General features: G+C 60.6%; 50 protein-coding genes (2 of these 50 cut by a window edge). 25 read left to right on the forward strand and 25 right to left on the reverse strand.

Annotated features, from left to right (window positions below; genetic code table 11):
- Positions 1-504: the 5' portion of a hypothetical protein gene (locus ACFFJ6_RS22285; RefSeq protein WP_378391929.1), read on the reverse strand. 465 nt of this gene lie to the left of the window's left edge; 504 of the gene's 969 nt are visible here — the first part of the coding sequence; it begins with the start codon at positions 502-504; its stop codon lies beyond the left edge, outside the window.
- 225 nt (positions 505-729) lie between these two features.
- On the opposite strand from ACFFJ6_RS22285, the gene ACFFJ6_RS22290 reads away from it, so the two are divergent.
- Positions 730-1,125, forward strand: coding sequence for a hypothetical protein (locus ACFFJ6_RS22290; protein ID WP_378391931.1), 396 nt, complete (start codon positions 730-732; stop codon positions 1,123-1,125).
- Positions 1,126-1,321: 196 nt separating this feature from the next.
- On the opposite strand, the gene qatD is transcribed toward ACFFJ6_RS22290, so the two are convergent.
- The 7 genes from qatD to ACFFJ6_RS22325 all read right to left on the reverse strand — a co-directional run bounded on the left by qatD (position 1,322) and on the right by ACFFJ6_RS22325 (position 8,398).
- Entirely contained in the window at positions 1,322-2,065 is a 744-nt protein-coding gene (gene qatD / locus ACFFJ6_RS22295) for a Qat anti-phage system TatD family nuclease QatD (protein WP_378391933.1), read from the reverse strand.
- Positions 2,062-3,363: a Qat anti-phage system QueC-like protein QatC gene (qatC, locus tag ACFFJ6_RS22300; protein WP_378391935.1), complete on the reverse strand. Its 1,302-nt coding sequence runs from the start codon at positions 3,361-3,363 to the stop codon at positions 2,062-2,064. Before qatC ends, qatD begins: the two co-directional genes overlap by 4 nt.
- Complete coding sequence (locus ACFFJ6_RS22305) at positions 3,360-4,061, reverse strand: Qat anti-phage system associated protein QatB (RefSeq protein WP_378391937.1); 702 nt, start codon at positions 4,059-4,061, stop codon at positions 3,360-3,362. Before ACFFJ6_RS22305 ends, qatC begins: the two co-directional genes overlap by 4 nt.
- A gap of 63 nt (positions 4,062-4,124) precedes the next feature.
- The gene (locus ACFFJ6_RS22310; protein WP_378391939.1) at positions 4,125-5,894 is read right to left on the reverse strand and encodes a KAP family P-loop NTPase fold protein; all 1,770 of its coding nucleotides are present in this window, start codon (positions 5,892-5,894) and stop codon (positions 4,125-4,127) included.
- A 233-nt stretch (positions 5,895-6,127) separates the two neighbouring features.
- Entirely contained in the window at positions 6,128-7,216 is a 1,089-nt protein-coding gene (gene dinB / locus ACFFJ6_RS22315) for a DNA polymerase IV (protein ID WP_378391941.1), read from the reverse strand.
- 4 nt (positions 7,217-7,220) lie between these two features.
- Positions 7,221-7,946 carry an SOS response-associated peptidase gene (locus ACFFJ6_RS22320; protein ID WP_378391943.1) on the reverse strand — a complete coding sequence of 242 codons (726 nt, stop codon included), beginning with the start codon at positions 7,944-7,946 and terminating at the stop codon, positions 7,221-7,223.
- Positions 7,947-7,948: 2 nt separating this feature from the next.
- Entirely contained in the window at positions 7,949-8,398 is a 450-nt protein-coding gene (locus ACFFJ6_RS22325; protein WP_378391945.1) for a hypothetical protein, read from the reverse strand.
- Positions 8,399-8,958: 560 nt separating this feature from the next.
- Here ACFFJ6_RS22325 and ACFFJ6_RS22330 point away from each other — a divergent pair.
- Both ACFFJ6_RS22330 and ACFFJ6_RS22335 read left to right on the forward strand, forming a co-directional pair.
- Positions 8,959-9,786: a metallophosphoesterase gene (locus ACFFJ6_RS22330; protein ID WP_378391947.1), complete on the forward strand. Its 828-nt coding sequence runs from the start codon at positions 8,959-8,961 to the stop codon at positions 9,784-9,786.
- 366 nt (positions 9,787-10,152) lie between these two features.
- Entirely contained in the window at positions 10,153-10,416 is a 264-nt protein-coding gene (locus ACFFJ6_RS22335; RefSeq protein ID WP_378391949.1) for a hypothetical protein, read from the forward strand.
- Here the strand turns inward: ACFFJ6_RS22335 and ACFFJ6_RS22340 are convergent, their stop codons facing one another.
- Positions 10,417-11,232: a hypothetical protein gene (locus ACFFJ6_RS22340; RefSeq protein ID WP_378391951.1), complete on the reverse strand. Its 816-nt coding sequence runs from the start codon at positions 11,230-11,232 to the stop codon at positions 10,417-10,419.
- A 948-nt stretch (positions 11,233-12,180) separates the two neighbouring features.
- On the opposite strand from ACFFJ6_RS22340, the gene ACFFJ6_RS22345 reads away from it, so the two are divergent.
- On the forward strand, positions 12,181-12,594 hold the full coding sequence (locus tag ACFFJ6_RS22345; RefSeq protein WP_378391953.1) for a hypothetical protein: 414 nt from the start codon (positions 12,181-12,183) through the stop codon (positions 12,592-12,594).
- Between the two features lie 256 nt (positions 12,595-12,850).
- On the opposite strand, the gene ACFFJ6_RS22350 is transcribed toward ACFFJ6_RS22345, so the two are convergent.
- Positions 12,851-13,297, reverse strand: coding sequence for a PIN domain-containing protein (locus ACFFJ6_RS22350; RefSeq protein WP_378391955.1), 447 nt, complete (start codon positions 13,295-13,297; stop codon positions 12,851-12,853).
- Between the two features lie 333 nt (positions 13,298-13,630).
- Here ACFFJ6_RS22350 and ACFFJ6_RS22355 point away from each other — a divergent pair, with 333 nt between their 5' ends.
- Complete coding sequence (locus ACFFJ6_RS22355; protein ID WP_378391957.1) at positions 13,631-13,822, forward strand: hypothetical protein; 192 nt, start codon at positions 13,631-13,633, stop codon at positions 13,820-13,822.
- A 242-nt stretch (positions 13,823-14,064) separates the two neighbouring features.
- Here the strand turns inward: ACFFJ6_RS22355 and ACFFJ6_RS22360 are convergent, their stop codons facing one another.
- The 3 genes from ACFFJ6_RS22360 to ACFFJ6_RS22370 all read right to left on the reverse strand — a co-directional run bounded on the left by ACFFJ6_RS22360 (position 14,065) and on the right by ACFFJ6_RS22370 (position 19,040).
- Positions 14,065-14,751, reverse strand: coding sequence for a hypothetical protein (locus tag ACFFJ6_RS22360; protein WP_378391959.1), 687 nt, complete (start codon positions 14,749-14,751; stop codon positions 14,065-14,067).
- A 294-nt stretch (positions 14,752-15,045) separates the two neighbouring features.
- On the reverse strand, positions 15,046-18,438 hold the full coding sequence (locus ACFFJ6_RS22365; protein ID WP_378391961.1) for a tetratricopeptide repeat protein: 3,393 nt from the start codon (positions 18,436-18,438) through the stop codon (positions 15,046-15,048).
- Positions 18,439-18,578: 140 nt separating this feature from the next.
- Positions 18,579-19,040 (reverse strand): hypothetical protein, encoded by a 462-nt coding sequence (locus tag ACFFJ6_RS22370; RefSeq protein WP_378391963.1) that lies wholly within the window; start codon positions 19,038-19,040, stop codon positions 18,579-18,581.
- 509 nt (positions 19,041-19,549) lie between these two features.
- Between ACFFJ6_RS22370 and ACFFJ6_RS22375 the strand changes: the two genes are divergently transcribed.
- The 3 genes from ACFFJ6_RS22375 to ACFFJ6_RS22385 all read left to right on the forward strand — a co-directional run bounded on the left by ACFFJ6_RS22375 (position 19,550) and on the right by ACFFJ6_RS22385 (position 22,386).
- Entirely contained in the window at positions 19,550-20,032 is a 483-nt protein-coding gene (locus tag ACFFJ6_RS22375) for a hypothetical protein (RefSeq protein WP_378391965.1), read from the forward strand.
- 68 nt (positions 20,033-20,100) lie between these two features.
- Positions 20,101-20,436: a DUF6634 family protein gene (locus ACFFJ6_RS22380; protein ID WP_378391967.1), complete on the forward strand. Its 336-nt coding sequence runs from the start codon at positions 20,101-20,103 to the stop codon at positions 20,434-20,436.
- 24 nt (positions 20,437-20,460) lie between these two features.
- Positions 20,461-22,386 carry an AAA family ATPase gene (locus tag ACFFJ6_RS22385; RefSeq protein ID WP_378391969.1) on the forward strand — a complete coding sequence of 642 codons (1,926 nt, stop codon included), beginning with the start codon at positions 20,461-20,463 and terminating at the stop codon, positions 22,384-22,386.
- Between the two features lie 68 nt (positions 22,387-22,454).
- On the opposite strand, the gene ACFFJ6_RS22390 is transcribed toward ACFFJ6_RS22385, so the two are convergent.
- The 6 genes from ACFFJ6_RS22390 to ACFFJ6_RS22415 all read right to left on the reverse strand — a co-directional run bounded on the left by ACFFJ6_RS22390 (position 22,455) and on the right by ACFFJ6_RS22415 (position 30,699).
- Entirely contained in the window at positions 22,455-23,666 is a 1,212-nt protein-coding gene (locus ACFFJ6_RS22390; protein WP_378391971.1) for an acyl-CoA dehydrogenase family protein, read from the reverse strand.
- A 46-nt stretch (positions 23,667-23,712) separates the two neighbouring features.
- Positions 23,713-25,254, reverse strand: coding sequence for a sugar ABC transporter ATP-binding protein (locus tag ACFFJ6_RS22395; protein ID WP_378391973.1), 1,542 nt, complete (start codon positions 25,252-25,254; stop codon positions 23,713-23,715).
- Positions 25,255-25,263: 9 nt separating this feature from the next.
- A complete protein-coding gene (locus ACFFJ6_RS22400) occupies positions 25,264-26,379 on the reverse strand; it encodes an SMP-30/gluconolactonase/LRE family protein (protein ID WP_378391975.1) in 1,116 nt (371 codons plus the stop codon).
- Positions 26,363-28,552 (reverse strand): ABC transporter permease, encoded by a 2,190-nt coding sequence (locus ACFFJ6_RS22405; protein ID WP_378391977.1) that lies wholly within the window; start codon positions 28,550-28,552, stop codon positions 26,363-26,365. Before ACFFJ6_RS22405 ends, ACFFJ6_RS22400 begins: the two co-directional genes overlap by 17 nt.
- Before the next feature lie 81 nt (positions 28,553-28,633).
- Positions 28,634-29,653, reverse strand: a complete 1,020-nt coding sequence (locus tag ACFFJ6_RS22410) for a sugar ABC transporter substrate-binding protein (RefSeq protein ID WP_378391979.1) — start codon at positions 29,651-29,653, stop codon at positions 28,634-28,636.
- 44 nt (positions 29,654-29,697) lie between these two features.
- The gene (locus ACFFJ6_RS22415; RefSeq protein WP_022724282.1) at positions 29,698-30,699 is read right to left on the reverse strand and encodes an ABC transporter permease; all 1,002 of its coding nucleotides are present in this window, start codon (positions 30,697-30,699) and stop codon (positions 29,698-29,700) included.
- A gap of 237 nt (positions 30,700-30,936) precedes the next feature.
- Here ACFFJ6_RS22415 and ACFFJ6_RS22420 point away from each other — a divergent pair, with 237 nt between their 5' ends.
- The 9 genes from ACFFJ6_RS22420 to ACFFJ6_RS22460 all read left to right on the forward strand — a co-directional run bounded on the left by ACFFJ6_RS22420 (position 30,937) and on the right by ACFFJ6_RS22460 (position 42,705).
- Positions 30,937-31,566, forward strand: a complete 630-nt coding sequence (locus tag ACFFJ6_RS22420; RefSeq protein WP_378391982.1) for a GntR family transcriptional regulator — start codon at positions 30,937-30,939, stop codon at positions 31,564-31,566.
- An 877-nt stretch (positions 31,567-32,443) separates the two neighbouring features.
- Entirely contained in the window at positions 32,444-33,028 is a 585-nt protein-coding gene (locus tag ACFFJ6_RS22425) for a PDDEXK family nuclease (RefSeq protein WP_378391984.1), read from the forward strand.
- Complete coding sequence (locus ACFFJ6_RS22430) at positions 33,025-35,187, forward strand: TnsB C-terminal domain-containing protein (protein WP_378391986.1); 2,163 nt, start codon at positions 33,025-33,027, stop codon at positions 35,185-35,187. Before ACFFJ6_RS22425 ends, ACFFJ6_RS22430 begins: the two co-directional genes overlap by 4 nt.
- 2 nt (positions 35,188-35,189) lie before the next feature.
- Positions 35,190-36,284, forward strand: coding sequence for an ATP-binding protein (locus ACFFJ6_RS22435; protein WP_378391988.1), 1,095 nt, complete (start codon positions 35,190-35,192; stop codon positions 36,282-36,284).
- 11 nt (positions 36,285-36,295) lie between these two features.
- On the forward strand, positions 36,296-38,164 hold the full coding sequence (locus ACFFJ6_RS22440; RefSeq protein ID WP_378391990.1) for a TniQ family protein: 1,869 nt from the start codon (positions 36,296-36,298) through the stop codon (positions 38,162-38,164).
- 483 nt (positions 38,165-38,647) lie between these two features.
- Positions 38,648-40,666, forward strand: a complete 2,019-nt coding sequence (locus tag ACFFJ6_RS22445) for an AAA family ATPase (RefSeq protein WP_378392272.1) — start codon at positions 38,648-38,650, stop codon at positions 40,664-40,666.
- A gap of 473 nt (positions 40,667-41,139) precedes the next feature.
- On the forward strand, positions 41,140-41,403 hold the full coding sequence (locus ACFFJ6_RS22450; protein WP_378391992.1) for a hypothetical protein: 264 nt from the start codon (positions 41,140-41,142) through the stop codon (positions 41,401-41,403).
- Between the two features lie 241 nt (positions 41,404-41,644).
- The gene (locus tag ACFFJ6_RS22455) at positions 41,645-42,124 is read left to right on the forward strand and encodes a hypothetical protein (RefSeq protein ID WP_378391994.1); all 480 of its coding nucleotides are present in this window, start codon (positions 41,645-41,647) and stop codon (positions 42,122-42,124) included.
- Positions 42,125-42,279: 155 nt separating this feature from the next.
- Positions 42,280-42,705 carry a DOPA 4,5-dioxygenase family protein gene (locus ACFFJ6_RS22460; RefSeq protein ID WP_378391996.1) on the forward strand — a complete coding sequence of 142 codons (426 nt, stop codon included), beginning with the start codon at positions 42,280-42,282 and terminating at the stop codon, positions 42,703-42,705.
- Positions 42,706-42,833: 128 nt separating this feature from the next.
- Here the strand turns inward: ACFFJ6_RS22460 and ACFFJ6_RS22465 are convergent, their stop codons facing one another.
- Positions 42,834-43,982 carry a GGDEF domain-containing protein gene (locus tag ACFFJ6_RS22465; RefSeq protein WP_378391998.1) on the reverse strand — a complete coding sequence of 383 codons (1,149 nt, stop codon included), beginning with the start codon at positions 43,980-43,982 and terminating at the stop codon, positions 42,834-42,836.
- A gap of 924 nt (positions 43,983-44,906) precedes the next feature.
- On the opposite strand from ACFFJ6_RS22465, the gene ACFFJ6_RS22470 reads away from it, so the two are divergent.
- The 3 genes from ACFFJ6_RS22470 to ACFFJ6_RS22480 all read left to right on the forward strand — a co-directional run bounded on the left by ACFFJ6_RS22470 (position 44,907) and on the right by ACFFJ6_RS22480 (position 48,397).
- The gene (locus ACFFJ6_RS22470; RefSeq protein ID WP_378392000.1) at positions 44,907-46,196 is read left to right on the forward strand and encodes a DUF892 family protein; all 1,290 of its coding nucleotides are present in this window, start codon (positions 44,907-44,909) and stop codon (positions 46,194-46,196) included.
- Positions 46,197-46,470: 274 nt separating this feature from the next.
- A complete protein-coding gene (locus tag ACFFJ6_RS22475; RefSeq protein ID WP_378392002.1) occupies positions 46,471-47,553 on the forward strand; it encodes a hypothetical protein in 1,083 nt (360 codons plus the stop codon).
- 184 nt (positions 47,554-47,737) lie between these two features.
- Positions 47,738-48,397: an oxidoreductase gene (locus tag ACFFJ6_RS22480; RefSeq protein ID WP_378392004.1), complete on the forward strand. Its 660-nt coding sequence runs from the start codon at positions 47,738-47,740 to the stop codon at positions 48,395-48,397.
- Positions 48,398-48,426: 29 nt separating this feature from the next.
- On the opposite strand, the gene ACFFJ6_RS22485 is transcribed toward ACFFJ6_RS22480, so the two are convergent.
- Positions 48,427-48,771: a 5-carboxymethyl-2-hydroxymuconate Delta-isomerase gene (locus ACFFJ6_RS22485; protein ID WP_378392006.1), complete on the reverse strand. Its 345-nt coding sequence runs from the start codon at positions 48,769-48,771 to the stop codon at positions 48,427-48,429.
- Positions 48,772-48,932: 161 nt separating this feature from the next.
- On the opposite strand from ACFFJ6_RS22485, the gene ACFFJ6_RS22490 reads away from it, so the two are divergent.
- Positions 48,933-49,238, forward strand: coding sequence for a hypothetical protein (locus ACFFJ6_RS22490; protein WP_378392008.1), 306 nt, complete (start codon positions 48,933-48,935; stop codon positions 49,236-49,238).
- An 8-nt stretch (positions 49,239-49,246) separates the two neighbouring features.
- Here ACFFJ6_RS22490 and ACFFJ6_RS22495 read toward each other — a convergent pair whose 3' ends face one another.
- Positions 49,247-49,711 (reverse strand): metallophosphoesterase family protein, encoded by a 465-nt coding sequence (locus ACFFJ6_RS22495; protein WP_378392010.1) that lies wholly within the window; start codon positions 49,709-49,711, stop codon positions 49,247-49,249.
- 417 nt (positions 49,712-50,128) lie between these two features.
- Here ACFFJ6_RS22495 and ACFFJ6_RS22500 point away from each other — a divergent pair, with 417 nt between their 5' ends.
- From ACFFJ6_RS22500 to ACFFJ6_RS22515, 4 genes are all read left to right on the forward strand, one after another.
- The gene (locus ACFFJ6_RS22500; RefSeq protein WP_378392012.1) at positions 50,129-50,896 is read left to right on the forward strand and encodes an AraC family transcriptional regulator; all 768 of its coding nucleotides are present in this window, start codon (positions 50,129-50,131) and stop codon (positions 50,894-50,896) included.
- A gap of 279 nt (positions 50,897-51,175) precedes the next feature.
- On the forward strand, positions 51,176-52,021 hold the full coding sequence (locus ACFFJ6_RS22505) for a beta-keto acid cleavage family enzyme (protein WP_378392014.1): 846 nt from the start codon (positions 51,176-51,178) through the stop codon (positions 52,019-52,021).
- Between the two features lies 1 nt (position 52,022).
- The gene (hemB, locus tag ACFFJ6_RS22510) at positions 52,023-53,021 is read left to right on the forward strand and encodes a porphobilinogen synthase (RefSeq protein ID WP_378392016.1); all 999 of its coding nucleotides are present in this window, start codon (positions 52,023-52,025) and stop codon (positions 53,019-53,021) included.
- Between the two features lie 278 nt (positions 53,022-53,299).
- A complete protein-coding gene (locus ACFFJ6_RS22515) occupies positions 53,300-53,989 on the forward strand; it encodes a sensor histidine kinase (RefSeq protein ID WP_378392018.1) in 690 nt (229 codons plus the stop codon).
- A 316-nt stretch (positions 53,990-54,305) separates the two neighbouring features.
- On the opposite strand, the gene ggt is transcribed toward ACFFJ6_RS22515, so the two are convergent.
- The 3 genes in view from ggt to ACFFJ6_RS22530 are tightly spaced (at most 40 nt apart) and all read right to left on the reverse strand, a layout consistent with a single transcriptional unit that may run on beyond the window.
- Positions 54,306-55,883, reverse strand: a complete 1,578-nt coding sequence (ggt, locus tag ACFFJ6_RS22520) for a gamma-glutamyltransferase (protein ID WP_378392020.1) — start codon at positions 55,881-55,883, stop codon at positions 54,306-54,308.
- 19 nt (positions 55,884-55,902) lie between these two features.
- Complete coding sequence (locus ACFFJ6_RS22525; RefSeq protein ID WP_378392023.1) at positions 55,903-56,127, reverse strand: hypothetical protein; 225 nt, start codon at positions 56,125-56,127, stop codon at positions 55,903-55,905.
- A 40-nt stretch (positions 56,128-56,167) separates the two neighbouring features.
- Positions 56,168-57,671, reverse strand: partial view of a primary-amine oxidase gene (locus ACFFJ6_RS22530; RefSeq protein WP_378392274.1) — the 3' portion only. It continues 506 nt past the right edge of the window; the window shows 1,504 of its 2,010 coding nt (coding positions 507-2,010); its start codon lies off the right edge, out of view — the gene reads right to left on this strand; it ends in the stop codon at positions 56,168-56,170.

Genomic DNA, 57,671 nt, shown 5'->3' on the forward strand with positions numbered 1-57,671 from the left:
AAGTCCGAGAACTGCATAGTTAAAGTTCTCGCTATTCAGCATTGACCAAGCTTCATGCTCGCCAGCATCAATTACGCTGAAGCGGTTCGTGATGGCGCCAACATCGGTTCTCTCGAATACTTTCCAAGAGATCGGAGCGTCGCCCGTGTAATAGTACAACTGGAAGAGGCGTATTCGATAGTCATAATAAATCGAGATGTAAGTAGCATACTGCATCATACGACCTGCCATAACTCGAGCGTTATGACGGGTCTGTTGCTCGACGTGAATGATTGAATTCTCTCCGACCCACGCGATTTTATCGGCACGCCATAGTTGCTGAGACGGGCGAAATTCTTCCTGAAGCCAAGTTATTGGTTGATGGACATCATCGGCATTCCAATCACTGGTATTTAGCTCGTTCGCGTCAAATGCCGCATTGTCCTTACAAAGCTGCAACAAGACGCCCGGCTTCCCCAAAAGAGTCTTGATCAGACGATCGAATGGGCGGTTTTCGTCGTCCATCAGGACATCTGAGTATCGATTGTTGAGAGGTAGAGAAATGGTCGGTCTCCTTATTCCGATCTCCGCGGCCTCGCTTTGAAGAAGTGCTCGCTGCGCTATAAAACCGACGGCCATGTCAACGAAGCGGTATCCTTTGCCCATCGCGAAGACGTTCGGATCTTGATATGATCCGAACGGTCCATATAGAACTTCGACCGGTTCGCCAATGAACTCGCTGGGGTTTCCGTGAAAGTCTCACTCGCTCGTTTGAATGAAGCCCGAGAACTCCGCAATATCGCGCTCGCCCTGATCGACCGTCATGGATCGAGCGTTGTCCTCGTGGACAGGGACAGGAAGATCAAGACCCGCCAGATCGAAGTTGGTGACCTCCAGATCACGCTGAGAGCGCCGATGGGCGAGCACATCCTGGACGTCTATCACGGCCGAAAGGTCTTCAGTGTGAGCTGGAATGACGTCGATATGGTCGAGGTTGTCGCCTTCAAGCCCGGGGACTGGCGTCAACTCCTGCTCTCGCTTGGCGACAACGCATCGGCATTTCCGAACGCTGGCGCGCCCCAGAATGTTGCAGTCGACAGCGGCTCGGCCTTTGGTTACCCGCGAGTTCCTCAAGAAGCGCGTTGAAACGATGATTACCGAAGTATACGGGATTGCGAATCTCCCCCAGCAATCGGCCCCAAGTGGATCTACCTCCCCAAACTACACTAGCGACTCGACGACGCTATCGCCCCGCGTCAGTCTCGTCTTCTACCGTTTTTCCGAAACACTGCTCTCGGCCGAGGTCGTCGAGCGCACTGACGGAGCCAGAGTTACGGCTGCTTCATGTTGGGCCGGTTACTCTCGACAGCAGGTCACGTAAATTCATCCTGATCCGGGCCTCTGCCTCAGCCTTGGTTACCGACCACAAGCTGGCTAGTTCAATGGCCGCGACCTGAACGTCGGCGGGCGTCAGTGGACGTTTGCCGCTGCGGGCAAACGGTCCGTCCGTCTCGGTCAATATGCGATCCCTCGGCATTCCCGCGGCAAGCGCCTTCCCCTTTTCGCTCCGAAGCATGGCGGGTCCGACCGAGAACCAGCAGTCAAGTGATATTGCCGACTTCAACTGACCTTGCGAGCCTGAGAACCAGTGCAAGACGGCGGTATGGCCACACTTGTGCTTGCGTAGACTTTCAATGACGGCGTCCGCGGCGCCGCGGCTGTGAATGGTGAAGATCCGGCCCCCGCGGTCCTGGGAACATGCCAGAATTCGGTTGAAGACCTTGAGCTGGATTTCTGAGTGCTGTCTGTGCGCGGGCGATCCGTCGAGCCCAATCTCGCCGACGTAACGTGTTTCATCCAGCAGTCGCTCAAGCAACGACACCTCGTTGTAACGCTCGTGAGCAAGTTCGGGATGCAGGCCAAGCGCAGTGCGGATATGGCGCTTTCCCTTCGCAAGGGCGGCCGTCTTGGGCCATGCCTTAGGCGTCGTCGTGACCGATAGCACATAGATGCCAGCCTCTTCGCACGCCACTGCCACTTCCTGCGGATTCTCGAACAGGTCAAGATGGCAGTGGAAATCGATCAAACGGCAAATCCTTCGGAAGCAAGGTAGCGGCGGAGCTCTTCCATGCCTCGTGCCGCAACGTCGATGTATTCTTGTCTGTCCTGCGCTGCGAGAGGCAGCGGCCCGGCGTTCATGACGTATCGCTCCATATCGCCACCTCGAACGAGAGCAGCTTGTACGGCAATCAGGTCATCCCGACCACCCTCGTCCGTCATGACCGCATGCAGATCGGGGTATTGATAATCCGTGCCATCAGAGACGCCGGCGGCGTGAAATGAGGCACGTCGAATGAGACAGGGAACGCACCTACCGCACTGCTGGTTGCGTCGTTTCCACTTTCCGCATGAAACGGTCTCCCTGGCGAAATCGGAAAACTTGTGTCGAGCCGCATTCGCCGCGGTCATTTCGCCTTTCGTAAGGTGTCTATAAGGATTAGAAACCTCGACCGGAATGCCTGCGCCATCAAGCAGGGCCTGAATGCTTCCGAGGAAATGCGGATGCGCCGTTCTGGTGCTGTGCGATCCCAAACGACGGGGCGTCAGTGGCGGGTTCAGTGCGATTAAACCGTTCTCGCAGACGAAAAGGTTCGCTTTCGCCATCCTGCGATAGCGTGCAACCGCCTCTGCGGCCAACGTACCCAGAGCAAGGAACTGAAAGCTCCTCGTCCTCTGACTGTCGTCGTCTGCCCCTGCCCAGGTCGGGTAGCTATTTACTGACATGCGTTCGCACGTACTTGGCAACAGTTCGGCGATGACGTCCTGTTTGTCGGCATCGCCCTTCGAAGCATGGCTCACGAGGAGCGGACGCGAACCACGACCAAGCAGATCCAGTGCGCCGATCGCGCTATCCAGTCCACCTGAAAAGAGCGAAACGCAATCTACGTTCGCAAGATTGACCACCCGATTGCGAGCCCTGATCTCGGATACTGGAGGCGGGTCCATGCCGCCACGCGTGAACTCGAAATGCCAAAGATCAGAACTCAGAAATCGAAGCGTGGACTCCAGAAGCGGCTTTAGTGGAATCCATTTATCGGGGTCACTGAGCGGCAGATGCATTTCGAAGGTACGTCGCCAACCGTCGGGTTCGTCCGCACGCAGGATAAACGTGTCGGCCGCGGTCACCGCCATAGCGATGGACAGAAGATCCATAACGGCGCGGGTGGGCTGCAACAACAAGCGGGTAGCCGCGTCATACGCTTGTGCGCCGACCGTACCTACGTGCGCGTAGGGAGGGCTCGATCCGTATAGCCAAACATGGACGTCATCATCGGGCTCGACTGGGATCGCCTCGCGATCAATGTGAAACACAAACCGGCTCATGGGTATCTTTCCCACTCGCGCCAAACTTCGTCCATGGCCGCGCGCTCAAGGGTACGAAACTCTTCGCGCGTCGCTCCAGCGAGGCCTTCCGCGATTCGCGGACCAAAATGCTTGTCGACCACCACGCGGATGAGCTCGAGAAGATCCGCCTCTGTCTGTGTGGCATGCGCGGCATCCGGGGCGTGATTCCAGGCATCCCCAGCGGCACTTGTGATCTCGATAAAGAGAATTCGACTGAAAAACTCGACCATGATCTGAACGAGAGCGTCCGGCGTGAGCATGGACGGATCAAAAACGCCTGCCTCCGGCAACACTTCTGTAATGGCCTCTTGAATAGCGACAGTGATGTGGTCGGCATCGATATTCTCAGGTGCGAGCGCACGAGCGATCTCTTGCGCGGCAACGTTGACCGGTTGTCCTACCAGCGACGAGAAATCGACGCCGCTTGGTCCTTGGCCGGTACCGCCGGCGCCGATGTTTGCAAGGGTTTGGCCGAGAGTCGCACCCGAGGTGTACGCCGCCCCAAACCTGCGCGGTCCAACCGCCGCGCCAAGCGTCGCATCGCGGGCATACCTCCCCAGAGCGGACGAAAGACCAGTCGTTCCGCCACTCGCCACCGCGCGCCCGAATTCAGTACGGAATCCGCGAAACCGCTGTCCCTCCGGCTCGGGCAACGGCTTGCCGGGCTCGTCGTCCACTCCAGGCGGTACCAATGGAGATGAGTTCTTGGGGCCCTTGCTCGATCCGGAAGTGCCCATGACCTACCCTTTGTACCAATCTTCGCTGGACAACATGCTTCGCAGCCATGGCGGGCATGACGGGAGGTCATTGAAAAACCGGATGGCAATCTTTGACGCATCGGGGGAAGCGCGTGCGAGCAGCACCGCGCCGCGGACATCTGCCCGCACCTTTGACCAATCCGAGTTCTTCCGCATTTCTGCCACGAGCGCATCCATGCCCACGACCTCATGTCCGCCCTTGAGCGTTAAAACCGCCGCGATGGCTGCCTGAGAGGACATTGTCGGAGTTTTGAGCAAGGTTTCGACGGCTTGGGTGACATGAGGCGATACTGCTGCCGATGCGATCCTGACGGGAATGGTTTCCCGTGCGAGATAGACAGCAGGCTTCAGGTCAAGTCCGGCCAGTTTGGGCTCAAGCCTTGCCCAATCCGATACGAAAGCGAGGTGCGGGTGCCATTTTTCCGGCAACAACGCCTTGTGGTCCTCGATGGGTTCGCCGTCCTCAATCGGTTGGAGAATCTGAAGTTTCCCGCCCGGCGCGGCGTTGATCGCGTTATGCAATGCTTCGGTCGCCGAAGAATCTACGCAACGCTCGAAAAGCGCTAGCTTCGCGATGATGGCTTCGTCGAGCGGCATGCTGCGCTTCCGGGCGATGGCCGCGCGCATGCGGACCACGTTCAGAAGTCGCTTCACGATGCGGGGATTCCCAAGAACGCGTTCAGAATGGGCGAGTAGCGGCGCCATGCGATCTCCCATCTCGAGGGAGCGGCGGAGCGTGTCATCGCCTTCCTTGCCGACGCTTTTGAGGACGTCATCGATCTTGAATGGCTCGTCCTGCGTCCAAGATCTCCGCAAACGGTCGATGAGGAAAGCTCGCACGGTTTCGCGAAGTTTCGGATCGGCACAGGCGCTCTGGAACAGGAGCAGAGATAGATAAGCACGAACTTCCTCAACACCGACACGAGGAACGCGCACTGGGATCTGGATGAGTTTGTCGAGATAGTCGGTGACTTGCTTTTCGCCTGGCTCCTTGAAGTGCCGCGCCACCGCATGCCGGATCATGTCTTCGTCTGCGCCGATGACGAACGCCGTTTTCGGCATGAACAGAAACAACCGAACCGCTTCCAATGTTTGGATCGCATTCTCGGGCAGGCAACGGTCGAGATTGTCGATGAATACGACCAGCGTCTTCCCCAGCCCGTCCAGCACTTCGCTAAAGTCTTTCCGGAATGCGGCGATTTCTTCGGGCGGCCCCTTCTCCGAGACGTCGTTGAGTAGTCCCGACGCCTGATCCTTGACATCGGCGCCTGCCTTCTTGATGGCCTCCAAGTCTTCCTTGTCGGCCGTCCCTCCCCACAGATCGCGCACTCCTTCTAGCCCACGTGTGATGAGGCCGAACGTCGGGACTCCGGCGGCGAGCGCCCCTCCTTCCACCAGAAGCCCGAGAGCCCTCAGCTTGTTGATCCTGCCGAAAAGCGACATCGCCTTGGACGTCAGCGGAGCCGGCGCAGCCTTGACGAGTTCGTCGGCGATGACTGACATCAACGCAGCGCGCGCGTCGTCGAAGTCCTGATAAAGCCAAGCGTCAAAGTGGATGACGAGGTACTTGTCTTTAGCCTTCTCGAGCTCGTTGGCCACAAGCCGAAGCGTGCTCGATTTGCCGACGCCCCAACTTCCGAAAACGCCAAGCGACATGGGAAGCAAGTCGGGGTTGCCGATCATCTCGGCAATCAGCTCTGCAACTTCGGAATAATTCAGAAAATCGATATCAGTATCGGTATCGGCCCACATGCAAATTCCTAGTCAATCGGATCGATCAAAAGAACGCGCTTATGGGTCGATTTTAATCGATTCTCTGATTGATACCACAGGCTGAGCCACTGCATCTTCGTCTTAGCGATGGTCTCACCGAAGCTGACCTCAGTTCGACCGGCGAATTGGACAATTTTGAAGGCCCGAACTTCCTCCGGGCGCTGACGCCTAGTAATTGGCGACGCCCCGCTCCACGGTACAATTTGGGGTGATCAGAGAGGCAGTCCGAATTGCGGTTCGGCCCCGTCCTCGGACTGCAGCGACGACAACGAGACACCAAGAAGCCGAACGGGTTTCGGCAGAGGCATCGCAGCCTCGAGCAGCCCGACCGACCGGGTCGTGAGGGCTGCCCGACTTGACACAGGGCTGGCCAACGTTCTGCTTCTTGAGACGATCTCAAAGTCCGAGAACTTGATTTTGAGAGTGACAGTCCGGCCTCGATTGCCGGTCCTCTCGCAATGCCCCCAGACCTTGTCGATCAGGGGTTGCAGCTCCGCGACCATCGCCTCGAATGAGGTCAGATCTGAGGAGAAGGTATTTTCCGCACCGACCGACTTACGGATGCGATTGGCGCGAACCGGCCGCTCATCGACGCCGCGCGATATCCAGTAGTAGTAAGTTCCGGCCTTGCCAAAATGCCCCTGCAGGAATTCGAGGGTCTGATTTCGAATGTCCTGCCCAGTTCGAATGCCGAGCGCGTTGAACTTCGCCGCAGTGGCCGGGCCGATGCCGTGGAATTTGCCGACGGGCAGGCTCTCGACGAATGTAGGTCCCATCTCCGGCGAGATGACGTATTGGCCGTTGGGCTTGCGATGATCGGAGGCGAGCTTGGCCAGGAATTTATTATAGGAGATGCCCGCAGAAGCGTTGAGACCAGTCACCTCTTTGATCTTGGCCCTGATGGCGAGTGCGATGTCCCGTGCCAGGGGGATGTTCTGAAGGTTCTGCGTCACGTCGAGGTAGGCTTCATCCAGCGATAGCGGTTCGATGATTGCTGTGTGCTCCGCGAAGATCTCACGGATCTGTTGGCTGATCGCCTTGTAGACCTCAAAACGCGGCTTCACGAAAATCAGGTCGGGACACTGCCGCCTCGCGGTGACAGACGGCATCGCCGAACGCACGCCAAACTTGCGAGCTTCGTAACTTGCGGCCGCAACGACGCCGCGCTCGCGCGAGCCACCGACTGCGACCGGTTTTCCCCGCAGCGCCGGATCGTCCCTCTGCTCGACCGAGGCGTAGAACGCGTCCATGTCGACGTGGATGATCTTACGATGGGCGGCTGAAGTAGAGGGTTCGGTCATGGCGTCAAACGGCGGGCATCTCCCCGTCCTTCTTCACACCCCGGGCAACGATCCGCAGTGCACCGTCCGGCAGCGGGCGCTGCAGCTTCAGAGCTTGCTCCTGAGAGGCAGACAGCCATGTCTCGACCTCGGCAGGGGTTGTCAGGATGACCGGCATCGCTTTCGGATGGATGGCGCCGACCTCAGCATTCGGTTCGGTAGTCAGGAACGCGTAGAGGTCGTTAGTCGTCTCGCCCTCTTTCACCTTTCGGACCGAAGTCCAGGTCGTCCAGATGCCAGCGAAGCAGGCGAGCGGACGGGTCTCCTCGAGTGCGAACCAGATGTCGCCGCCCTCAGCCTTGTTGAATTCGCTGAAGCTATTGAACGGGACCACGCAGCGGTTTTCAGAACCCAGCCACCGGGTCCAGTGTTTGGACTTCACGTTGCGGATGTTGGTCGTCCCGCCATCCGGCTCCATCCTCAGCACTTCGTTGAAATCAACGGTCTTCCCTTTGGCTCGCAGCTTGTCCGCTCGCTTTTGGGCGTTGTCTAAAAGCGCCTTCGCCGATGACGGCATGCCCCATCTGGCGGTGACGAGTTCGCGGCCGCCGACCCCGTTCCGGATGATTGGAGCCTTGTAGTCCGGAAATACGCCGGGCATGGGCGCGAGGTTGCCGACCTTCTGGCTGACGACACGGAAGAGCGCGGTGATGGCCGCCTGGTTGGTGGTGATCGAGTAGAGATTGCACAAGGTCAGGTCTCCGGATCTGCATGCCGTGCGCGCTGCGCCAGCTGAAGTAGCGTCGTCGGCGGCCGCTTTCCTGCCTTTGCGCACTTGCTGCAGCGAAGGCGACTGGCAAGGTCATGAACGCAGGTCGTCGACGGGTGACGGAGTGCTGCCAGGTCGACCTCATTCGGTGTTCTGCACCGTGAGCATTCAATCTCGATCCAGCAATAGCCGCCGTTCACGGCTTGGTCGATAGTCGGTGACGGATCGATTGGGCCGCCGACGGCCCACATCCTCTCGTTCCAGCTTTCACACAGCAGGCGGTCGGCTTGCTGGATCAGAGCCTCTCCCCTCGCCCGCATCTCCGCCGATTGGGCAGCTAGGAGGGTGGTCACCGCGCGCGCACGGCCCAGCTCCTTCTTTAGCGCCTTCCGGTCGCCTCCGGAGAGTGGCGTAGGATGGTGCTTCGGCGCCATCGGGACGGGTCAGCGCGTCTCGACGGACGGCCAGCAGCCGTCGTCCTCGTAGCGCCCAGTCCTGGAGTCGCACGTGCCTTCCAGAACTCGTCTTGCGATGGCCTTCAATGCAGTCCCAGCGCCGTACAGCCGCCCGGCGTCGGCGGTGCCAATCTCGACCAGACGGCTGCAGCGACGGCATGAAACGCGAAGCGTGGCTAAGGCGACCTCCGATATACTGCGGTCTGCGATCGATGCTGGTGGAGCCTCCTGGGCCCGTGCGTCGGCAAGGATGGCCCTCCAGTAGTCCTCCGGAAGATTCTCGTCAGGCCGGAGGTCGCCCACACATCCCCTACGCGCGGCCTCTACCGCCAGCTTTTCCATCTGTCGGGGGGTGGGCATTCGCCAGCTTGCGGGTCGGTCGGACATGCGCCACCATAGAACATATCGCGAACATCCGTCGAGTCCGCACGTACGCTTCGCCGATTGTCTTAGTGCGGCACGAGCAAATCCCTCAAATCTGCAAGCAACCCGAAAGGGAATGTTGCGGGGCCATGTTCCATGGGTCCAAGGACGCAAAATTGACTTCTGCCTCCTCCCGGCCCATCGAGATGAATCTCCTAAATCTGCAATCGACCGTGTGCGCGATTGGCGATGTCCACGGACGTTCTGACCTCCTGGAGTCTCTCATCAAGTTCATAGACGAGCATTCGGCCGAAACTCGTCGTTGCCCCCGTGTCTACTTCCTGGGCGACATCGTTGATCGCGGGCCGGACAGCCGTGGAGCGATGGATATCGTATGCGAAACACTCAAGCGATGGCCGGAAAGCCGTTTGCTCCTGGGAAATCATGATTTCATGTTTCGTGATGCCTTGACGGAGCAGAGGTTCGTCGAAGATTGGTTTATGCGTGGAGCAGCGACCACGTTCACCTCGTATCTCGGGTACTCAGGCCGTTTCACGTTCGATCACCTCAACGAGATCAAAGAACGCTTTGAAAACCACTTGGAAGTCTTGCAATCAGCGTCGTTCAGCGAAGTTCTAGGGCGATATCTCTTCGTGCACGCCGGTATCGATCCGAACCGGCCAACCGATGATCAGAAGCTAAGCGACCTGCTCCAAATTAGAGGACCGTTCTTGGATCACGTCGGCCGTCTCTCGCACGTCGTGGTTCACGGCCACTCGCCGTTAGCACCGCCACTTCCCGTTGCGACTGAAAACCGAATTTCGTTGGATACCAATGCGGTGTATACTGACGTACTTACGATGGCGTTGATCGACACCGACAGCAATAGAATGGACTTCTATTCGACTGATCAGAGTGGTGCAGTGAGGGCAACAGCTCCTCTCCTCGTCGATAGAGGACTCGGCGTTGCCTGCAATTGTCCGACGCATCAGAAGGTGTATTGAACACCATTGGCCGAAGGCATGCGTGGTGGGAAAGCTTGCCTTACAGACCTCTTCCAGACAAAAGCGGACGTCCGGCCTCTTTCGGACGTCTGCCGTTTGGCGCTTCTGACCCGAAGCCGACAACAGACGTTGCCCAGCCCCGGCGTCAGCGCCAGTCGGTCGAGCGGTTCGGCTATGTCGATAAGCCGATCATCCAGCCGAACGGCCAGTTGATCGGCGGCGAGGGGCGCTTAGAAGCGCTCAGGCGGCTGGCCTGGGGTGTAGTTCAATGCCGCGTCGTCGCGGGCCTGAGCTCGGCCGCCTACAAGGCACTCGCGCTGGCGCTCAATCGCATCTCCAAAAATTCGGGCTGGGACGACGACGTTTTTGCGCGGGCTGCTCGTCGAAACCCAGGGCGACGGCGACAACCTGCTCGATCTCGGCTTCTCGCCCGGCGAACTGTCCAAGCTGCTCGACGAACTGGCCGAGTTGGAGGTTCGCGAAATCGAGACCTGCCCGGTCGACGACGAATTCTGGATCAGCATCCGCGGGCCGCTCGTGCACCAGGCGCAGCTGCTCAAGGCGCTGCAGGACGCGATGAAGCCGTTCGACGGCGTCGCAGTCGAACTCGGGACAATCGGCACGAGCTGATTACTTCGAAAACGCCCTGCAATCCAATTTTTCCATAGTCAGGAGGATTGGATCCGACAAATCCGGCTTCATTTCCGCGCGGTACTTGTTTACGAATCGGATCGCGAGTTCAGCACAGGTCTTAGCAATAGGATTGAAATAAACGGAGGCCTCTGTTCCTGTGCCACCGCTCTCGCCACGCCCAACTGCCGAAAGCTGCCCTTTCTTTTGGTAGAAAGACAACTGATCGAAATATTCTGACGGGATGGTTGCGATCGAAAAATCCCGCGCGACTTCAAGCGAATGCAACTTATTGATGCCGGAAGATTTTGCCTCACTAAACTGATTTTGGACCGCTGCGTTTTGCGAATTTGACCCTTGTGCGTTCTTGGGCAACGGCGCCTTCGGCTGAGACGGTGGAGCTAACGGCGCCCTAGGTATCTTTCTTGGAGCAATCGCCGTAGGTCCAATCTCAGGAATTCGATCGTCGAAAACGTTAGGAGGAGGCTTCTGATCATCTGCCCAATCTGGCAGCTTACTTGGAGTGACCGTGTTTCGGACTTTGTTCTCAACCACGATCGAAATCATCTGAGTTTCTACCTTGTCGATCCTCTGTTCGAGCTTGCCGAGCTGATTGTTGCTAAGTGAAATGTTGTGACTGAGTTCATCGAGAGAAGACTGGCACCTTGATACAACGCCGCCAAAGCCAATCACTGCAATCACCGGCAGGATCGCCTTCCAGCCATTGCCGCCGAAAAAATTGGCTATCGACGCTGCGATATCCTTGTTCGCCTTCAGAGTATTGTCTTCACCGCCTTGAGTCGTATTTTCAGGCAATCGCAACCCCGAGTCAAAAATCCCGCGTTTCTAATAGTTTACCTATCCAAAATTTTGCGCGCCTATACAACGAATGGCGTAGGCGCTAGCTAAGCCAGTAGGCTGGAACTACGCAAAACATAGAAATTCTACAACAACATCAATCAACTATTGTGAGATCCGATATACGCTAATTCTGGGGCAAAGGTCGACAACAACGCCCCGCGCCGTCCGCGGCAAGGTCGCAATCCGACAGAAAGTCCTGGACGCGATCGTGCATGACGCTGCGGTGTTCGATGGCTTCGCCGGCTCCGGCGAGATGTTCTCGGCGGTCTGGCGTGAGGCCGCCCCTACACCGGCTGCGATCTCAAGCCGCAGCACGACGGTCGGCTGATGTACTGAGCCGACAACACCCGCGTGCTGCGCGTCATCGACCTCGGCAAGTTCACGATGTTCGATTTCGACACACGGCTCGCCCTGGCACTCATGCTCAATAAGAGACGTCCGCGTCAGACCGCTGCGAGACGTCAAGGCACTACTTCAATAGTCCGCTTCTGGCCCTTTGCGGCGCTCCGTCGAATGACCGCTTTCGGAGCATTTCCTCGCAAGAAAGTACAGAAGGCACGCTCCTGAGCCTAAGCTTCTGAACAGTCTGCGGCCCAGCTTGTCATCGTCGTGGCGAACGACCGGCCAAACAAAATCGTTAGCACCACGGCCCGCTCCTGCCATCTCAATCGACTGAATGCCCAGATGATTGGTTGGCTTGCCGAGTATCAGATCGCTCAGGCGAACCTGGAATACAGGCTCATTCACGGGTTCGTCTAGGTAATGTCGACATGGCCAGCACCCCACACAACTGCGTCGAACCGTGCCGCTTGCATCGCCGTCAAATTCGACACCACAATCATGCAGCCGTCGATTTACAGTTTGCTAATCGATGCGATGGTGTTCATGGATTCGGGATACAGAATGACCTACTCCCATATGGAAGTTACAGGCGACCTCTCTAGAAGCTTAGCCGAAGATCTCAACATTTATGGCAAGGTTATTGACATGGAGGTTGTCGATTTGCCCGCTGATAACAGGCACTTCGCCGTCGCGTTCGTAGCTTTGCGAATGCGTGAAATTCCATATCCAGTGGAGGGTGTAGTTTGCTTACTCAAAAGCTATGGAGAGGCGACCCCAACCGAGTGTATGGTGGATACCGTTTTCGAGAGCGAAGGGCCTTCAGCTTGTTTCTGTCCAGACAGAATTCTTAATCAACTGAGCCCAACCCAAGACATCGTCTCGTTATCATGGCGACAACGCTGCCGTGCGCTGCGTGACTGGGACAGTGAACGCTGGGCCGATGAATTGCTTGACGACCTTCCACAACTCTACTGAGTTGAGCGGCTCTTGGGATTTAATACAGCTCGACTAGCCAGCTTCAATGCATAGTGCAGATGAGGATTGAACACATATTCGAGTGGTCAACAGCGATACTCCGCGGATCGCGCCAACTGGAATAGTGGGTCGCCCAGGTCCGCGGATTAGCGGCCAGCATCATCGTTCAACGCGCGAGCCGTGCCTCCCTCTTTTGAGCGCTTTCCCTGCCGTTTCGGATAGATCGGCATCGCTCGGATGCATCCCTCGAGATGCGTCAGTTTCTCATGACCTTGGTGCTTAACAGCCGATGCATGTCCCAGTGTCCGCCCTCCCTAGCCGCTTCAGTCTCCCGCCTCCTCGGCCGAACAAGCCATTCGTCGGTGTCCGGATTATACAGTCCCGGCAGCCGCATATGATCGTTGATCGCCAAGAAGTCGGACACATTAACAGTTACCACTGTCGCATTCATGGCGATGGCGGTCGCCGCAATCTCAAGATCCCGCCCGATTCTTGCGGGATACTTACCCGGATTAGGCGCGAACACATTCTGTAGCTCTGGTACTATTGATAGATCAGTGAAAACATCGATGATGTGGTCGTTGAGCGCAATGATGCGCGGTCGCATCGCTAACAGGTTATCGAACCAATTGCTGAGAGCGTCTGCCCTAGCACTCTCGCCCTTCGAAGACAGGATTTTGATCCCCCGCCGAATCTCAATCACTGTGCATTGTGCAACGCACCAGTTTCGCGGTCGTAGACGATGACACCAATCGAGCACCGATGGCGAAGGCCGAGGCTTGGAAAGGTTCGACAGGACGTTGGTATCGAGGAGGTAAAGGGGCATTCGGACCGCGAATCTCGGTTCCCGAATACCATCTTCCACCACGGCTTGAGAAATGGTTAACGATCTCTAACCCACCGCGCCCTTCCGCCCGCTTTTCTCGGATAAGGGTGGGAGAGCTCCGTTTATCCAACGAATCCTTTCGTGAAAGCCTCAGACGCTCTAATCTGCGTGGATTCGAGGGTTAGCCGCTTGAAAAGACCGCACCAGCACATGTGGACCGAAGCCGAGGCGGTTGCGAACCCGCGCAAATTGTTTGAGGCCGTCTTGTCGGATGGACCACAACGAGTTCGTCTGCCGAACCAGGCAGACATTATCCTGACCCTCGAGCAATCTGACGAGGACGCGGAGAAGAGTCTGGCCGCCCTCCTCAAGCGCCCCAATTATCCGGAGGGCACGGATTAGGTAAGCGAACAGCGCTTGCTCGATAACTCACGAAGGCGACCACACTGCTAAGTCGCACCGGACCCGTTGGAATCGACTTCCCGCATAGATGACGTCATATACGGATTTAGGTCAGGGGAATGTCCCTCGATCGTCAACACCCCGCGTCTAAAGCTCGGCAGAACCACACCGTGCAGTCTTCGCAACTTCACCGAACGGAGGGATGCAGTTCGAGTATTCAATACTTCTCCGCTCTTGCAGCTTCAGGAGAATGCACCATTCATCTGATTTCTAGCCACTCCGAACACGGCCTTCTGTTGGCCCAGTTTCATGGCTTCCAAAGCCGTCTTTCCGCCGAGTTCGGGGTGTGCAGTCCTCAGGAATCGATAGACTAACCAGGGCTCCCTTCCGAGGACTTCGAACAGTTCGGATAATCCAGGCAACGGCATCCCGGCATCCGTAACTTGCCAACTCGGATATCTGACACCGCGGGTCGCCCCTTGCAGTCCAAGAATCTCGCCCCGCCCTCGCCTGACATTGACCGTCTCGTGCGAAGCTCCGATGAGAGCGCCGAAGTCGCTCCCGGTCAGCATGTCGTCGCCTTTCAGAATTTCTGCGATCTTGAACCTTCCGCGATCTCGGGCAGCTGACAACGATGCTTCCAATGACGAGACATTCAACGAAGCAAGGGTGACGAGGCTGCCGATCGCTTTCGCGCTGCCGTCTGGCGACACCTCCACCGTGAAGCGAACGGGTTGACCGACCTTTTTGGCCTTCTTCGCTCCAGCTGAGTACCATTTGAAAAATTCGACGCTCACACACTTCTCGATCGATCTCGGATTCGTTTTCGCCGAGATCTTCTGCTTCTTTCTGGGGATGACGATTTGTGCGGTACCCATTCCTCCATCCGGGCTGACACGCACTTTTCTGCGCTTCTTCGTTGCGCTCACTGCGCGATCTCGTTCCCGTGTTTGCACCATAACGAACCTCCATCACTCGACATCGCATCGAACTGCAGGGTCGTCAAGTTCGTCAGGTTCACCAGATGATGCCAGTCGAGCTATCGCTCTCTACAGGCGGCCGAATATCGTCCTCGCCGTTGGGGCTGTCCGCCGAAGCGGACGGTCCATGCGCAGTCTGCTTCCGAAATGGTCACGCTTCCAGAACCTCATTCTTTCCGCAGCGAGAGACAATCGTGAGTGTTGTTACTGCGTATCTTGATTGAAGGTCTAGACAAATCTGGATCACCACCTCCTCTTTCGCACCTTCTTTCTTGCATCAGAGGTCGTCGGTGTCTTTGGCGAAAGGTCTTCCGCCCTAATAAAATGGCCACGGAGCCATCCGAGCATGTAGCTTGACAGACCGGGGCGACCCCGACACCAAGAGATTACTGCGGTCAAGATTGGTATCCAATCGTCCTTCCGATGTTCAAGAAGAGCAGAAAGCCCAAGGCCGGTCGCTGCTTGGGCCTTTGGTTCAGGAAGAAATGACGTGGGCGGCCACAAGAATTCCAAGAATTCTTCGAATACTAACATATGAGACTGCATATCCGCGTTTGGACCAGCGAACATCGTCAGAACGGATTTGAGGTTAGGAAGCCCGCTTTCGTCTTTTAGAGCGATCAAGAACAGCAACCCGCTGGTAACAGATAGATGCCCGTGCCCGTAAGTTGCCAGACCAACGACGCAACCTGCGTAATCTGACGGACTCAGCTGGTTCATTTCGCAGGCGGCCGCAAGAGCAGCCTGAAGCCAAACGCCGTTACAACCAATGGCAAACTTTGCAATTTGGCGGTATCGCATATCATCGGAAATAATGACAAATTTGGAATCCGCTGCGAGAAGAGCAGCATCCAGAAATCGACTTCCGCCCACCTTGAGGAGCAGCTCTGCATTCTCCGAAAGCATATCAGGCATAATCACTGAGACCACGTCGCAGTTCTCATCGATTATTTTCCGGACCCGCTCAAAATGAGCGATCTGCCTATCGCGAAATTCGTCTGTGATCTCGTCACGATAGAAAATCCCGTCGCGATACTCGACGGTCATCTGCTGCTTCCCTCGGCCTTCCTCCGCACGTTCGAGCATCCGCTCGATCATTTCTATTGTGGCGCTCGGTGTCTGTAGCCTTCCGAAGAACGTTTTGAGAGCCGGAAGCGCTCCCGTATCGGCCGCCACCCACGCAGTGTATGGGTCAAGAACCGCTCCCTGTCCTCGGTGACGCTTTGCCAACTGCACAGCATTAGTGAGCTCTTCCTTGTCGCCGCTGCAGGTGACAATCTGGCCTCCAAGCTGCCGAATGTACTGAGCAAAGCCGACGACCCCACCACCCTGCCCGCGAGCAGCGATAGCAAGCGGGATGGAGTTCTCCCTGTATAGGCGAACTCGATTGGCATTTTGCTCAGCGCGCCGCCGGATGACGTCCAGGACGGCGTCTACGTTTCCTTCGGCTGCATTGAAGCGGACGAGCCCTGGATTGTCTGGAAAACGAGTCTCAAACTCCTCCAAAACCCTATGATGGAGATGGAGGTATTTGCTACGTACCTCAATCACTGTCCAAACCAGCGAGGAGCCCACCCCGGGTCTTTCAAGTTCGACCGTTTGCCCCCTGGTCAGCCCTAGAAAGCGCGGCGCTATTCCAGAATTTGGCGAAAGCACCCTTATTCCGAAGAAATCGCCACCATCATCAATGACAAAATCCTGCTGCTGACCATCGGAAGCCTTTATCGAGAGATGAGTTCCGACGCTTACAGACGCGGCTTCGAACATCGGGTTTGATTCAAGCATCATGCCCAACCCGGCATAGCCGAGAACCACGCCTGCGTTTTCAGAGTTTCCGCGAACGAGGTCATAGGCAACCGGATATGCTCGCTCTGGATGTCCGTTCATGGACACTTGCTGTGCGATTGCCATAATGAATTCTGGCGGGCCTACCAGACTTGGTAAATCGACTGCGTTCGACAATGCGAGAGCACCCGCTTTGTCATTCGAACGAACGAGAGCTTGCATCAGCCGCAGAACGACAAAAACATTCGTTGGATCTTTAACATGGAGACTGCGAAGGAGCTTTATCGCTTCGGGCAGCCGACCGACATCGACCAACACACTGGCGTGCGCTTGCTTGATGGTATCGATGTTGCGCAATTTGGGGGGAAGCTTGTCAAAGAAGGCGATGTTTCTCTGACGATGGGGGTGTTCATTCGCGTGAGCGACCGCCAGTCGTTCATAGTCGCGCTCAAACCCTTCTGGTGGAAGATGCCCGTCTAAAAGATCAATGACGCACGTGGGGGCCTGCGACTTCTCGGCGAAGCTGGCTAGCATCAGCCTTGTTGCAATGTGGGAGTCGTTCTGTACCGCACCGACGGCCGCTTCGAAGGCGACCTTTGAGAGATCATCAAGACCAAGGTGTTTCGCAACTTGCGCGATGAGGGTCAGGCCGCGCGGATTGTCTCGATTGCCTTCGATGAGGATCGCGATCGGCGATGAATCGATTGCGCTTCCGTCGACAGGCCGTCCACTCTCCATGATCGGCGCCAGAGCAATTGCGATCTCTACAACACCTTTCTCAACATCTGGAATAGCTCCCTTTTTGAAAAGATCAGCTGCCCGGCCCCATTCGTTGTTTCCCACTGCGATAATCCCGGCGTGGAATGCCAGCTCGGGATCATCAGGCATCAATGAGATCAGCCGTGACGCGAGCTTCATCTGATCGAAGCTCATAGCAATCATAACCGCATTCCGAACAATATCGGCATAGGTAATTGCCTCATCGGCTATACGCTCTGCTAGAGCGACAGCCTTCTCTCGATCATGAAGAAGCCGATACGCGATCATCGCGTTTGCTAACGTCTGCGGCGCGTCATCGAGACGGCTCTTCAGACGCCAGGGCTTTGCTTGCCAATCTGCGTCGAGGACCTCAGCAGCGTTCCTCAGCTGCTCGCGTTGATCGTCGCGATAGATCTGGGTGCGTTGGGCGGTCTCGTCCCGCAAAATCTCCTCAACGTATGAGGCGGCAGCCATGACCTGCAGGTGCTTAGACTCAGGATATCGTTCCAAGGCAGAACGGGTCCAGTTCCACCAAGCTGGACATTGGTTGCGAGCGCGCAGAAAGACGGCTTCAGCGACCGCCATCGGCTCTTTGTCTCGAAGAGCGTCTGGAATTCCGTCGAGCCCGTCGGTTACGCTCGGAACGCTTGCAGCAATTTGAGGTAGATAGGATGCGAGAGTATCGTTCTCTGGATCGGCAGCGAGCCTTTCTCTTCCGAATTTATACGCTTCTTCTGCGTCTCCACCGAGCCACAACGCCAATGCGCGGTTTGCGATCGCCCGACGATCTTCGGGAGCCTCTTCATAGGCTTCAAGTAACCATTTGACGGCTTGCTCCGCATCACCTTGTTCAAGGTGCTGAATGCCGATGTTCGCCTTTGCCCGAAAGCGAATTATCGGACTTGCATCATTAGGCAAGCTATCGAGAAAGCTTTGAAAAACCTGCAAGTTGCTTTTCGGATCGGAGCTCTTGGCATTGTCTCTTAGGCGGTCGAGTTGATCGGAGAGATATTGTTCATGAGCAGGGACCGGAGCGCTATCAAGGCCACCCGAGAGATGCGGCACACCCCGGCTGTCCAAGACCCGATGCATCATAGCTTCGAGCTGGCCAACGTCGGCACCGATGTTGGTCGTGATTTGAACAACTTCTCCAGCGCTTGCGCTGATCTGAACGCTGCTGGATTGATCCGTGTAGGTAACCGGCGCGCTGTTCGGACCGGAAAGCGCGCCGGTTATTTTCCCGGGTCTTTCCCGGGATTCATCCGTATGCCTTCGATTGTAACGTCTTTATCAGCCTTCACCTTCACCACGACTTCGCTGGCGTTGTGAACCTCGCGAATGAAAGCACTTCCTCCAGCAACGATGTCCAGACCAACACGAGCGTGGGCTGCGGATGATCCAGCGACGTCCTCCTTGAGGGCCTGAACCAGAGCCTTCACGAATGGCTCGATCTGGGATGCTTCGTCGGCCTCAAGGGTGCCACCAACATAAACTTCAAGGTCGTTCTTACCTTGCTCTTGCGTGGCGGGATCTTCGAGTTTGGCAAGCGCCTTGGTCGCCCGCGGGCCAAAGAGTTCACCTACCTTCTCCTTGAGATTGCGGTAGGCGTCCTTGGTACCTTCCTTGACCAGTTCTGTGCCTGCTGCGGCCGCACCTGCCAGAAGCAGTGTCGTTAGAGTGATCGGATCAGCCATAATGTTTCCCAGCTACCAAAACGGTGTAGCAATCCCACGCCAAGCGATTGAAGATCATCACAAACTGAAATCGACTTCAGCAGAGTCTGACATCAGTCCACCTTTGCATAGTGGTCAATTGATCATTTCCGGGGAAAAGCTTGGCCCAAAAATTCCTCGTTGACATCGGCACAAAGTTCGCTATTTGTTCTCGTCATGTCAAGCGCGTTCACCAGCCCCAACATCTCCAGAAAGCGCCTCCAGCGCACCGCTGAGCCGCGCTTTTCTTACATACGCTGATACCCACGACGCCTCGCTTTTGAAGGTATCGCGGATACCGCCCAATTTGTTTGGGGGACTAGCGTATCATGTCCAGACCTCAGCGCTCTGACTACCAACAGCATCAGCTCTCGAAGCTTCTTCAGCGCACCCGTGATGAGGCTGCAGCTCTCTTCTTTGCTCCAAAGAGCACGATGCGGTGCATCGGGCCTGCGATCTTTCGGACGCGATTAGCGCGCGACGTGGGTTGCTTGCTCGACGTCGATCCATCGGTGACGTCATGGACGTGCCTGCCGCTGGTTCTGAGCCATCGGATCCACCACCACGTCCCAGATTTCTTGGTGACCAGGCCGGAGGGCGTAAGCCTGCTCGATGCCCATCCATCGCTTGTGAAGCGGCCCCCTCCTGACTGGCTCGGCGAAACAGCTCAGGCGATGGGCTACAAATACGAAAAGCGCGAGGAAGCCGAGCTGCGTGGCAGCATCAGGCTCGAGAACGCCCATGATCTTCTTCAATACGCGGGTTACAGAGCATCGCTTGGCGATCGCATCCGTATCCTCGCCCTTCTGGAAGAAAACGGCTCGTTGCCGCTCTCAAGCTGCCTGGAGGCCGTTCGGAGCGGGCATGACGCGATAGCAGTCATCGCTTCGCTGGCGCTGCAGCGCTTCATTGAGATCGAACTCGACGACGCCCGCATCGGCCCCAGCACCATGGTCTCCCGCTTCCGCGGCTGATCCCTTCCTTCTTCTCCGACCACCTTGACCGAGCGCACCTCGTGCGTCCGGAAGCAATGGAGCACGTCATGTCGTATTTGGTCACCGGTCGCATCCCCGTGCCAGAGCTTCAACCTGATATCGAGCGCCTACGTCGTCTGGTAGAAGACCTTGAACGCATTCGGCTTGGGGACCATCCCAGCTCGGACAGAATTGCCAACGCACCGATCTTGAACTCCTGGGAAATGGCCCACCGCCCCGATCTGTGCCTCACCGGTGTCGTCACTGGTCACCCGATCCTCCATAACGACAAAGAAATTCACACATCAGCTTTGTGGGTGATTTCCCCAGTCCTTGGATACGCGAGGACATTCTCGCGCCTGTATCGGCTTGGAAGTCCTTTCGCCGATCCAAGTCTCCATTGAGCGTGTGGATCTCCGGAGACAGCCATGAACCTGAGAGATCTTTCAAGATCGCGCGTGGTTTCACGTCAACGCACGACTGACGTGGGCGTAGCAGTCGCGCGGCAACTGCTGGTTCGATCCCTGCGCCAGAACCGTATGCATCACGTACTGGTCGGGTGCGTTTCCGTTGTTGGCTTCGTCCTGCGCAATGCTGCCGATGGCGAGACTTTCGAGGAGGCAGCGCGCAAGCTCTATCGCAATCCAGATCGAGCGAAGCGGGTCATCCGGCCGGAGATCCTGAGTTGGAGCAGTGAGGCATCCGTTCGAAAAACTCGCGAAAATGACCTCGGCAAGACGTTGGCCGGAAATGATCACGTCATCGGCTTCGCCCACGACGAGGACGCTTTTCCGCTGGCGTTTCGCCTTGCAGCTGATGGGATCTTGTCCCTCCCCATCCCTGACTTATCGGCCCTTAAGGCAGCCTCCCGCGCAGCCGGAATTCGTGGCCTAGCCGACGAAGTTCTGGCCACTGCTGTGGGAGAGCCTCTCGCCTTGGTAAGTATGGTGATCAAGCCAGGTCGAAGCAGGCTGCACATCCAGCGGAGTCTCAGCAGGGTCAAGAAGGACCAACTCGCGAGAAGCTCTCAGAGGCGATCATCCGTGGTGACCATGCCGAGCCTGGACGATCTGCACGGACTTGGCGAGGCAGCTGTTTGGGGCCGCGAACTTGCAAAGGACCTCGATGACTATCGGGCCGGGCGATTGCCATGGGCTGATGTCGATCGCGGCGTCCTGGTCTCTGGTCCAACCGGTACAGGCAAGACGACCTTCGCACAGGCTCTGGCTCGAACCTGCAGGGTTCCAATCCATATCCACTCGCTCGCCCGTTGGCAGGCGGCTGGGTACTTGAATGACCTGTTGAAGGCCATGAGGAAAGCCTTCCGAGATGCCATTCTAAATGCACCTAGCATTCTTTTCGTCGACGAGATCGACGCCTTTGGGGATCGAGAGACCCTCGGGGGAAAGAACGAGCAATATACCCGCGAGGTGATCAACGCCTTCCTGGAATGTCTCGATGGCGTAGACGGGCGTGAAGGCGTGGTGGTGGTCGGGGCGACCAATCTCCCGGCCAAGATCGACAAGGCCATTCTGCGGCCGGGGCGTTTGGGAAAGCAGGTCAAAATCCCTCTACCCGACCTCGACGCTCGCATTGGGATTCTGCGCCACCATCTCCGAGGCGACTGCGTCTATGCCGATCTGGCCGACATCGCATCTCGCCTGGAGGGCGCTTCCGGAGCTGTGATCGAACAGGTGGTCCGGGACGCGCGGCGGAAGGCTCGTTCTGAACGGCGTCCGATGGCGTTTGCCGATCTTCTGCACGGCCTTCCGGTTCGGATCATGCAGACCGCAGAGGCCTTCCATGAGGCCTGCATCCATGAGGCTGGCCACGCCATGGTTGGCTACCTCCTCGCGGAGCTCTCCGGAAGTCGTCTAGTCGAAAGCCACGTCTGCCGGGAGGTGGGTCTGGACGGATCTGGTGGTCGCACCGTCATGAAACAGATCCCGGGCCGCAACCTCGGGAGAGAGGCATATTTGGCTCAAATCACCATCCTTCTCGCAGGCCTTGCAGCCGAGGAATTCGTACTCGGGCACTACGCCGATGGCGGCGGCGGGTCCGAGGATTCAGACCTCCGACAGGCGACGCTCGTCGCGGCGACAATGGAAATCTCGCTAGGTCTTGGTGAAAGCCTCGTTTATCTTTCGTCCCGGCGACCAAACGATGTGATGGCACGCCTACGGAAAGATTCATTGCTCAACCAAATTGTCGCGAAAACACTGAACGAATGTTTCGAGAGGGCCAAAAACATCCTTGCCAAACACACGGCTGGGCTCGGCGAAATCATCCGGCTACTGAGCGAACGCCAAAAGATCTCTAAGGCAGACATCGAGACCCAACTGCGTTCTATTTGAACTCAACGGTCCTTTCTGCCGTAGATAGAACAAGAACCTCTGCTCGAGCACACTTCGGCCAGACGAAACTATTTGTTCGAGTGTTTCTTCAGTTCCTGCCGGGCAATTTGGTTGCGGTGGACTTCGTCCGGACCATCGGCCAGACGTAGCAGCCGTGCGGTCGCGTACGCGGCCGTGAGGCCGAAATCGTTGCTCGTACCGCCGCCGCCGTGCGCCTGGATGGCCCAGTCGATCACCTGGCAGGCCATGTTCGGCACCGCGACCTTGATCATGGCGATTTCAGTCTTGGCGACCTTGTTACCGACGGTGTCCATCGCATGGGCCGCATTGAGCGTGAGCAGCCGAGCCTGCTCGATCATGATGCGCGATTCCGCGATGCGCTCCTGAGTCACGGTCTGCTCCGAGACCGGCTTGCCGAATGCGACGCGGCTGGCCGCACGCCGGCACAGCCTTTCCAGCGTTCGCTCAGCGAGCCCGATCAACCGCATGCAGTGGTGAATCCGCCCCGGCCCCAGGCGGCCCTGCGCGATTTCAAACCCGCGTCCCTCGCCCAGCAGTATGTTCGACACCGGCACCCTTACGTCACGAAAAACGACTTCGGATGCGCGGTCGGGAACGCCGTAAAAACCGAACACCGGAATCGGACGAAGCACTTCTACGCCTGGCGTGTCCATCGGCACTAGGATCATGGACTGCTGCTGATGCCTGTTCGGATTTTCAGGATCGGTCTTACCCATAAAGATGCAGATCTTGCAGCGCGGATCGGTGGCATTGGTCGTGTACCATTTGCGCCCGTTGATGACGTAACTGTCGCCGTCGCGCACGATGCGGCTCTCGATATTAGTGGCGTCGCTGGACGCTACCGCGGGTTCGGTCATCGCGAAGCACGACCTGATTTCCCCGGCCAGTAGCGGTTTCAGCCAGCGCTCCTGATGTGCGGCGGTCCCGTAGCGCGCCAGCACTTCCATATTTCCAGTGTCTGGAGCCGAACAATTGAACACTTCGGGCGCGAGATGCGACCGGCCCATCACTTCGCACAGGCTGGCATATTCGAGATTGGTGAGACCCGCTCCGTGCTCGCTGTCGGGCAGAAATAGATTCCAGAGCCCCTGCTCGCGCGCGAGCGGCTTGAGTTCCTCAACGGTCGGGTAGACCTTCCAGGGGCCGAGCTCTTCCGCCTCTTGGTAGAAACGCGCCTCGTTCGGATAGATGTGACTGTCCATGAAAGACAACAGGCGGTCTTTGACGGCGGTGACGCGCTCGGACTCGGGGTAAAGCATGGGTTCTCGCAAGGGGCTTGATGGCTGCGGGCGGGCACGCCTGCGTTCAGTGGATCGCGGCGTACATGATCTTTTCTTCCGTCGCCTCGGACGCAGGCATCTCCTCGACGATCCGTCCGCCGCGGGCCACCAGCACGCGATCGGACAGAGCCAGCACTTCGGGTAGATAGGAGGAAATCACGACGACCGCCTTGCCGCTCTTGGCGAGATCGCGGATCGACGCATGGATCTGCGGGATGGCGCCCACGTCGACACCGCGGGTCGGCTCGTCGAAGATCACTAAGGACGGCTCCTGCGCCAGCGACTTTGCGACCACCACCTTCTGCTGGTTGCCGCCTGAATATTCGATGATCTTCAGACTACGCTTGAGCGCTGAAATCGAGAGCGCCTTCACCCAGCGGTCGGCGACTTGCTTGCGCTTTTTCAGCGAATAGAACCAGCTGCGGCCCTTGGGCGAGGCGAGATAGCCGAGATAAATGTTGTCGTCCGCCGTCATGGTTTCGAAGAAGCCGTCGAGTTTGCGGTCTTCGGTAATGTAGACGATGCCGTCGCGGATCGCCTGGCGCGGCACGCGATAGCGGATCGGCTTGTCGTTGAGATAGACCAGCCCGCCACGCAGGAAGTTGCGTTTGCGCGCTCCGCAGATGATGTGGGCAATTTCGGTTCTGCCGGAACCGACGAGACCCGCGATGCCGACTACCTCACCCTCATAGACCGAGAACGACATGTTCTTGACGACATTGCCCATCGTTACGTTCTCGACGGCTAGCACGCGCTTGCGCTCGGCCGACGTTTCGGCCGGCGCCGCTGGAAGCGCCGCGTCACCGGCGATTTCGGCGGCCGCGTAGTGGCTGCTGGCCACGTCGCGGCCCACCATCATCCGGACGATTTTCGGGCGATCAAGTTCGCTCGCGGGCCCGGTATGCACCAGCTTTCCGTCGCGCAGGATCGTGATCCGGTCGGCAATCTTCAGCGCTTCCTCCAGCGCATGCGAGATGAAGATGACGCCGACGCCCTTCGCACGCAAACTGTTCAGAAGATGAAAGAGATGCTGGATTTCTTCCGGCGTCAGGCTGGCCGTCGGCTCGTCGAACACGATCACGCGCGCATTGTGACGAACGGCGCGCGCAATCTCCACCATCTGCCGCTTCGCGGTGCCGAGCGTTTCCACTAGCGCGAGCGGATCGACATTGAAGTTCAGGGCCTGTTGTGACTGCTGCGCGGCGATGTTGATCTTGCGGTAGACGGTGAACCACTTCTCCATCCCGAGTTCGAGATTCTGGGCCACGGTCATCGACGGGACGAGGCTCGTTTCCTGGTAGACCATTGCCACGCCCTGCGCCAACGCCTCGCCCGGCGACGAGAACGATACCTTCTCGCCGCCGAGATAGTAGTCGCCGGAGGTTAGCTTGATGGCCCCCGCAATCGCCTTGCACAAGGTGGATTTGCCGGCGCCGTTCTCGCCCAGCAAGGCATGGATCTCGCCGGGACGGAGCGTGAAGTCGACCTTGTCGATCGCGTGAACGCCGCTGTAGACCTTGCTTCCTGCGGCGATTTGCAGGACCGGAGCAATCTCGATAGAGCTCATGGCGTCCTCCTACTCGGACACGGGGCCGGTGGGCAGTCTGATCAACTTGCCGTGCCCTTTCGACACGGCGAGGACCTGCCCCGCGGGATCCGCCAACGCCGCCGTGATACCGTGCACCTCTCCGGACGCACGGCTGTGATAGCTCTCGCGCGCCGCACCGTCCTTTCCGATGCGGGCCACAAGGCCGTAAGACCGCGGCGGCGCCCAGGGTTTCTGGATGCCGAGCTTTTTGATCCGCCCGATCTGCATCGCCTCGCGATAATCGGCCGTGCCGCCGAGCCGCGGACCAATCCACAGATGCGGCTCGACGGCTTCGAGCATCCGCATGCGGAACGCGTCCTCGCGCAGCACGAACTCCATCAATTGCGTGCGCAAGCCGAAGAACGCGAGCCAGTAATCGCCCCGCGAGCCGCGCGAGATCCGGCACGGATAGCCGGCGAAGTTCGTCACCAGGGTGCGCTGAGTTCCTCCGTCGAGAGCCAGCGCGCTCAACCGATGCGCCCAGGCCTCTGTGACCAGCAGGCTGCGGCCGTCATGAGACACGACGAGTCCCGCGGGCCAATCGAGGCCGTCGGCCATAATGCGGGCATCTGAAAGTTGTCGATCGCAGACAATGATCCGGCCGGATGGTGCGCGCTTCTCGAGCAGATCCCGGTGCCATTCGGCGGCGGGATTGTGCCGCGAACCATCGGCGATATAGATCAGGCCATCGTCTGCGATCGCCAGCGCAGTCACGGATTGCAGCTGCGCGCCCGCCACGCTCGTCAAGCGCGCGGCTATCTCTCCCTCTGCCGTCAGGGACACGATCCCCATTCCTGACAAAGCGGCGACGAGTCCTGTCGACCCGAACCACGCCAGAGCGCCGACCTCCACGTCGAACGTTGCGAACGTGCGTCGATCAGCGAAGTCGGGACCGCGGCACGCCTGAATGGTTCGACCGCTCGACACATAAAGCGTGCCGCTGCTGTCGAGCGCGAGCGCGTCCGGAGCGTCGAATGGCTCGCCGAGAACAAGCGCGCGGTCGAGGCGCTCGTTCGGTGAGAAGTTTCCATCCAGCACTGGGATCGCGTGAACATCGCGATTCGGATGGAAAATGCGGTCGATGATGTCACGCGCCAGAGACATACTTCGCCCTCGCTGCAGAAATCCGATGGACGTTGCTCGCTTCGGCGTCAGGATCACTGTTGACGCTCGACGCCCAATAGGACGTCCAGCCGGTCCAGTTGACGTCGGCGTTCGGCAATTTCACACGACCAATACGGTTGTTCTCGAGACCGCCGATGTAGAGATAGCCTTTGTGTTCGCGCATCGAGGTGATCGTCGGATGCGAACGCCCGCCCGGATCCCAGAGTGATTCCAGGACGCGGCCGGTATCGTCGAACTTGATGACGCAGCCGTTGTTAATGCCGGGGCACATCCACTCGTCCGGCGGGATCTGCTTCACCATCCGCGTGCGGAAGGCAGGGTCCGCCATCGCCAAATCGTAGACCGGCGACCTTATGCCCACGAGCGCGAGCCAATAGGTCCCGTCGGAGGCGCGATTCACGTTGTCCGGATAGCCCGGCAGATTGTCGACCAACAGCTCCAGCTGGCCTGCCTTCTCGCCAGCGATCCAGTAGCGATAGATGCGGCAGAGCCACGTCGAGACCCACAGCACCGAACGACCGTCGTGAGACACGCATACGCCGTTCGGGAAGGCCAGATTTGACAGGACGGTGTTGGTCTTACCCGTCGCCGGATCGTGGCAAACGATGCGCCCGTTGCCCCGCCCTTCGAAGCCGTCCAGCGCCCAATCCGAAAGGTCGTAGCGCGTGGTCGCGTCGCTGAAATAGATCTTGCCGTCCGGAGCAACGTCGAGATCGTCGGCGAGCCACAGCCGCGAGTCGTCCTTGAAGCGATACCAGGTCCGATTGGTCTCGTCGGTGACCTTGAACACGGTGCGGTCGGGTTTCACGCCATAGACGCCCATGCCGGCTACGCAGACCAGAATGTTCTTCTCGCGGTCGAGCGCCATCCCTAGCGGTCGGCCGCCGATACGAGCGAATTCCTCGCGTACCTCGTAGTCCGGTGCGAGAAACCGGATGATCGAGCCGTTCCGATTCACCGTGTAGAGATGATCGTCCTCGTCGAGGATGATGTCTTCCGGCCCCTCGATCTTGTCGAGCGCGATTGCCTCGGCATTCTTCAGCCGATCGTTTTCGGCGAACACGGTGCCGCTGTCCCGCGCGATCGAGGCCGGCGGCTCGAATTCCACCAACGACGGCGTCACGTAGATCTTCTGCAGCAGCTTGCCCTTGTTCTTCACGAACTTGACGTTGAAGGCCACGGCCGCGAGCAGGATCGCACCGATGATTGCGGTCGTCAGGCTGCCGTGCGTACCGAGCTGCACCAGGCCGTTGATCAGCAGAAAGATGATGGCGGCACCCATCAGCGCCCGGCTGATGGTGCCGCGTCCGCCCGACAGGCTGATGCCGCCGAGCACCGCAGCAGCGAGCGCGTTGACTTCCCAGCCGACGCCGGTGTCGGTGCCAGCGCTGTTCTGCCGGGCGGCGTAGAGAATGCCCGCCAGCGACGCCATCATGCCGGACAACACGTAGGCCATGAACAGCGACCATTTCACGTCGATGCCGGCATGGCGTGCCGCTTTGCGGCTGGAGCCGACAGCCATGATGTGAACGCCGGACCGGATCCGCGTGAGATAGAAGTGAGCCACGACGCCCACGACGAGCAGGCAGACCATGTTGATCGGAATCCCGAACAGGAAGCCTCCGCCGAGATAATCCCACGCCGCGCTGTCCGAGGACGCGCCGGCCAGTTCGACAGCGTATTGACCCGTAATCTTGTTGTAAGCCGCGCGCAGGATGATCAGCACCACCATCGTGGTAAGGAACGGTCGCGTCTTCGCATAGGCGATCAGTCCACCGTTGATCGCGCCGATCAACGCCCCCCACCCCATCACAGCGACGATCGTGAGCGGCAGCGGCCACTCCAGGACCATGAGGAAATACAGCGTCAGGAAATCCGCCATCGCGAAGACGGCGCCGACCGAGAGATCGAGCCCGCCGGAGAGAATGGAAATGGCCATCGCCATCGCCACGAAGCCCTGCTCCGGAAAACTGCGCATCAATTGCTGAAGCTGAGGGATCGACGTGTAGCCGGGGATCATCACGATGAACGCGACGAACACCACCAGCAGCAGCGTGAACGGGACGATCGGCTCCATCCAGCGCTTTTCCAGGAGCTCACCGAGCAGCAGCTGGGGCGAAAGGCGATACCACAGACGTCGAAGGGACTTCATGAGCGACGGACTTTCGGACAGCGGATGCCGCTCCACAGCGGAACGGCATCCGTGGCGTCGGGACAAAGCTGAGAGAACCGGCTATTCCTTCGGCACGACGAAGCAATACTGACGGTCGTCCTTGCTGGAGACCCAATAGTTCGTCGTGTAGTAGGCGAGCTGAGTCGTCCCAGCGGGCCGGTTGTCCTGCAGCAGGGTCAGCACCGCGTTGGCGATCGCTTCTCCTTGCGTATCGGCGCGGTAGGACAGGTTCTTGGTGAACAGGCCTTGCTCCACCATGTCGCAATCCGCGGGCTGACCATCGCTTGCAACGAAGATCTTCACCTCGCCCTTCTTGCCGGCATTCTTCACGACCTGAGCCGCCCCCACCGTCTGAGGACCCCAGACGCTGAAGATCCCGCACAGGTCAGGGTTCTGCTGCAGCACATTGGTGGTGATGTCGGACGCCTTGTTGGCGTCCCAATTAGTCGGCTGTGAGGACACGACCTTGATCGACGGGTCGGTCTTGAACACCTCCATCGCCGCCTTGACCATGTCGAGCGAATAGGCCGCGGTCGCTTCGCCTTGAAGGATCGAGATCTTGCCCGATCCCTTGCCGCCGCCACACGCTTTGATCACTTCGCCGGCCAGCATGCGGCCGAGCTTCGGCACGTCGGCACCGACATAGGCGTCGGTGAGCTGGTTCGACGCCATGTTAACCTGGATTACCTTGATGCCGGCGTCCATCGCCCGCTTCAGCTCGCGCGCCAGCAGAGTCGTCGTCGGATTCTGCACGATAAGCACATCCGGCTTCTCGTTGATGAGAGACGATACCGCCTGCAGTTGCACGTCCGACTTCATGTTCGGATCGCGCGTCACCATCTTGATTCCGTAATCGTCGAAGTGGGCTTTCATCACGCGAGTCCACTCACCCTCGAGAACGCCCATCCACACCGGCACCCAGGCGACGGTCTTGCCCTTCACCGCTTTCTCGAATTTCTGAAGCAGTTCGGCGCGTGGATCGGCAGCGCTTGCATGGCTGCTGCCGAACATCATCGCGGCCGCCGCCAACGCGAGCATTCCCGGGCGCAGGCGCCCGTGTTCGCCGTTCTTTCTGATCATTGTCGTCCTCCCGGTGCTGTCATTTTTGTTTGGATCGGGCGGCACTAATCGCCCTGTTTGGCCGTCTCTTCGTCGCGCGGATGAATGTAGCTGTCGAGAACGATCGCCAGCAGAAGCACCGCGCCCTTGATGATGTCCTGGGTCTGGATATCGAGATTCATGATCGTCATCGCGTTCAGCAGCACGCCGATCAAAAGCGTTCCGGCAATCACGCTGAGTACGTTGCCACGGCCGCCGACGAGGCTGATGCCGCCGAGGACGACGACCAGGATGACGTCGAAGATCATTGTGGATTCGACGACCTGCAGGTGCATCAGCGAGGTCGATCCGACCATGATGATGCCACCGACATAGCCGATGGTCGCGGACAGCGCGTATTCAATCATGGTGAGAGGACGCGTCGCGATACCGGACATCCGCGCGGCCTGGGCGTTGTCGCCGTGCGCGTAGATGAAGCGCCCGATCACCGTGCGCGACAGGAACAGATGCAGCAACAGCGCGCAGATCGCGAAGGCGATCAGCGGCACCGGTACGCCGCCCAGTACCGTTCCGCCGAGCATGAGCAAGAACTCGTGCCCCGGCTGCAGGAACACCTGGTAGTGCGGGACCACCAGCGCGCGGGTGAGCCCGAGCACCAGCAGACCGGATGCGAGCGTTGTGAAGAGCGGCGGAATTTCGATCACGGAGACGAAATAGCCGTTCATGACGCCGATCAGGATGGCGAGTACGAGACCGAAGGCGATAGCTGCGGCCGGCGGCCAGCCGCCGTTGATCAGGGTAACCGCAATCGCACTCGAACAGGCCAGCGTCGCGATTTGTGACAGATCGATACCCCGGCCGATCACAACGACGGCCATGCCGAGCGCCAGGATGCCGAGAATCGAGATGTTGCGGGCCAAGGTAAACAAATTGCCGAGCGTGACGAACCCGGGAAGCGCGGCGCTGAGCACGACGAACAGCGCGAGAGTCACGCCGAGAACGATCAACGACTGACTTGGCTTGAAAGGCGCACGACGGCGTCCGCCGGCCAACGCTTCGCTGGACACGTTCCCCTCCTGGTCCTTCGGCCGAGCGCTCGAACGATCAGTCGCGCGAACGGCGTTTCCTCACGGGGCAGTTCGCCCTCTGTGCCTGCAGCTCTCGCCCAGCCACTATTGTTAGTTGCATATTATTTGTTATAACAAAAACATCATAAGGTTCCGAGCATGTCAATAACCATTCGCAGGCCGTCGGACGAGGACCTTCAGTCCCACCCCTTCGGCCGCCCGATCTCGAAGGAGAGCGTGAGCCAGCAGGCCTATGCGGCGATCCGAGATTCTTTGATGCGGAGTCGTCTGAAGCCGGGGCAGAAGCTGGTCGCACGGCAAGTCGCGGATGAACTCGGCATCAGCGTGACGCCGGTTCGCGAGTCGCTGCTACGTCTAGCGTCCGAACACGCGCTGACGATCGACGAGCGTGGGACAGTGATCGTGCCGCGGCTGACGCGCGCGCGCTGCATCGAAATTCGGGATCTGCGCCGCCTGCTCGAAGGCGAAGGTGCCGCCCGTGCAGCCGAGCACGCGACGGAAGCCGATTGTGCGAATCTTGAGGCGATCCACGCCCGTTACATCGAGACAGAATCCGCGCGCGACTATGCAAGGGCGCTGGTCGAAAACGAAAACTTTCACTTCGCGGTCTGCCGCCTAGCGCAAGCGCCCGCCCTGTTTCGGCTAGTCGAAAACTTATGGATGCAGTTCGGCCCCATCCTATCGGCGTTGTACGACGGCACGAGCCGACCGTTCCACGGCCGCAAGCACGGCCATATCGCCATCATCGAAGCACTCAAGGATCGCGATGCAAAGGCCGCCCGCCACGCGATGAGCCAGGACATCCTGATCGGAGGCGCCGCACTGCTGGAACGATTTTCGGACTGATCGCAATATCGAGGCTGCACGCCCCCATTTTTTGCATTTCACCCACTAACCACTTCATTCGCCCTTTCATGAGAACGGGCGCATCAGACAAGTTGAACGCATATTTGCGAATGACCGTTAACCATTGCAAATGACCGATTTCGGGAAGATCTTTTCAAGTCGGGTTCCCTCGGGTACTTAACCGCACACCAAGCAACGACTTGTTTGGCCGTGTTCGCCGAGGCGAGCATAGACTGCATCTGGATCAGTGGATCCATCGGAGCCAGAGGAGGCGAATTATGTCGATTTTTGCGCAAGCCTCCTGCCCCAGCACTCCTTTCATCGCTTTCTCCTCCATATTCGGCTGATTACCCTGCGCTCCGGCGCATCGTATTCGGTTGAATGGAGCCCAATGATCTCCTCGACTGGGCTAGACGTCGGACGCCAGCGCTTCCGACTAGGAGAATCGCTGTGCCTTTCGCTTCCCTCCAGAGCCAAATAATCCGCTGAACTAGTCGACATCCGGCAAAGTCTCGGCACGGTCGGACGACGTGTTTCGCGTCCCAGCCGGACATCGCGCACCGTCCTCCCGGGTCTCTCAACCTCCGACATCTCACCGTTCAAATGGGCGCACATAGGCGCCCATCGATGGAGCTCGTCCTATGACCAGAGCAAAGACCTCTCGTCTTCACTACCCTCTCGCCCCGTTGCCCACGACTGAAGATCAGACTCTCGGTCCGTCCACCTCCATGGCCGCGGTGGACAGCGCCAACGGGAGCTCGCGGATAGGACGGCACTAGCACTTCGAGCCGATGTCGGCACCGCTTGGCGCCCGCCTTCTGCTTCCCGCGCAAGTCGACGCCCCTCTCCTTCCTCGAGATCAACAAGCGGTGCTCTCGTGAATCCGTTGCTAAATCGCGAAATCACTTACGAAAGCTCGCTGGAGCGCGACCTTGCGTACATCCTTCTGGCTCATCCGCACGTGGCTGACGTTCAGGAACAGGTTCCGGTCGACTACGACGACAAAGGCATCACGCGGAAACACACCGTCGACTTGGTCGCTACCCTTAAGAACGGAACCAAGACAGCGTTCTTCGTCAAGCCCATGAAGCGCGTCAACTCGAGTGGCATCGAAGAAACGGTCGATCTCATCAGAGAGCAGGCCCCGGAACGTTTCGCTGACAACTACGAGATCCGTACCGGCGAACACATCACCCGAGTTCGCGCTGAAAATGCCCGGCTGATCCATCGTGCTCGAAGAACGCGGTGCGAGGAAGACATCGCAATCATTGCAAAGGTCACAACGACCTTGCGCGGCGCAGTAACGATCCAAACGTTGCTCGCAGCATCGCTGAACAACGGTAACGGCTTCTACGCAGTGGTCTGCCTGATCGACGATCGCATCCTAGATCACGTCGGCCACGGCCTAATTACCTACAGCAGTCTCGTAAAACCCCACCGGCCACCGCAGGAACACTCATGAACACTCTCCCCGCACAACAAGCCGCCTCGCTCTCGCCCCCCGCCGTGCCTCGATTCAGATTCGATCCGACCGACAAGGTCACGATCAAGGGCGTAGACTACGTCCCGACGTCCGCTGATCAATTCGGACATGTATTTCGTCGGGTCGACGATCCCGCAGTCTGCGAGTCCTTTACTCATGGAGAGATCGATGAACTGAGAAAGGAGGATGGCTGGGTACACTGCCGCGGCTTCTTCAGTTCGAGCAAAGCACGACTCCGTATTGCCAAATCGACAACTTTTGTTAGCGATCTCCCGTCAGCGCAAATTAAGACGGTGCTATTTCAGAAGACGTTTTGCGATCGCTTTTTGCAAATGGCGGCCGATGGCCTTGCTACCCGTTCAGACGTCTCGATGCAGCGTGCGGTTGACAACATTCTGAACGAACTGATCAGCTCACAACTGAGCGACGGTCGGTGCGGAAGCGAAGACTTGACCGTGACGCGCCCGCCTAGCCCTCGGACCCTTCGGCGCTGGCTCAGCGCATACGCCGCATGCGCTTGGGATACCATGGCACTAGCCCAGAATTACGGTCGGTCTGGCAATCGCTTTCCGCGCTTTGGGAAGGACGAACGCGAGCTGATGCAGGAATACGCGGAATTGTATGCTAGCCGCCTACAGCCGAGCAAACGATCGCTGTTGAGCGACCTTCATGGAAAGATCGTCGAATTGAACAAAACGAGGAAGGTTACCGGCGAGCGGCTGCTTAAGTTTCCGAGCCGGGCGGCGTTTGAGCGTGTAATTAGCCGCCTTGATCCGTTCCACGTCTACGCTGGTCGTAAAGGACCGGAAGCTGCCCGTAAAAAATTCTTCATCGTCCAAAGTGGCCTCTCCGTCACGAGGCCGCTCGAGAGAATCGAACTCGACGAGAACCGAATTCCGCTGCAGACGTTACTAACCGACGCAAGACTTTGGGACCGGCTAACGGATAAACAGAAAGCACTGGTCGAGCGTCGACGCCTTTGGCTGTCGACTGCCATCGACACGGCAACCCGGTGCTGTCTGGCAGCGTTGATCATTGAGAATCCTTCTGAGGCAAGCGCAATCGCGACGCTAGAGATGGCGGTTAATGACAAGTCTGCCTACGCTTCTGCCGCCGGGTGCGTGTCTCCTTGGGACGAGGGAGGCACCCCCGAGGGCATCGGAAATGACGCCGGTGCTGGATACAAAGCTTACGGATACCGCGCCGCTGGATGCGATCTTGGCGCTGACATGATGTTTCCGACGACAGGTACGCCGCAGATGCGTGGCAGACAGGAGCGCTTCTATCGGACCGTCCACACTGGCTTCTTTGCGAAGTTCGATGGTCGCACGTTTGAGAACGTACTCGCGAAGGGAGACTACGACTCCGAAGCGAACGCTGTTTTGGATGCCTCCGAACTCGGACGGCTGCTCGTTCGCTGGATCGTCGACGTCTATCACAACACGCCGCACTCAGGTCTTGGCGGGGAAACGCCTCGGAATGCCTGGCTCCGTCTGACTAAGATCTTCCCAGTAATTCCGCCTCCCGACAAAGAGGTCAACCGGCATATCTTCGGCATCACTCGTGAATCCCGGATCGGCAATCATGGCGTACGATTCCTCGGACTGCATTATCAGTCCCAAGAATTGCAGCGCCTTCGCCGGAAGACTGGAATGAAGCCAGTTCTTGTTCGAATTGATCGGAATGATCTGGGTCGGATTTCGGTGCGACCCAAGCCCAGTCTCAACGACACCTCCGATCAAGGTTGGATTTCCGTCGACTGCCTGGCGCCCGGCTTTAAGGGAGTATCCGTCGAACATTGGATGCGTGCAGCGAGCGTTATCCGCCGCAAACATGCCGATATGGCTAAAGTTAGCGAAGGCGTCGTGCAACAAGCATTGCGAGATATCGCTGAATTCTCACAGGCGGCGGCTAAACGCGCAGGCATCGCTCCGCGTCTCCTGACCTCTGACGACTTCAACAAGTTTGACCGCGACGTTGCCCGAAACTTTGAGTTTGCTCGCGGCTCCGAGAACGCACCCGCGGTCTTGGAAGTGTCGGCCGAGAGCAACGTCGTGGAAGGGGCTGCCGAACAGCCGGTACAATCTCCTGAAATCCCTGACGAAGACGGCGACGAAGCGTGGTTTGTGGAGGACTGACTATGAGCGACATTATGTCCACCATTGTCGAAACTGAAGATCCGATTGCGCGCATGCGGCGCCTCCGCTCCCAGCAACGATCGACGGTAAGTACCACGATGACGCAGCTGCAGTCTGCGTATTTTGGTACTGAACGGGACAAATTGCTCGACGAAGAGATCAGCGCCCTAATTGACTCCTTCCTCGAATTTGAAGCAGCCGAAGGCAGCCGCCGTGTCGGGCGTCTTCGGGAAGGCCGCGCCCTTACGGTTACCGGAGCTTCGGGAGCGGGTAAATCGCGTGCGCTCGACCGCGTGTTCTTGAAGCGCGAGGAATTTACGGGGTACGGACGGGCGGAATCCGACTGCATGCTCGTATCGGTGACGGCGCCCTCGCCCTGCACGTTGCGTCTCCTGGGTGAAAGCATTCTCAAAGCTTTAGGATACCCGTTGACTCGAAAGCTTGATGAGAACGTCGCCTGGGATCTCGTTCACAAGACCCTAGAACTCAGAAGGGTTCGATTCCTCCATATCGACGAGCTTCAGCACGTCCTTCAATCGCGCAATTCCGTCGAGATCGGCAAGTTGCAGGACACGCTGAAGGGATTATTGCAGGACAAGAACTGGCCCGTTTGGCTAATCTTGTCTGGTCTGCCGAGTGTCGCAGCTTTCTTAGCCAAGGACATTCAAGTCCGTCGTCGCACCAGACATGTTGTGTTCCGATCACTGAAATTCCCGGATGATATTCCGATGGTGCGTCGGCTCATCGCCTTCTACGCGAAGGACAAAGGGGGCCGCGAGTGCGCGATCGCACAGGACAATGATTTTATCGGACGCCTTATCCACGCGGCCAACGGTAGTTTCGGTGTAGTGATCGAACTCATTCAAGACGCTGTCGGAAATGCCCTTCGCTTAGGTGATCCCAATATGTTGACCGAGCATTTTGCCGCGGCTTATGCGGCGCGAACCGGCTGCATTCGGGAAAACAACGTCTTCGTCGTCGCTGAGGACTGGGACCTCATCGATACCTCCGGGCTCGATGACATCGAAGAGCCTCCGCCTGAAGGCGATTCCGGGGAAAAGCCCAAGAAGAAGACTAGAAATTCCAAGAAAGCGTAACGGAGTATCGCGTGAACTATATTCATTCCAAGATTTCGGCGACTCTTCGTGATGGCGAGTCACCTATGAGCTTCAGCTCGCGAGCCGGTCAACTCTTGGGCCGAACCGCCCGTGATTTCTGCCTCGACATGGGCTTCTCGTTCCAAGCACTAGTTGACGGCGACCGAGGCGCCCTCGGAAGAATTGCAGCTTGTTGCCGAGTCGACCTGAGGCGGCTTTCGGATGCTGCGATTGTCAAAGTCGGAGACCGTCGCTACCGGATTCGCCAGCAGGAGGTCGTGCGGGACAGCCTGGCAAGGTCTTCCATGCGCGTCTGTCCTGTCTGCCTTCACGAAGACCTCGAGTTTTTGGATGGTCCGAGAGACGTACGCCCCTTTGGGCGCACTCTCTGGCAGATTGGATCGATCAGAACCTGCCCTCGACACAATGCCGCCCTCGTTCAAGTTGTCGAAGACGATAATCCGCACCGCGTGCATGATTTCGCTCTTCTCATTAAGCCGTCGCTTGATGCGCTGCCTGAACTCATTCGCGCATCGAAAGAGCGCCCCCTCTCCGGATTGGAAACTTATCTCTGCGAGCGCCTTCTCCATCCGGAGCAATTGCAGCCCCGCTGGCTAAATCGGCTGCCATTCTATGCGGCTGCAAGAGCGTGCGAAATGCTCGGGGCTGTAGCTTCCCGTGGAATCCGCTTCTACGCCAACTCTCTGACGGAAGACGATTGGCACGCTTGCGGCGGTCGCGGTTACGAAATTGCCGGGAGTGGCGAGGACGGCATTCGTTCGTTGCTCTCGGATCTTCAGGACTCGTTTCGAGCGACCAAACACGACTGGGGACCACGGTCGATCTTTGGTCGCCTCTACGAATGGTTGGCGCATGAAAATTCGGATGAGGCGTATGATCCTCTTCGCAGCCTCATCACCAGGCATGTGACCGACACCATGCCGGTCGGCCCTGGAGACGAGATCTTTGGGAAGCCGGTCGAATTTCGCACGCTGCATTCGCTGCACTCTGCATCGCTGGAGTTTGGCGCGCATCCCAAACGGCTTCGGAAGCTTCTGCTCGCCGCCGACGTCATCAAAGCGGATTGCTTGGATCGATCGGACGACAGGATCCTCTTTGAAGCCGAGAGTGCCCAGCCGTTTCTCGAGCGCATTGAGGGTGCGATGTCGCTCAAAGAGGCAGGCAAATACATCAATGCCCCTCGACCTCATGAACGGCTGCTCTTCGAGGCGGGCTTCATCCAGCCGTTCATCAAGGGTGGAACCGACCGGTTGAAGAACCATGCGTTCGCCAAGCAGGACCTGGACGCATTTCTCGCCCGTCTGCTCGATGGATCGCTCGAGAGAGACCAGGGCGGTCGCTTGCTTCCGATTCCTGACGCAGCCAGGCGCGCCAACTGTGCGGCAATGGAGATCGTAAGGCTGCTCTTGGACGGATCCCTCGAAAGTGTCGCGCGACGGCCAGACGTATCCGGATATCTTTCGGTTCTGGTGGATCCGGTTGAGGTTGGCGGGCACGTCCGCGGTCCTGAACTGCACGGCTTGACGCTGCGAAGCGTGGAAAAACTTCTGCGTACGTCCTCAGCAACCGTGAAGGCCCTGATTAAGGGCAACCATTTGCCCTCTGGAGAAATGCTCAACCCGGTGAACCGCTGTCCTCAAACATACGTCCGCGAGGACGCCCTCAAGGATTTTATGGAAAGGTTCGCATCTATCGACGTCCTCGCCAGAGAGCTCGGGACCAGAGGACACCTCCTCCGTCCGCGACTTGACGCGATGACGATCGACCCGGCATTTGTGCTCTCCGATGTCAATGTTCCCTTCTACGACCGGCGAACACTTCCAAGGACCTTGAGCGAGACGAACGCCTCTCACACCTAGACGCCGCAGTCTCACCAACTCACACTCCATTCATCAAAAAGCCCCTCGCTCACCGGAAATCGGAAGCGAGGGGCTTTTTGATTCCGGCGACACCTTCACGTTGCTCATCACTTTCCGTCCGACAACGAATGAGCCATCGCCTGGAAGACCGATCATGCATAGTTTGCCGCAGCTGAGGCGTTCTATGAGTAGCTAAACTGCGGCATTCCAATGCGAGCATTTGGCTTGCGCTGCGGCACTTCCGAGAATTCGGCTGAGCATTTTCAATTACTTACGAAGTGCGCTGCGGCATCCTTTGGCTACCTCAACACGTCGACGCATGACATGAGAGTCGAATTTCTGCCCAATCGGAAGTGAACTTTCGCAAGTCACGGAGGCGGCACCTAGTGCCGTCTCCGTCAACTAAAGCCGAACAAAGCATGAATCACCGATAAGCTTACTGCCTCTGACGCTCCCGACGTCGATCCAAGAGAAGGCTTGCTGATGCATCTGGTTAGAGCCCGCGTTCAAAATTATCGCAGCATCCGCGACACAGGCTTCTTCGAGGTCGAGCCCGGCAAGACCATAATGGTCGGCCCAAACGAGGCTGGGAAGTCAGCGGTCCTGCAGGCCTTGCAGCAGATCAATCCGCCCGGAGGCGTCAGAAAATTTGAGGTGCTTAGGGACTACCCTCGCGCCCTCTACAACGACATCACGACGAAGAAGGTCGATCCTGCAACAGTTATAGTCGCGACAGCTGCCTTCGCCTTGGACGAGGAAGACGAGGCACTGATCGAGCAGGAGTTCAGAGGCAAACAATACGTCTGCTATCGGTACATCGATAATAGCTGGAACCACTCGTTTGCCGACATCGCAATCCCGACCTTCGGCTGCTTGCGGAAGGATTTGGCACGCCTAGCCGCCCATATCGACGAACGTGCTCCAGCGACACCGGAAGGGTCCACGCCGAAGGAGACAGCGACCGCCGCAGTCGCGCGGATGACAACGGCATGGCACGACAGCACAGTCCTATATTCCAAGACCGCCGAGCAACTTCGGGAATGGCTCGATAAGGCCATTACCCTGATCGACGAGGATGACCAGAAGGAAGAGGAGCGCCTTGACCGTCTGCGTGCCGCAGCAGGTTATCATGGCCGCTACTCGGCAGCGCTCGCGACGATCAGGAAGCGGTTGCCGGTCTTAGTCTTGTTTAGCAACTACTTCCGCGTCAGGCCTGTCATCCACTTGGCCCATCTGGCGCAGCGCCTAGCTACGGGCGTACTCGACGACGAACAGTACGACTACGGCAACAGCTGTCTGCTCAGCCTGCTCGGCTTCACGGCGCAAGAACTGTCAGATCTGGGGCGGGCGACAGAGCCGAATGCATCTAACCCGCAGGAACTGAAGGATTACCGCGACCAGCTCGATAAGCGCAGTTACCAGTTGAATGCAGCCAGCGTCCGGTTGACGAACGAGATTAGACGAGTTTGGAATCCTAACCCGGAGCGCGCAGAGGCCGACCGGCTGAGAGTCGTTGCAGACGGCCAGTATCTCAAGGTCGTGGTGGAAGACGACCTCGGCGTCGAGATCGAACTCGACCAGAGGTCGGAAGGCTTTCAGTGGCTGGTGTCCTTCTTCGTCGTGTTCTTCGCCGAGGCAGCAGACAAGCATGAGAATGCGATTCTTCTGCTGGACGAGCCAGGGCTGAGCCTTCACGCCCTCAAGCAGCGGGACTTCAGGGACACGGTCTCCAGGCTCGCGGAGGGCAACCAGACGATCTATTCCACCCATTCGCCGTTCCTGGTCGGGCCGGACGAGCTCGACCTAGTCCGAGTGGTGGAGATGAACGACAGGAAGGTCGGCACGAAAGTTCATACGACTGTAACCTCGACCGATCCCGCGGCGCTTCTTCCGCTCCAGGAAGCATTGGGATACGACCTCGCCCAAAGCCTGTTCGCGAACCAGCGCAACCTGATCTTGGAGGGGCTGACTGACTTCTGGTATGTGGAGGCTACGGCTGCGCTTCTGGCCGACGCTGGCGTCGTGCGGCTTAACGACAAGATCGCTCTGGTCCCCGCCAACACCGCCAGCAAGGTCATCTACTTCGCCACAATCCTGCACGCCAATGGGCTGAAGGTCGCGGCATTGCTCGACTCAGACGCCGCCGGCGACCAGGCCGCTAAGCAGGAAATCCTCGTTCACACGTTGGGCAACAAGGGCATTCTCCGGACCAAAGATCACCTGATCGGCGCTGTTCCCAAGGCCGAAATCGAGGACCTGCTCCGGCAGACGCTGGTCCGAGTGGCGAAGGAGGCCTGTGGCTGGGACATCGCGAAGGAGGCCGCGGCGCAACCCGACAGGCCACTCGTCGATATCCTCGACAAGGTCTCGGGGTTCTCCAAATACAAATTGGCGAAAGCATACGTCCGCTGGACGCGAGACCATTTGGCATCCGATCTGACTGAGGACGAGCGGAAGCAGTGGAAGAAGCTGATCGACGCGATCAACAGCGCACTGAAGTAAGTCGCTCGACGATGGAACGTCCGCTCTCCACACATCGTAAGCGAGCGTAGCCCGGATGCAGCGAAGCGAAATCCGGGGTCTTGAGCTGATCGAGACGCCGCACCCGGATTGCGCTGCGCTTCATCCGGGCTACTGATCATCACTCCGCCGCCGCCCTCTGCGCCTGCGGCCTGACGAACGCCACCACCGCGTCGGCGGCCTCAGCAAGCGTAGCCCGGATGGAGCGAAGCTTGATCCGGGACCTTGGGGGTGCCGAGGGCTCCCCCGGATTGCGCTTCGCTCCATCCGGGCTACGGGACTATTCATGAACGAGCGTGGAGCCGTAGGACAGATTAGTGCAGCGTAATCCGCTTAGTGCATCGTAATCCGCCGCTCACCGCGCGGCAGCGCAGTACGCTTCGCTCTTGCGCCCTATGAATTGTGAGAGTCGCTGCATGCGAAGATTCCTCGACTCCGTGTCTCGCCGGTCCGTCGTGCTGCTGGGCGCCTTGTGCCTGATCGTGGCGATCGTGCTCGTGGCGGTCCAGCTCCGCAATTGGGGCTTCATCAGCTCCACGCACTATCTTGCCTGGGCGGCATTCGCGATGAATCTCGGCGTGTCTGCCCTTGGCCTGCTGACGCCGGAACGCCTCTGGTGGATTGCGAATGCGATCCTGAGCGCTCTCGCGATGCCTCTGATCGGAGCCTCGACGGTTCCCACCGCGATCGTCACACTCGTCCAGTTGTTCTGGAACTGATCTCCGCAGAAGGCGCAGCCCATCGGGTGGATGAGCGCAGCCCCATCCGCCGATCGACCTCGACGGCGCCATCCGCTTCGCGATTGCGCCGGACAGCCATCCACCCGTGAACCATCTCCCCCACCCGCGCGTCTCACCATGAGCTTTGCTCGCGCCGGTGCGGCAGGGTTCGGCCGGACGCTGTCGCGCCGGCGCCCGCTCTATGGTTGCGGAACGACCGGCGCCTATCGGGAGATCTTCCATGCGTCTCGCTTTTGCCGGCACGCTGGTGCTGGCCGTCTCGTTGTCCTCGGCGGCGTCGGCGGCCGAGGTCCGGTGGATATCGACCAAGGCACCGCTCGAACTGCTCGGCATGCCCGCCGGTGAGGAAGAGGCTGACGATGTGCTGCGCCTGACCTGCCTGAAGGGCGGCGCGGTGCAGGTCGGGCTGGGCGGCTACAAGAGCCTCGGCAAGGGCAAAGGCGAGCCGCTGAGCGTTACCCTTGCCAGCGCCAACGCTTCGGTGACGTTGAAGGGCAAGTCCACGCTCAGCAAGAATTCCGAGATGACGGGGGCTTACGAACTGCGCGCCGATCTGGCGGCCGGCGAGGTTGCGGCCCTCACCAGCGTGCTCACGGACGGCACCGCGATCCGCGTGTCGGGGGCGATGAAGGACACCTGGTCGGCCAAAGGCCTGAAAGCCGTCGCGCAGGGATTCATCGCGGGCTGCGCCAGGAACTAGCCAGCACGCCTAGCCGGGATGAAGCAAGCGTCGTCCGCAAGAGCGCGGCGACATGCGCCGTTCGGCCGGGCTAAAATGTCCCGCATCTCGCCGCACTCATGCGGCACCTTGCCGGATGCTTCCCCCGACGCGGGCCGATTTGAAGGACACTGCCGATGACCGAGACCACGACTGCCGACGGCCCCCGGCCGCTCGCCGAGATCGCGAGCTATCATGCGCACATCTACTACGACCCGGCGGCGACGCGGCCCGTGGCGGAGCGGCTGGTCGGGTGGATCGGCGAGCGGTTTGCGGTGCAGGTCGGGCGCTGGCACGACGTCCGGGTCGGGCCGCATGACGGCGCGATGATCCAGATCGCGTTTGCGACCGAGGTGTTCGCCAGTCTGGTGCCGTGGCTGATGCTCAATCACGGCGGGCTGAGTATTCTGGTTCATCCCAATACGACGAACCCGCGGCGGGACCATACGGCCGATCCGTTCTGGATCGGCCCCGCGCTTGCGATCCATGACGACAAGCTGCCGACCGAGGCGACGGCCGAGTCCGCGCCGCTGGTGAACACCACACCACATCTGTCGCCGTAGGCGTAAGCATAGCCCGGGTGAGCGCAGCGATACCCGGGGTCTTCGCGCTGCGGAGAGGCTGCTCCCGGATGTCGCTGCGCTCATCCGGGCTACGCGACTACGCGACGGGTCGCTACGGGACGGCGCGCCTACGCGCCGCGATGCACCGTCCGGTCGCGCCCCTCCGCCTTCGCCCGATACAGCCGGCTGTCCGCCATCTTGTACAGCGCGGTCCAGTCGCCGGCCTCGCGGAGCGTCGCGACGCCGAAGCTTGCCGTCACCAGCCTGTCGCCCAGATCGGGAATGCGGCCCTGCGCGATGGTCTTGCGCAGCCGCTCGGCGCAGTCGGTGGCGTCGGTCAGCGAGGCGTCCGGCAGGAACACCGCGAACTCCTCGCCGCCGAGACGGCCGACGAGATCGTGTTTGCGCGCGGTGCGGCGCAGGATCGCGCCGATCTGCTTCAGCACGACATCGCCGACGTCGTGACCGAAACTGTCGTTGATCGATTTGAAATGATCGACGTCGCACAGGATCAGCGCCGCCCCTTCGGGCGCGCGACGCATCGGCGCCGCGATCTCGGCCTCGAAGCCGCGGCGGTTGAGCAATCCCGTCAGATGATCGAGATCCCGTTCGCGGCGCAGATCGTCCATCACGTCCGACACCGCCGCCGCCAGGATGGCCATCGCCAAGGCAGCGCCGAGCACGGCGATCGACAGCTGCAGCGTCTGCCAGAACACCGAGTCGGCAAAGCCGAGTGGACCACCTGACGGAGCCGACACGCCGACCGTGAACACAGTGCGGGGAAAGAAGTGCAGCCCGAACAGCAGCAGCGTCCAGAACAGGATGCGATCGACCAGCCGGCCGCTGCGCAGGCGCGACAGTCTCAGCGCGGCGACGCACAGCAGCAGCCCGTAGCCGAAGTTCTGCACATAGATGCGCGCCAGCAGGCTGCGATCGACATAGAAGAAGTAATACAGCGCCAGCGAGAACGCGGCGAAGATCGCGACGTCGATCCACACGCCGAACGCCCTGCCCGACCGGATCAGCACGCCTTCGACCGCCGCGATGACGGCGCAGGTGTAGAGCGCGCCCGACACCATCGCATTCAAACCGGTGTCGCGCGGCACGTACAGGATCTGGCTCGAGGCGCCGAGCGCGAACAGCGCACACGCCGCGGCCAGCACGCCGAGATACGGCCGCCGGTCGTAGCTCCACGCCGCCAGAAACGCCAAGCCGAACACGCCGATGATGCCTGGCCCGATCAGGGACAGCGTGACTCTGACAACCGAACCCTGCATCTCGAACGTCGCGACCCCACCCATTGAAGCCCGCGTGTTGTGCCGCGATCCCCTGTCTAAATCCACACCACGCACGGCGCAATTTTAGCAAAGTGCCGGTCCTCGGTGGGTCAGGGCACGCCGCGCCGTGCCCGCGTCCGGCGTCCCGGCGCGGAGTCCTTGCGCGACGGCGCGCCGCGCTTCGCCCAGCCGACGAAGCAAAGACGCGGATCGCCCTGCTTGACAATAGTCCTATTGTGATTATAGTCCGCACCGTCCTGTCCGTGAGGGGCGCTTTCGCGAGGCGTCGGTCAGCGGGACAGATCGGCGGGCCGGGTCACCGGTCCGGAACGATGGTTCGAGGACGCCGGCCCTGTGCCGGGGGAGTCGAATGGACGCGGCGTCCTGCGCGTTGCGGTTCGCACCCGCACGTCCGGGAGGCGTCGGGGACCCGTCCGGGCCTACTACGAGGCTCTGCGACTTGTTAGTTCGCTGGACGTGGGCAGGCGAAGGCGGCGTAATCCGCCGGATCAGTGGGGTTTCATTACCCTTGCCTGCTCCCGGAAGCACGGGCCCGACAGCCTAAAACCGCCGCGGTGGGCGCGCCGGAAGGCGTTGCGCGATGGTCCGCAAAGCCATCGCGAACCTCACCACCTTTGCGCCGACGGCGCGCCCCCGCCCCTCGCTGCGAAGCGACGGGTGCACAACTCGGGCTCCTTGGAGCCGCGAGACCGATCGCGCGTGGCTGTCCGATCCTTGAAGGACGTCGCGCAGCGGCGCGATCAGTTCGGCGGATGGCGACGCCCGAGCGCGGTGATACTCGGCTCATTTGATACGCGGCTCTGCAAGCGACGCCGTGCCAGCGCACGCACGATGAATAGGAACGTCGCGCAGCGCAGGCGGTTGAGCCCGCACGCGCCGAGCCCCTTTCACAGAAAGTTTGCCATGTATCACCACGTCAAAAAGCTGATGTTCACCGTCCGCGTCGACGAACCCGACGTCCGCTTCGGCAACATGCTGCTCGAGCAATTCGGCGGCGCCAATGGCGAGTTGGCGGCCGCGATGCAGTATTCGATTCAGGGGCTCAATTGCGAAGATCCGGATCGCAAGGACCTGCTGATGGATATCGGCACCGAGGAGCTCAGCCATCTCGAAGTCGTCGGCTGCCTGGCGCGGATGCATCTAAAGCCGTCGAAATTCGACCGACAGGCTGCCGAGGCCGATCCGTTGATCGCCATCGCCGGCGGCGGCGGCGTCAATCTGTTCAACTCGCAGGGCAATCCCTGGACCGCGGACTATCTGAAGATTACCGGCGAACTCGACGTCGATCTGCGCAGCAACATTGCCGCAGAGGCGCGCGCCAAGATCGTCTACGAGCGGCTGATCAATTTCTGCGACGATGCCGGCACCAAGGACGCGCTGCAATTCTTGATGACGCGCGAAATCACCCACATGAAGGCGTTCGCCGCGGCGCTCGAAAGCATGAAGAAGCCGGCGTTCTCGATCGGTGCGATCGCGCCGACGCCGGGGCTGGTCGATCAGTACTTCAACGACTCCACCGGCAGCGGCGACGAAGGCGAGATCGATACGCGCGGCCCGTGGAACGAGGGCGGCGACTGGGAATACGTGTCCTCGCCCGCGCTGCAGCAGCCCGTCGGTGACGACGCCGCGACGCCGATCAAGGCCGAAAGTGCGCCCCCGCCGGGCGACGAGGAGATGAACGACCTGCTGGTCGACGAGCTGCGCGACATCCTTCACGCCGAGAAGCAACTGCTGAAGGCGCTGCCCAAGATGACGAAGGCCGCGCGCTTCGATCGGCTGCGCGACTTGTTCGAGCTGCATCTGCAGGAGACCGAGCAACAGGTCGAGCGTCTCACCGAATGCCTGTCGCTGCTCGGCGCGCCGGCGCGCGCCAAGCCGTGCAAGGGCATGATGGGTCTGGTCGAGGAAGGCCAGGAGGTGATGGCGGAAGGCGAAGCCAAGTCCGATGCCGCCGCCGATCTCGGCCTGATCGGGGCCGCGCAGCGGGTCGAGCACTACGAGATCTCCGCCTACACCACGGCCAAAAACCTCGCGCAGCAGCTTCGGCATTCTGCGATCGTCGCGCTTCTCTCCGCGTCGCTGGCCGAAGAGCAGAACGCCGACCAGCTGCTCAATCAGGTCGCCCGCACCCTGATGTCGGTCGCCAAAATGCCGGCCGCGATCGAGCAGAGCGAGGTCGACGAAGAAGCCTGAGACCGAGCGGAAGCCGGCGCCCCGCGCGCCGGCTTCGTAGCTTCGTAGCCCGCGTGAGCGCAGCGATACGCGGGACCCCACGCCTCAGAATTCCCGCATGTCGCTTCGCTCATGCGGGCTACGGGCTGCAACCATCAACGAGTCGCGCCGCGAATTCGTTCGAATTGTCACATCGCCAACGAGGATCTTGTAAAGCTCCGACTTGTAAGCTCTCGCTCAACAGCACAGCTATCAAATGATAGGTGTATGGTGCAGCGAGGGAGTGATCGATTTGATGGACGCCGCGAAAACCCTCTCCAGCTGCAGTCTCGCTCTGGCGCTGGCTTGTCTGGCCCAGCCCGCCCTCGCCCAGCGCTACGAAGCCCGCGAGGGTGGCACCTATCTGCGCTATCTCAACGACTCCGAAGCGGGCGAGCCGCGGGCGAAGCCGCCGACGCTGCTGATGAGTTTCGGCGGTGAGCCGGTGCGTGCGGTGATGGACACCGGATCGACCGGTATCGTGGTCGCGGCCTCCAGCATTCCCGACATCGACAGCCTGCGGCCGCTCGGGCCCGGCACGCTGACCTATTCGAGTTCCGGCCGGATCATGCGTGGCCGCTGGGTCGAAACCAGCGTCACCATCGCCGGCAGCAACGGCCAGAGCGTCACCACGAAGCCGATCGCCGTGCTCGCGGTCGAGCGGATCGACTGCGTGCCGCATCCGCGCAATTGCGAGCCGAGCGATGCGCCGCGCCACGTCGCCATGCTGGGCATCGGCTTCGCGCGCGAGGGCGACCATCAGAGCCAGAGCACGCCCGACAAGAATCCGTTTCTCAATCTGCCCGGCATGGGCAGCATGGCGGCGCCCGGCGCGCTGCGGCGCGGCTATGTGGTGACGCGCGCCGGCGTCCATGTCGGGCTGACCGAAGCCAACACCCGCGGCAACTATCACGTCGTGCAGTTGGGGCGGGCGGCGGACGGGCTCGATTGGGACCCATTGCCGGCCTGCATCGCGGTCGACGACGGCACACCGGCCTGCGGCACCGCGCTGATCGATACCGGCGTGTCGGTGATGTATCTGACGCTGCCGCCGGACCGCGAGGCAGACCGCACGCAGGAGGGCGACCGGGGCGGCAAGACGCTGGCGCCCGGCACGCGGCTGTCGATCCGCTTTGGCGACGCCGCAGCAGATCGCCCGCCGGGCTATGGCTTCGCTGCCGGCGACACCGCCAATGCGGCCGCGCCCGAGCGGATCGTGCTGGTCGGCGGCGCAAACCGCCCGACCTTCGTCAACACCAGCGTCCACGCCCTGAACGCCTTCGACTATTTGTTCGATGCCGATGCCGGCGTCGTCGGCTTCCGCATGATCGAGCGCTGACACCGCTCGCCGGGTCGGCAAAGGCGCGCAGCGCCGTGCTCCCATCCGGCGGCGCTCTCGAACCGTCGCGCGTTAGGCACGCTTCACTTGCGCACCCGACGAGACCGCTGCACCACGCCGCGTTGCGCTCCTCCCTGCCGCATGCGATCCTGCCCGGCATGACCGCAACCGGTGAGACCTCGTCATGACCACCGCGCTCGTGTTCGGCGCCACCGGCTTCATCGGCGCGCAGCTGCTGCGCGGGCTGCTCGACAGGCCCGACACGACGCGGGTGATCGCAGTCGTGCGGCGACCGCTGACGCTGAGCGATCCGAAGCTGACGGTGCTGATCGGCGATCGCGAGACCCTCCCCGCATTAGCCGCGCAGCTCGTCGCCGACGAGGTGTTCGTCGCGCTCGGCACCACGCGCAAGCAGACGCCCGACGAGGCGGCGTATTACCGGATCGACCACGACTATCCAGTCGAGGCGGCGCGCATCGCGCGCCACAACGGTGCACAGGCGGTGTTCCTGGTCTCAGCGGTGGGCGCCGACGCGGCGTCGCGTTCGTTCTATCTCCGCACCAAGGGCGAGACCGAGCGCGACGTCATCGCGTTGGGCTTTCCCCGCACCGCCATTTTCCGGCCGTCGATGCTGGTCGGCCAGCGCGCCGAGCACCGCCCGCTGGAGCGGCTGTTCATCGGCCTGTCACACCTGCTCAACCCGGTGCTGCTCGGCCCGGCCGATCGGTTTCGCGGCATCGACGGCGGCGACGTTGCGCGGGCGATGATCGCGGCGGCGCGCAGCGACGCGCCCGGCGTTCAGATCCTTCACTGGCGCGAGATGACGGCGCTGCTCGGCCGCTGACGTCGCGAATTGCCGCTCGCACCGAGCCGCTACGCCTTCAGCCGCTTCTTGTAAGCCACCGGGTCCATGTCGCGGATGTCGACACTGAGGCTGGTGATGTCCGGGCAGTGCTCGACCAGGGTCCGGCGCAGCGCGATGCTGAGCGCCTCCTTCTGCTCCGGCGTGCGGCCCGCCAGCATGAACACCACGAGATGGACGAAGCTGTCGCGCTGGCCGGCGACCAGATAGTCGTCGAAGCCGCGGGCGCGCACCTTGATGTCGGCTGCGTTCATCACCCCGGTCGCCGCGGCGGTGACGGCGATGTCCTCCATCAGGCGCGCGATGCGGTCCCGGCCGAGATGATCGGCCGAATAATCCATAATGAGATGCGGCATCGCCTCTGCTCCGTTTCACGCGCGTCGTTTGTTGCGGCCTTCTTTGGCGGTCACGCCGGCGCGGTCAAGGCCCGGCCAAGAAACAGGCGGCTCGCCATGTTGCCGCCACCTGGGCGATATAACGAACCGCGCGCCGCTGCGGGAGCGGCGCCGAAGACAGGGTGATCGTTGCAGTCATGCATCAGGTGATTTGTGTCGTCGTCCTGCTGGTGCTCTCGTTGACGCTCAACGCGCCGGTCGCGGCCAGAATGGCCGGTGACGGCAATTGGGGCGAAGGGCTCGGGATCCTGGTCGGTCCGGTGATGATTTTCTATATAGTGCATGCGCCGATCTATTACGCGGTCCGGCTGGTGCGCGGGCCGGCGCTGGCAAGCTTCGCGGGATCGAAGCTGAACTACTTGGCCGCCTTGATCGGCCTCACCGGCATCCTCGGCACGCTCGCGCAGCGCGTCCCGGCGACAGCCTAGCGCGCGCCTTACCCAACGCCGAGATCGTGGATCTCGGCCCGCATCTCACCGGCCGCGATCTCCAGCGTCGCCACGGTGATCGGCAGCTTGAAGCGGCGGCGGCCTGCGCTGCCGGGATTGATGAACAGCACACCGGCTGCCGTCTCGATCTTCGGCACGTGCGAATGGCCGCTGATCACGACGTCGATGCCCTCCGCCACAAGATCGATGGCGAGCGTCTTGCGGTCGTGCAGCACGTAAAGCGTCCGGCCGGCGACGCTCAACCGCTCGGTCTCGCGGTAGGCGCGCGCCCAGCCGCCGCGGTCGATATTGCCACGGATCGCCGTCACCGGCGCCAGCGTCCGCAGCGCCTCGATAATGCCCGGATCACCGATGTCGCCGGCATGCACAATGGCATCCACGCCGGTCAGGCGGCGCACCGCTTCCGGGCGCAGCAGCCCATGCGTATCCGAAATGAGGCCGATCACTGCCATTACAGCTCCACCAGTAGCGCGTCCGCACGCGCGGCGCGAGGCCGACGCGGCGCCTCTCGACGATATTCCCAAACAGACTCTGATCCGCATCGTCCTGTCCGTGAGGGGCGCTGTCGCGAGGCGTCGGTCAGCGCGACAGATCGGCGGACCGGGTCACCGGTCCGGCACGATGGCTCGAAGGAGCTGGCGCTCGTCAGCGATGGCGCATGCCCGCGAAGTAACAAATTTCAATCACAGCGACGTCGAGCGACCCTGGTGCAGCTTCGTCCGGGAGCGAACGTTTAGCTCCCGGCTGGCCAGCAAGCCGCCCCACATGCAGTTTTCTCGGATCAGCCCCGTCCTGCATGAGGGCGATCAGGCTTGATCGCGCGTACCGATCCCATTAGTTGAAACCTCGAGCATCGCACGAGGGCTCCGATGATCACAGATGCTAATCATCCGCGCGATACGACGAGCCCGGTCTCCGCGATGCGCCGGGAGTACCCGGACAAGCACGCTCTACCGATGCACTCACACGCCCATGGGCAGCTGATCTTTGCGACGACGGGGGTCATGGAGATCACTGCGAACGACAAGCTATGGCTGGTGCCGCCACAGCGCGCGGTGTGGATGCCGCCCGGCGTCGAACACCGGATGCGGGCGCGCGGCCCGGTGGCCCTGCATACGCTGTATGTCCGTCCCGATACCTGCCCGGCGCGCTTTGCCGACCAGCCTCTTTCGGTTCCGGTGTCCGGCCTGCTTCGTGAGCTGATCGTGCGGATCACCGCGCGGCCGGAGCATTGCGACATCAACGGCCATGGCAGCCATATGGTCCCTCTCCTGCTGGACGAGCTTCGCGCCACGTCCGAGCCGCCGTTGCATATGCCGAACATCGTCGACTGGCGCCTGGCCCGCATCTGCGAGGCCATATTGGCCGACATCGGCAACGATCTAAGCCTGGAAGAATGGGGCCGCGTGGTCGGCGCCTCGACACGTACGCTGGCGCGCTTGTTCAGGTCGGAACTGGGCGTCTCCTTCCGCACCTGGCGGCAGCAGGCCCGGGTGCTGGCGGCCGTGCCGCGTCTGGCAGCCGGCGAGCCGGTGATCGTCGTGGCCGCGGACCTCGGCTATGAAACGCCGGGCGCTTTCACCGCGATGTTTCGGCGGCTGACGGGATGCAACCCCAGCCGGTATTTCCCACGATAGCGGATCGACGTCCCGGCCACATCGCGATGCGCAGCCCTTCCTGTTGCATCTGCGGAGCGCTCGCGTCGAGCTGAAGTCGATGCGCTTCTGAATCGACTTTCTCTTCTCAGTTCGCGACGAGCAGGACAATCGCCGCCACTTTCGGACGGCTATCTCGTTGCTTGGGCCCGCCGTCGCGATCGAATTGTCCGGTTCGGCGCAGAAGATGTCCGGTCCCAGGAAGAAACGGAGGCGCGCAACCAATAGCGTGGGGCCACAAACTGATGTGGGAGTTTGGATGTGAGCAAGTTGATCATTACGGCTGCCGTCAACGGCGGGATCACCGGCCGCGACAAAAATCCGAACATTCCCTACACGCCCGAGGAAATCGCCAACGCCGTCTATGACTGCTGGAACGCCGGCGCGTCGATCGCGCATATCCATGCCCGCGGCCGCGACGGCGCGCCGAGCTACGATGAAGCCGTGTTCGAGGAAATCGTGGCGCGGATCCGCAACCGGTGCAACATCCTGATCAATCTCAGCACCTCAGGCTTCAACCTACCTCCCGACAAGGAAAAGCGCGTCGCCTGGAATCATCTGAAGCTCCGTCCCGACATCGCTTCGTTCAATTGCGGCTCGCTCAATCACGGCAGCAAGCCGTTCATCAATCCTCCCGCTCTGGCGAGAGAGTTGGCGAACGACATGCAGACATACGGCGTCAAGCCGGAGGTCGAGGTCTATCACTGTGGCATCATCGGCGAAGCCCAGGCCCTGGTGGACAGCGGTCATCTGACTGCTCCGCTGAGCTACAACTTCGCGCTGGGCATTCCCGGCGGCGCGCCTGCGACCTGCAAGAGCCTGCTGCATCTCGTCGAGAGCATCCCGCCTGGAAGCCATTGGTCGGCGCTGGCGATCGGCAAAGGCCAGTTGCCGATCAACCTGCACACCATGCTGCTCGGCGGCCATGTCCGCACCGGCTTCGAAGACAACGTCTATTATCGCTATGGCGAGCTCGCCAAGAGCAACGCCCAACTGGTCGAACGCATTGTCCGCTATGCGCAGGACATCGGACGGCCGGTGGCGTCGTCCGCCGAGGCGCGAGCCATGCTGCGCATCGCCCCGGTCAAGACGTTCGAGGAGGCCTGAGGTGTCCGCAAGCTTTCCGTCGCTGCGTTTGCGGCGCCTTCGCCGAACCGAAACTCTGCGCGATCTGGTTCGCGAGACACAGATATCGACCGACGATCTGATCCACCCGCTGTTCATCGACGAAGGCATCGACGAGCCCCACGCCATTCCGACGATGCCCGGGCTCGTCCGGCTTCCCGAACGGCAACTGGCGGAGCAGATCCGCCAGCTCGCGCGGGACGGCCTGAAGGCGGTGATGCTGTTCGGCATTTCGCACCACAAGGACGCCATCGGCAGCGACACCTGGAAACAGGACGGGCTGGTCGCGCGGATGGTGCGGACGGCCAAGCAGGCCGCCCCGGAGATGATCGTCATTCCCGATCTTTGCTTCTGCGAATACACCGACCATGGCCATTGCGGCGTGGTCGACGACGGCGAGGTCAACAACGACGCCACCCTGGCCAATCTCGGCAAACAGGCCGTCGTGGCGGCCCAGGCCGGAGCCGAGATGGTCGCGCCGTCAGGGATGATGGACGGCCAAGTCCAGGCCATCCGCGTGGCCCTCGACGCCGCTGGCTTTCAACATGTGGCCATCATGGCCTATGCGTCGAAATTCACCTCGGCGCTCTACGGACCGTTTCGCGTCGCCGCCGACTGCGGCCTCAAGGGCAACCGGGCCGGCTATCAGCTCGACCCGATGAACCAGCGTGCGGCGCTGCTCGAGGCCCGTCTGGACGAGGCGGAGGGCGCGGACTTCCTGATGGTCAAGCCGGGCCTGCCCTATCTCGACGTGTTGTCCAAGATTCGCGAGGTCTCCCTGCTGCCAGTTGCGACCTACCAGGTCGGCGGCGAATACGCGATGATCAAGTTCGCGGCCCAATCCGGCGCGATCAACGAGCGCCAGACCGTGCTCGAAACGCTCGGGGCCTTCAAGCGCGCCGGCGCCGACGTCATCGTCACTTACTTCGCCCACGACGTCGCGCGCTGGCTGAATACGTCGACTGACTCGGCGGGATTGTAACGGATCACGACGGCAGCCCGAGTTCTGGCCGCGGCTTCCACCGGGATCACGACGCCCTCGTGAGATCTCGCAGCAACGCTCTCGCCCCCGCCTGGACTCGTCCCGCCGGCGTTCTGAGTTCTTTGCCGCGGCACAAGTCGCGCACCGTCGCAACGTTTGCTCCCTACACCCATCAGTATAGTTACGCCGCTCCCTGTTCGCTGCGATGCTGCAGCAACACCAAGATTGACAGGGGTGCCGATATGTCCTTCTCGCAACCGAGCCGACGGCCGTCCGACATGTCCGTCATTGATCCGGCGTGTCATGAGATCGCACGGCTGATGGCGGTGATGGGACACGACTTGAAGCAGCCGCTGCAGATCGCGATGCTGTTCATCGAACGCGCGCTGCAGGACGATCTCGCGACGGCGGCGGCCCAGCGGCTCTCGGTCGCGATGAAGGCACTCGGCCGTCTCGATCTCGAACTGAGCGAGCTGGCGTGCGCGTCGCAATATCGGACGAGTCCCGACGCGCTCGAGCAGACCGTCGATCTCGAGCAGGTTCTCGGCAAAGTCGAGCGCGACTGGACCGAGTATGCCGGCGCGACCGGCGTGCAACTCATCATCGAGAAGCCCGCGACCGCCGTGCGATCGAACGGCCCCATGTTGCAGACCATCCTGCGCAACTTGGTCGGCAATGCCATAAAGTTCTCGCCACGAGGTAGCTGCGTGTCGGTGCGCTGCGAGGCCGACGCGCGCAGCGTGACCGTCGAGATCACCGACACCGGCCCCGGCATCTCGGAAGCCGACCTCCGCCGGATCTTCGATGCCTTTCAGCGCGGCGACAAGGTCGGCGACACATCGGGCCTTGGGCTCGGTCTTTACATCGTGCGCGAGACCGCCCGCCTGCTTCGTCACCCGATCACCGTGCGATCGGTCGAGGGCGAAGGCTCGACCTTCGCGGTGGTCCTTCCGCGCTGTCTCGATTGACCAGAGCACGCTGTCGTCACGCTCAGTCGGACGGGTTGCAAACTTGCCAACAAGCCGCGCCGTGATCGCCGTGCTGCCGAAGCCGCTGCAACCCAACGCCTTGATCGACCGGATCAAGCACGCGCTGGACCGCGACGCCTGAGACTGCTCCGCCGATCAGTCGAGCAGCCTGCCGCGGGATGCGTTGAGCACCCTGCGATGCCCGGCAACTCAAGATGCCCCTGTCGCCGCCGACCGCCATCACCACAGGTGCCGGCGGATTGCTAAAGAGCCTTCAGCGCCGCAACCGATCGGCTGCGGCGCTGATAACTCGCCATCAATAGCCGAGCGCCAGACCATCCTTGCGATGATCCGAGGCGCCGAGCAGGACGCCGCGTTCGCGGTCGATGCGGATCGCCTGGCAGCCGCCGATCGCCTCCTCGGTCCAGCGCGTGGTGTGTCCCCGGCGCTGCATCTCGTCGTGGATGTCCTGGCCGATCGTCGTCTCCAGCGCCAGCGCACCGTCGAAGCAGAAGCTGCGCGGACGCTCGGCCGCGGCCTGGATGTCGAGGCCAAGGTCCAGCACGTTCGAAATGAAGTTGGCGTGCCCCGCGGCCTGATAGTGGCCGCCCATCACGCCGAACGGCATCACGGCCTGATCGCCCCGCATCAGCATGCCGGGGATGATCGTGTGCATCGGCCGCTTGCTCGGCGCCAGCGAATTGGGATGGCCCGGCTTGGCGCGGAAGCTCCAGCCGCGATTGTGCAACAGCACGCCGGAGTTCGGCGCGTAGATGCCGCTGCCGAACGGATAGAAGATCGAATTGATCAGCGACACCGCGTTGAGGTCGCGATCGACCACCGTAACGTACACCGTGTCGCGATGTTCGGTGTCGAGCCACGGCTGCGCCTCACCGGCGCGATCCATCGTGATCGCCTGCCGAATCCTGCCGATGACGGCGTCCGACAGGAAGCGGGCGGGCTCGAGCGGGCTGGTCGCAGGATCGCAGAAATACGCGTCGCGCGTCGCATAGGCGGCCTTGGTGGCTTCGGCGAGCAGATGAATCCGATCCGCCTCACTGAGCTTGCCGACCTCGTAGCCTTCGAGCACGCGCAGGATCATCAGCGCCGCGAGACCCTGCCCGTTCGGCGGACATTCCATCACCGTATAGCCGCGATAATCGGCCGAGATCGGCGTCACATCCTCGCTGCGGTGCGCGGCGAAATCATCGACGCGATGAGCGCCGCCAAGCTTGCGCAGCACCGCCACCATTTCCTCGGCGACTTCGCCCTCATAGAAGCCGGCGCGGCCTTCCCGCGCGATCTTGCGCAGCGTCGCGCCGAGCCGCGGCTGCGAGCGCACGTCGCCGATCTCCGGCACCTTGCCTCCGGGCAGAAACTGCGCAGCGGCGTTGGGATCGATCTCGACGCGCTCGCGAAACCGCCGCCAATCCGAGGCGACGCGCGGCGTGACGCAGAAGCCCTGCTCCGCGGCCTCGATCGCCGGCGCCAGCACATCGGCCAGCGGCAGGCTGCCGTGGCGCTCCATCAATGTGCACCACGCGTCGATTGAACCCGGAATGGTGACGGCTTCCGGCGATGTCGGCGGGATGTCGCGCGAGTCACCACTTGCATACTTTTCCGCGTCGGTCCCGGCCGGGGTGCGGCCGGAGCCGTTCAGCGCGATCGGACGGCCACCGCGCGGCGCGATCAGGGCGAAGCAATCGCCGCCGATGCCGGTCATCTGCGGCTCGACCACGCCCTGCACCGCGACCGCGGCGACCGCGGCATCGATCGCGTTGCCGCCACGACGCAGGATATCGACCGCCGCCAGCGTCGCGCGCGGATGCGACGTCGCCGCCATGCCGTTCTGCGCCACCGCAAGCGAGCGGCCGGTCTTGTGAAAATCGCGCATTCTTCGTTCCTTGTTGAATTCAGTTCGTGGCTGATAGCGCCGGAAACAGCGCGCGGCAAATCGGGCCATGCCAATCCTGCAAGGCCGATGCCGGAGCTGCGGCAATGATGGCCACCGCCGCAACTGCACCGAGTATCAGGCCCGCGCCGATCGCAATCGGCGGCCGCAGCACCGCCCCGGTCCCGCGATGATGACGGCAGCTGCCTTCCGCCGCGCCCCCGGAGCCGCGCAGCACGACCTGCACGGCGCCGAGCAGCAGCGCAATCAGACAGCACATGCAGGGGTCAGCCGGCGTGGCAGCAGGAGCTGCCGCCGTTCGCCTCACCATGCAGCACGCTGCGCGCATTGCGCTCCGGTGCGATGTCGCTGGCCGCATTGGCGGCGAAGAAGCCGACCGGCTTCATCGTAAAGCCGGCATATTCGACCGGCATCACCGGGAAATCCTCCGGCTTGCAGATGTGGGTGTGGCCGAAACTGTGCCAGACCACGATGTCGGCATTCTCGATCGGGCGGTCCTGCGCGACGTAGCGCGGCAAGCCGTCGCCGCCGGCGTGGACGTTCGGATAGTCGCCGCTGGCGTATTTTTCGGCCGGATCGAACGCCGTGACCCAGACGTGCTTGGTGGCAAAGCCGCCGCGCTTGCGCACGTAGCTCTCCTCCTGTGCCAACATCAACGGGCTCGGCATGACGACGAGCTTGTAGGACGGCGCATTGCCCACGGAGTTTTTCACGTTCGGATTGCTGATCTTCCAGAACCGTCCCGTCTCGCCATTGGCGACCGCAGTGCCCTCGCTTTCCTTGGTCATCACCCGCGTGGTTGTATCGAACACGTTGCCGTACGGATTGTCGGGACCGAACGGCCGCGGCACGAAATCGTGCTCGGTCACGGTGTTGCCGCCGCCGTCGAGGTCCATGTGCATCCGCACGTTGAAGAAGTGCTGGTGGGTCGGGCCGCCAAGATTGTCGTCGACCATGCCGCCCCATTTGTAGCGCTCGCCCGGCTGCACCGCGGTGGTCTGAATGATGCCGGTGAGCTTGGCTTCGAGCTGAATGGTGCCGTCCTGATAAAAGTACCAATAGAAGCCGTAGTCGTAGTTTCCGACGGTCGCGAAGAAGCTGATCACCAGCCGCCGCGAACGCCGAACCTCGAACAGGCCGTTGCGAAATTCGTAGTGCTTCCAGAGGATGCCGTAATCCTCCTCATGCATGCAGATCGCGTTCTTCATCACGAACGGCGCGCCCTTGTCGTCGGCGGCCGGCACGTCGAAATAATGGATGTGACCGAGGCAGTCACAGCCGAGTTCGAGCGCATTGGCGAGCATGCCGAGGCCGTACTCGCCGGCATCGAAGGCGGACTTCCAGAAGTGATTGGGATTGGGATCGGCGTACGGCACCACCATTTCGGTGACGCTGGCACGATGAATCATCGAACGCTTCCGCTCGCCGTCTTGATAGCCGAGCTGATGCAGCACCAGGCCTTCGCGCGGCGTGAAGCCGACGCGGAAATTCCATTTCTGCCACTCGACGTTCCAGCCATCGACCTTGAAGCTGGCGCCCTCGGGCTGCTCGATGTGCAGCGGCTTGATGTCGGTGCGCGGATTTTTGATCTCATGCGCGCCGTAGTTCCGCTTCTTGCGGGGGATCGGAACGATCGGATCCTCGTCGAGCAGATCGACCACCTTGCCGGCGATCAGGTCCACCACGGCGACGACACCTTCGATCGGATGCGCGTAGGCGTTGTCCTGCGGATGCTCGCGGAAGAAGCTGGTGGCGCGGACGATGCGGGCG

It is taken from the genome of Rhodopseudomonas telluris (assembly GCF_042432815.1).
GTDB classification, from domain to species: Bacteria; Pseudomonadota; Alphaproteobacteria; order Rhizobiales; family Xanthobacteraceae; genus Rhodopseudomonas; species Rhodopseudomonas telluris.

What these genes read in the sequence shown, in the direction of transcription:
- dinB (WP_378391941.1), bottom strand. Translation starts at nt 7,216, where the DNA reads ATGACCGAACCCTCTACTTCAGCCGCCCATCGTAAGATCATCCACGTC.
- ACFFJ6_RS22455 (WP_378391994.1), top strand. Translation starts at nt 41,645, where the DNA reads ATGCGTCTCGCTTTTGCCGGCACGCTGGTGCTGGCCGTCTCGTTGTCC.
- ACFFJ6_RS22380 (WP_378391967.1), top strand. Translation starts at nt 20,101, where the DNA reads ATGTCGTATTTGGTCACCGGTCGCATCCCCGTGCCAGAGCTTCAACCT.
- ACFFJ6_RS22435 (WP_378391988.1), top strand. Translation starts at nt 35,190, where the DNA reads ATGAGCGACATTATGTCCACCATTGTCGAAACTGAAGATCCGATTGCG.
- qatC (WP_378391935.1), bottom strand. Translation starts at nt 3,363, where the DNA reads ATGAGCCGGTTTGTGTTTCACATTGATCGCGAGGCGATCCCAGTCGAG.
- ACFFJ6_RS22465 (WP_378391998.1), bottom strand. Translation starts at nt 43,982, where the DNA reads ATGCAGGGTTCGGTTGTCAGAGTCACGCTGTCCCTGATCGGGCCAGGC.
- ACFFJ6_RS22325 (WP_378391945.1), bottom strand. Translation starts at nt 8,398, where the DNA reads ATGGCGCCGAAGCACCATCCTACGCCACTCTCCGGAGGCGACCGGAAG.
- ACFFJ6_RS22500 (WP_378392012.1), top strand. Translation starts at nt 50,129, where the DNA reads ATGATCACAGATGCTAATCATCCGCGCGATACGACGAGCCCGGTCTCC.
- ACFFJ6_RS22445 (WP_378392272.1), top strand. Translation starts at nt 38,648, where the DNA reads ATGCATCTGGTTAGAGCCCGCGTTCAAAATTATCGCAGCATCCGCGAC.
- ACFFJ6_RS22480 (WP_378392004.1), top strand. Translation starts at nt 47,738, where the DNA reads ATGACCACCGCGCTCGTGTTCGGCGCCACCGGCTTCATCGGCGCGCAG.
- ACFFJ6_RS22430 (WP_378391986.1), top strand. Translation starts at nt 33,025, where the DNA reads ATGAACACTCTCCCCGCACAACAAGCCGCCTCGCTCTCGCCCCCCGCC.
- ACFFJ6_RS22345 (WP_378391953.1), top strand. Translation starts at nt 12,181, where the DNA reads ATGACCTACTCCCATATGGAAGTTACAGGCGACCTCTCTAGAAGCTTA.
- ACFFJ6_RS22460 (WP_378391996.1), top strand. Translation starts at nt 42,280, where the DNA reads ATGACCGAGACCACGACTGCCGACGGCCCCCGGCCGCTCGCCGAGATC.
- ACFFJ6_RS22405 (WP_378391977.1), bottom strand. Translation starts at nt 28,552, where the DNA reads ATGAAGTCCCTTCGACGTCTGTGGTATCGCCTTTCGCCCCAGCTGCTG.
- ACFFJ6_RS22370 (WP_378391963.1), bottom strand. Translation starts at nt 19,040, where the DNA reads ATGGCTGATCCGATCACTCTAACGACACTGCTTCTGGCAGGTGCGGCC.
- ACFFJ6_RS22355 (WP_378391957.1), top strand. Translation starts at nt 13,631, where the DNA reads ATGTGGACCGAAGCCGAGGCGGTTGCGAACCCGCGCAAATTGTTTGAG.
- ACFFJ6_RS22395 (WP_378391973.1), bottom strand. Translation starts at nt 25,254, where the DNA reads ATGAGCTCTATCGAGATTGCTCCGGTCCTGCAAATCGCCGCAGGAAGC.
- ACFFJ6_RS22485 (WP_378392006.1), bottom strand. Translation starts at nt 48,771, where the DNA reads ATGCCGCATCTCATTATGGATTATTCGGCCGATCATCTCGGCCGGGAC.
- ACFFJ6_RS22410 (WP_378391979.1), bottom strand. Translation starts at nt 29,653, where the DNA reads ATGATCAGAAAGAACGGCGAACACGGGCGCCTGCGCCCGGGAATGCTC.
- ACFFJ6_RS22390 (WP_378391971.1), bottom strand. Translation starts at nt 23,666, where the DNA reads ATGCTTTACCCCGAGTCCGAGCGCGTCACCGCCGTCAAAGACCGCCTG.
- ACFFJ6_RS22310 (WP_378391939.1), bottom strand. Translation starts at nt 5,894, where the DNA reads ATGTGGGCCGATACCGATACTGATATCGATTTTCTGAATTATTCCGAA.
- ACFFJ6_RS22470 (WP_378392000.1), top strand. Translation starts at nt 44,907, where the DNA reads ATGTATCACCACGTCAAAAAGCTGATGTTCACCGTCCGCGTCGACGAA.
- ACFFJ6_RS22515 (WP_378392018.1), top strand. Translation starts at nt 53,300, where the DNA reads ATGTCCGTCATTGATCCGGCGTGTCATGAGATCGCACGGCTGATGGCG.
- ACFFJ6_RS22385 (WP_378391969.1), top strand. Translation starts at nt 20,461, where the DNA reads ATGAACCTGAGAGATCTTTCAAGATCGCGCGTGGTTTCACGTCAACGC.
- ACFFJ6_RS22400 (WP_378391975.1), bottom strand. Translation starts at nt 26,379, where the DNA reads ATGTCTCTGGCGCGTGACATCATCGACCGCATTTTCCATCCGAATCGC.
- ACFFJ6_RS22475 (WP_378392002.1), top strand. Translation starts at nt 46,471, where the DNA reads ATGGACGCCGCGAAAACCCTCTCCAGCTGCAGTCTCGCTCTGGCGCTG.
- ACFFJ6_RS22365 (WP_378391961.1), bottom strand. Translation starts at nt 18,438, where the DNA reads ATGCATCGGGTCTTGGACAGCCGGGGTGTGCCGCATCTCTCGGGTGGC.
- ACFFJ6_RS22495 (WP_378392010.1), bottom strand. Translation starts at nt 49,711, where the DNA reads ATGGCAGTGATCGGCCTCATTTCGGATACGCATGGGCTGCTGCGCCCG.
- ggt (WP_378392020.1), bottom strand. Translation starts at nt 55,883, where the DNA reads ATGCGCGATTTTCACAAGACCGGCCGCTCGCTTGCGGTGGCGCAGAAC.